General features: G+C 69.7%; 55 protein-coding genes, 2 tRNA genes and 1 pseudogene (2 of these 58 only partly in view). 34 read left to right on the top strand and 24 right to left on the bottom strand.

Annotated elements, in window-relative coordinates:
• From ACWGKJ_RS07745 to ACWGKJ_RS07735, 3 genes are all read left to right on the top strand, one after another.
• Positions 1-474: the 3' portion of a VOC family protein gene (locus tag ACWGKJ_RS07745; RefSeq protein ID WP_385024761.1), read on the top strand. Its footprint begins 195 nt before the window's first position; the window shows 474 of its 669 coding nt (coding positions 196-669); its start codon lies beyond the left edge, outside the window; its stop codon occupies positions 472-474.
• 119 nt (positions 475-593) lie between these two features.
• Entirely contained in the window at positions 594-1256 is a 663-nt protein-coding gene (locus ACWGKJ_RS07740) for an NAD(P)-dependent oxidoreductase (RefSeq protein WP_385024763.1), read from the top strand.
• Entirely contained in the window at positions 1150-1614 is a 465-nt protein-coding gene (locus tag ACWGKJ_RS07735; RefSeq protein WP_385024765.1) for an alpha/beta hydrolase, read from the top strand. Before ACWGKJ_RS07740 ends, ACWGKJ_RS07735 begins: the two co-directional genes overlap by 107 nt.
• Here ACWGKJ_RS07735 and ACWGKJ_RS07730 read toward each other — a convergent pair.
• From ACWGKJ_RS07730 to ACWGKJ_RS07720, 3 genes are all read right to left on the bottom strand, one after another.
• Positions 1571-2809 carry an MFS transporter gene (locus ACWGKJ_RS07730; protein ID WP_385024767.1) on the bottom strand — a complete coding sequence of 413 codons (1239 nt, stop codon included), beginning with the start codon at positions 2807-2809 and terminating at the stop codon, positions 1571-1573. The two genes, ACWGKJ_RS07735 and ACWGKJ_RS07730, sit on opposite strands and share 44 nt — an antisense overlap.
• 62 nt (positions 2810-2871) lie before the next feature.
• Positions 2872-3297 (bottom strand): RidA family protein, encoded by a 426-nt coding sequence (locus ACWGKJ_RS07725; RefSeq protein WP_385024769.1) that lies wholly within the window; start codon positions 3295-3297, stop codon positions 2872-2874.
• Positions 3298-3428: 131 nt separating this feature from the next.
• Complete coding sequence (locus ACWGKJ_RS07720) at positions 3429-4118, bottom strand: HD domain-containing protein (RefSeq protein ID WP_385024771.1); 690 nt, start codon at positions 4116-4118, stop codon at positions 3429-3431.
• Positions 4119-4190: 72 nt separating this feature from the next.
• On the opposite strand from ACWGKJ_RS07720, the gene ACWGKJ_RS07715 reads away from it, so the two are divergent.
• A complete protein-coding gene (locus tag ACWGKJ_RS07715; protein ID WP_385024774.1) occupies positions 4191-5135 on the top strand; it encodes a GlxA family transcriptional regulator in 945 nt (314 codons plus the stop codon).
• On the opposite strand, the gene ACWGKJ_RS07710 is transcribed toward ACWGKJ_RS07715, so the two are convergent.
• A complete protein-coding gene (locus tag ACWGKJ_RS07710; protein ID WP_385024777.1) occupies positions 5125-5346 on the bottom strand; it encodes a hypothetical protein in 222 nt (73 codons plus the stop codon). The genes ACWGKJ_RS07715 and ACWGKJ_RS07710 overlap by 11 nt on opposite strands.
• Positions 5347-5571: 225 nt before the next feature.
• On the opposite strand from ACWGKJ_RS07710, the gene ACWGKJ_RS07705 reads away from it, so the two are divergent.
• The 3 genes from ACWGKJ_RS07705 (at position 5572) to ACWGKJ_RS07695 (ending at position 8853) form a co-directional block, all read left to right on the top strand.
• Positions 5572-6849, top strand: coding sequence for a sensor histidine kinase (locus ACWGKJ_RS07705; RefSeq protein WP_385024780.1), 1278 nt, complete (start codon positions 5572-5574; stop codon positions 6847-6849).
• On the top strand, positions 6839-7513 hold the full coding sequence (locus ACWGKJ_RS07700; RefSeq protein ID WP_385024783.1) for a response regulator: 675 nt from the start codon (positions 6839-6841) through the stop codon (positions 7511-7513). Before ACWGKJ_RS07705 ends, ACWGKJ_RS07700 begins: the two co-directional genes overlap by 11 nt.
• A gap of 263 nt (positions 7514-7776) precedes the next feature.
• The gene (locus ACWGKJ_RS07695; protein WP_385024786.1) at positions 7777-8853 is read left to right on the top strand and encodes a CPBP family intramembrane glutamic endopeptidase; all 1077 of its coding nucleotides are present in this window, start codon (positions 7777-7779) and stop codon (positions 8851-8853) included.
• Positions 8854-9119: 266 nt separating this feature from the next.
• Here the strand turns inward: ACWGKJ_RS07695 and ACWGKJ_RS07690 are convergent, their stop codons facing one another.
• Complete coding sequence (locus ACWGKJ_RS07690) at positions 9120-9695, bottom strand: hypothetical protein (RefSeq protein WP_385024789.1); 576 nt, start codon at positions 9693-9695, stop codon at positions 9120-9122.
• A 681-nt stretch (positions 9696-10376) separates the two neighbouring features.
• Here ACWGKJ_RS07690 and tal point away from each other — a divergent pair.
• From tal to ACWGKJ_RS07645, 9 genes are all read left to right on the top strand, one after another.
• Positions 10377-12038, top strand: a complete 1662-nt coding sequence (gene tal / locus ACWGKJ_RS07685; protein WP_385024792.1) for a transaldolase — start codon at positions 10377-10379, stop codon at positions 12036-12038.
• A gap of 158 nt (positions 12039-12196) precedes the next feature.
• Positions 12197-12871 carry a HemK2/MTQ2 family protein methyltransferase gene (locus ACWGKJ_RS07680; RefSeq protein WP_385024795.1) on the top strand — a complete coding sequence of 225 codons (675 nt, stop codon included), beginning with the start codon at positions 12197-12199 and terminating at the stop codon, positions 12869-12871.
• Positions 12855-13106 carry a CDGSH iron-sulfur domain-containing protein gene (locus ACWGKJ_RS07675; RefSeq protein ID WP_385024797.1) on the top strand — a complete coding sequence of 84 codons (252 nt, stop codon included), beginning with the start codon at positions 12855-12857 and terminating at the stop codon, positions 13104-13106. The genes ACWGKJ_RS07680 and ACWGKJ_RS07675 overlap by 17 nt, the downstream gene beginning before the upstream one ends.
• Positions 13106-14179: an iron-containing redox enzyme family protein gene (locus ACWGKJ_RS07670; protein WP_385024800.1), complete on the top strand. Its 1074-nt coding sequence runs from the start codon at positions 13106-13108 to the stop codon at positions 14177-14179. Before ACWGKJ_RS07675 ends, ACWGKJ_RS07670 begins: the two co-directional genes overlap by 1 nt.
• 439 nt (positions 14180-14618) lie before the next feature.
• Positions 14619-15860 carry a PP2C family protein-serine/threonine phosphatase gene (locus ACWGKJ_RS07665; RefSeq protein ID WP_385024803.1) on the top strand — a complete coding sequence of 414 codons (1242 nt, stop codon included), beginning with the start codon at positions 14619-14621 and terminating at the stop codon, positions 15858-15860.
• 236 nt (positions 15861-16096) lie between these two features.
• Positions 16097-16534 (top strand): hypothetical protein, encoded by a 438-nt coding sequence (locus ACWGKJ_RS07660; protein WP_385024806.1) that lies wholly within the window; start codon positions 16097-16099, stop codon positions 16532-16534.
• A 50-nt stretch (positions 16535-16584) separates the two neighbouring features.
• A complete protein-coding gene (locus ACWGKJ_RS07655) occupies positions 16585-17487 on the top strand; it encodes a SigB/SigF/SigG family RNA polymerase sigma factor (RefSeq protein ID WP_385024809.1) in 903 nt (300 codons plus the stop codon).
• 220 nt (positions 17488-17707) lie between these two features.
• Positions 17708-18445 (top strand): GAF and ANTAR domain-containing protein, encoded by a 738-nt coding sequence (locus ACWGKJ_RS07650; RefSeq protein WP_385024812.1) that lies wholly within the window; start codon positions 17708-17710, stop codon positions 18443-18445.
• Positions 18442-19179: a GAF and ANTAR domain-containing protein gene (locus ACWGKJ_RS07645; protein ID WP_385024815.1), complete on the top strand. Its 738-nt coding sequence runs from the start codon at positions 18442-18444 to the stop codon at positions 19177-19179. The genes ACWGKJ_RS07650 and ACWGKJ_RS07645 overlap by 4 nt, the downstream gene beginning before the upstream one ends.
• Positions 19180-19293: 114 nt before the next feature.
• Here the strand turns inward: ACWGKJ_RS07645 and ACWGKJ_RS07640 are convergent, their stop codons facing one another.
• Positions 19294-20466 carry an aromatic acid exporter family protein gene (locus tag ACWGKJ_RS07640; RefSeq protein ID WP_385024818.1) on the bottom strand — a complete coding sequence of 391 codons (1173 nt, stop codon included), beginning with the start codon at positions 20464-20466 and terminating at the stop codon, positions 19294-19296.
• Positions 20467-21116: 650 nt separating this feature from the next.
• Here ACWGKJ_RS07640 and ACWGKJ_RS07635 point away from each other — a divergent pair.
• The 3 genes from ACWGKJ_RS07635 to ACWGKJ_RS07625 all read left to right on the top strand — a co-directional run bounded on the left by ACWGKJ_RS07635 (position 21117) and on the right by ACWGKJ_RS07625 (position 23194).
• On the top strand, positions 21117-21467 hold the full coding sequence (locus ACWGKJ_RS07635) for a DUF3040 domain-containing protein (RefSeq protein WP_385024821.1): 351 nt from the start codon (positions 21117-21119) through the stop codon (positions 21465-21467).
• A 52-nt stretch (positions 21468-21519) separates the two neighbouring features.
• Entirely contained in the window at positions 21520-22599 is a 1080-nt protein-coding gene (locus ACWGKJ_RS07630; RefSeq protein ID WP_385024825.1) for a fatty acid desaturase family protein, read from the top strand.
• Positions 22600-22729: 130 nt separating this feature from the next.
• Positions 22730-23194: a hypothetical protein gene (locus ACWGKJ_RS07625; protein ID WP_385024828.1), complete on the top strand. Its 465-nt coding sequence runs from the start codon at positions 22730-22732 to the stop codon at positions 23192-23194.
• Between the two features lie 470 nt (positions 23195-23664).
• Here the strand turns inward: ACWGKJ_RS07625 and ACWGKJ_RS07620 are convergent.
• Positions 23665-23744 (bottom strand) — tRNA-Thr (locus ACWGKJ_RS07620).
• Here ACWGKJ_RS07620 and ACWGKJ_RS07615 point away from each other — a divergent pair.
• Both ACWGKJ_RS07615 and ACWGKJ_RS07610 read left to right on the top strand, forming a co-directional pair.
• Positions 23719-23814 (top strand): annotated as a pseudogene (locus tag ACWGKJ_RS07615) (CPCC family cysteine-rich protein); the annotation flags it as partial. The gene ACWGKJ_RS07620 and the pseudogene ACWGKJ_RS07615 overlap by 26 nt on opposite strands.
• A gap of 1312 nt (positions 23815-25126) precedes the next feature.
• On the top strand, positions 25127-25927 hold the full coding sequence (locus ACWGKJ_RS07610; protein ID WP_453315686.1) for an SAM-dependent methyltransferase: 801 nt from the start codon (positions 25127-25129) through the stop codon (positions 25925-25927).
• A 485-nt stretch (positions 25928-26412) separates the two neighbouring features.
• Here ACWGKJ_RS07610 and ACWGKJ_RS07605 read toward each other — a convergent pair.
• Positions 26413-26486: transfer RNA gene (locus ACWGKJ_RS07605), tRNA-Thr, on the bottom strand.
• Between the two features lie 181 nt (positions 26487-26667).
• On the opposite strand from ACWGKJ_RS07605, the gene ACWGKJ_RS07600 reads away from it, so the two are divergent.
• The 3 genes from ACWGKJ_RS07600 to ACWGKJ_RS07590 all read left to right on the top strand — a co-directional run bounded on the left by ACWGKJ_RS07600 (position 26668) and on the right by ACWGKJ_RS07590 (position 29235).
• Positions 26668-27801, top strand: coding sequence for an ABC transporter ATP-binding protein (locus ACWGKJ_RS07600; protein WP_385024834.1), 1134 nt, complete (start codon positions 26668-26670; stop codon positions 27799-27801).
• Positions 27802-28000: 199 nt separating this feature from the next.
• Positions 28001-28414, top strand: coding sequence for a hypothetical protein (locus tag ACWGKJ_RS07595; protein ID WP_385024837.1), 414 nt, complete (start codon positions 28001-28003; stop codon positions 28412-28414).
• Positions 28415-28497: 83 nt separating this feature from the next.
• Positions 28498-29235 (top strand): nucleotidyltransferase family protein, encoded by a 738-nt coding sequence (locus ACWGKJ_RS07590; protein ID WP_385024840.1) that lies wholly within the window; start codon positions 28498-28500, stop codon positions 29233-29235.
• A 173-nt stretch (positions 29236-29408) separates the two neighbouring features.
• Here ACWGKJ_RS07590 and ACWGKJ_RS07585 read toward each other — a convergent pair whose 3' ends face one another.
• The 7 genes from ACWGKJ_RS07585 to ACWGKJ_RS07555 all read right to left on the bottom strand — a co-directional run bounded on the left by ACWGKJ_RS07585 (position 29409) and on the right by ACWGKJ_RS07555 (position 36924).
• Positions 29409-31040: a DoxX family membrane protein gene (locus ACWGKJ_RS07585; protein ID WP_385021110.1), complete on the bottom strand. Its 1632-nt coding sequence runs from the start codon at positions 31038-31040 to the stop codon at positions 29409-29411.
• 348 nt (positions 31041-31388) lie between these two features.
• Positions 31389-32345, bottom strand: coding sequence for a 23S rRNA (guanosine(2251)-2'-O)-methyltransferase RlmB (rlmB, locus tag ACWGKJ_RS07580; protein ID WP_385021113.1), 957 nt, complete (start codon positions 32343-32345; stop codon positions 31389-31391).
• An 85-nt stretch (positions 32346-32430) separates the two neighbouring features.
• On the bottom strand, positions 32431-33831 hold the full coding sequence (gene cysS, locus ACWGKJ_RS07575; RefSeq protein WP_385021116.1) for a cysteine--tRNA ligase: 1401 nt from the start codon (positions 33829-33831) through the stop codon (positions 32431-32433).
• A 216-nt stretch (positions 33832-34047) separates the two neighbouring features.
• On the bottom strand, positions 34048-34452 hold the full coding sequence (locus ACWGKJ_RS07570; RefSeq protein ID WP_385021119.1) for a PPOX class F420-dependent oxidoreductase: 405 nt from the start codon (positions 34450-34452) through the stop codon (positions 34048-34050).
• A 224-nt stretch (positions 34453-34676) separates the two neighbouring features.
• Positions 34677-35147: a 2-C-methyl-D-erythritol 2,4-cyclodiphosphate synthase gene (ispF, locus tag ACWGKJ_RS07565; protein ID WP_385021349.1), complete on the bottom strand. Its 471-nt coding sequence runs from the start codon at positions 35145-35147 to the stop codon at positions 34677-34679.
• Positions 35148-35265: 118 nt separating this feature from the next.
• Complete coding sequence (gene ispD / locus ACWGKJ_RS07560) at positions 35266-36060, bottom strand: 2-C-methyl-D-erythritol 4-phosphate cytidylyltransferase (RefSeq protein ID WP_385021122.1); 795 nt, start codon at positions 36058-36060, stop codon at positions 35266-35268.
• Positions 36061-36441: 381 nt separating this feature from the next.
• Complete coding sequence (locus tag ACWGKJ_RS07555) at positions 36442-36924, bottom strand: CarD family transcriptional regulator (protein ID WP_006380568.1); 483 nt, start codon at positions 36922-36924, stop codon at positions 36442-36444.
• A gap of 595 nt (positions 36925-37519) precedes the next feature.
• On the opposite strand from ACWGKJ_RS07555, the gene ACWGKJ_RS07550 reads away from it, so the two are divergent.
• Positions 37520-38215: a DUF461 domain-containing protein gene (locus tag ACWGKJ_RS07550; RefSeq protein ID WP_385021125.1), complete on the top strand. Its 696-nt coding sequence runs from the start codon at positions 37520-37522 to the stop codon at positions 38213-38215.
• 195 nt (positions 38216-38410) lie between these two features.
• Here ACWGKJ_RS07550 and ACWGKJ_RS07545 read toward each other — a convergent pair whose 3' ends face one another.
• Together ACWGKJ_RS07545 and ACWGKJ_RS07540 are read right to left on the bottom strand one after the other, a co-directional pair.
• On the bottom strand, positions 38411-39091 hold the full coding sequence (locus ACWGKJ_RS07545) for a response regulator transcription factor (RefSeq protein ID WP_102918029.1): 681 nt from the start codon (positions 39089-39091) through the stop codon (positions 38411-38413).
• Entirely contained in the window at positions 39088-40611 is a 1524-nt protein-coding gene (locus ACWGKJ_RS07540; RefSeq protein ID WP_385021130.1) for a sensor histidine kinase, read from the bottom strand. The genes ACWGKJ_RS07545 and ACWGKJ_RS07540 overlap by 4 nt, the downstream gene beginning before the upstream one ends.
• A 286-nt stretch (positions 40612-40897) precedes the next feature.
• On the opposite strand from ACWGKJ_RS07540, the gene phoU reads away from it, so the two are divergent.
• Both phoU and ACWGKJ_RS07530 read left to right on the top strand, forming a co-directional pair.
• Positions 40898-41578 (top strand): phosphate signaling complex protein PhoU, encoded by a 681-nt coding sequence (phoU, locus tag ACWGKJ_RS07535; protein ID WP_385021133.1) that lies wholly within the window; start codon positions 40898-40900, stop codon positions 41576-41578.
• A gap of 98 nt (positions 41579-41676) precedes the next feature.
• The gene (locus tag ACWGKJ_RS07530; protein WP_385021136.1) at positions 41677-41826 is read left to right on the top strand and encodes a hypothetical protein; all 150 of its coding nucleotides are present in this window, start codon (positions 41677-41679) and stop codon (positions 41824-41826) included.
• 126 nt (positions 41827-41952) lie between these two features.
• Here ACWGKJ_RS07530 and ACWGKJ_RS07525 read toward each other — a convergent pair whose 3' ends face one another.
• On the bottom strand, positions 41953-43422 hold the full coding sequence (locus ACWGKJ_RS07525; protein WP_385021139.1) for an LPXTG cell wall anchor domain-containing protein: 1470 nt from the start codon (positions 43420-43422) through the stop codon (positions 41953-41955).
• A gap of 442 nt (positions 43423-43864) precedes the next feature.
• Here ACWGKJ_RS07525 and ACWGKJ_RS07520 point away from each other — a divergent pair, with 442 nt between their 5' ends.
• The 3 genes from ACWGKJ_RS07520 to ACWGKJ_RS07510 all read left to right on the top strand — a co-directional run bounded on the left by ACWGKJ_RS07520 (position 43865) and on the right by ACWGKJ_RS07510 (position 46395).
• On the top strand, positions 43865-44086 hold the full coding sequence (locus ACWGKJ_RS07520; protein WP_385021142.1) for a hypothetical protein: 222 nt from the start codon (positions 43865-43867) through the stop codon (positions 44084-44086).
• 46 nt (positions 44087-44132) lie between these two features.
• Complete coding sequence (locus ACWGKJ_RS07515) at positions 44133-45434, top strand: poly(ethylene terephthalate) hydrolase family protein (protein ID WP_385021145.1); 1302 nt, start codon at positions 44133-44135, stop codon at positions 45432-45434.
• A gap of 781 nt (positions 45435-46215) precedes the next feature.
• On the top strand, positions 46216-46395 hold the full coding sequence (locus tag ACWGKJ_RS07510) for a hypothetical protein (protein WP_385021147.1): 180 nt from the start codon (positions 46216-46218) through the stop codon (positions 46393-46395).
• Positions 46396-46475: 80 nt separating this feature from the next.
• On the opposite strand, the gene ACWGKJ_RS07505 is transcribed toward ACWGKJ_RS07510, so the two are convergent.
• The 3 genes from ACWGKJ_RS07505 to ACWGKJ_RS07495 form a co-directional block, all read right to left on the bottom strand.
• The gene (locus ACWGKJ_RS07505; RefSeq protein ID WP_385021150.1) at positions 46476-47237 is read right to left on the bottom strand and encodes a phosphoglyceromutase; all 762 of its coding nucleotides are present in this window, start codon (positions 47235-47237) and stop codon (positions 46476-46478) included.
• Positions 47238-47411: 174 nt separating this feature from the next.
• Positions 47412-47801, bottom strand: coding sequence for an ATP-binding protein (locus tag ACWGKJ_RS07500; protein ID WP_385021153.1), 390 nt, complete (start codon positions 47799-47801; stop codon positions 47412-47414).
• A gap of 98 nt (positions 47802-47899) precedes the next feature.
• A complete protein-coding gene (locus ACWGKJ_RS07495; protein ID WP_385021156.1) occupies positions 47900-48217 on the bottom strand; it encodes a recombinase family protein in 318 nt (105 codons plus the stop codon).
• Positions 48218-48438: 221 nt separating this feature from the next.
• Here ACWGKJ_RS07495 and ACWGKJ_RS07490 point away from each other — a divergent pair, with 221 nt between their 5' ends.
• On the top strand, positions 48439-49323 hold the full coding sequence (locus ACWGKJ_RS07490) for a helix-turn-helix domain-containing protein (RefSeq protein WP_385021159.1): 885 nt from the start codon (positions 48439-48441) through the stop codon (positions 49321-49323).
• Entirely contained in the window at positions 49320-49532 is a 213-nt protein-coding gene (locus tag ACWGKJ_RS07485; RefSeq protein ID WP_385021162.1) for a DUF397 domain-containing protein, read from the top strand. Before ACWGKJ_RS07490 ends, ACWGKJ_RS07485 begins: the two co-directional genes overlap by 4 nt.
• An 86-nt stretch (positions 49533-49618) precedes the next feature.
• On the opposite strand, the gene ACWGKJ_RS07480 is transcribed toward ACWGKJ_RS07485, so the two are convergent.
• From ACWGKJ_RS07480 to mshA, 3 genes are all read right to left on the bottom strand, one after another.
• Positions 49619-51325 (bottom strand): glycosyl hydrolase family 28-related protein, encoded by a 1707-nt coding sequence (locus ACWGKJ_RS07480; protein ID WP_385021352.1) that lies wholly within the window; start codon positions 51323-51325, stop codon positions 49619-49621.
• Between the two features lie 137 nt (positions 51326-51462).
• A complete protein-coding gene (locus tag ACWGKJ_RS07475) occupies positions 51463-51972 on the bottom strand; it encodes a type III secretion system chaperone family protein (protein ID WP_385021165.1) in 510 nt (169 codons plus the stop codon).
• A complete protein-coding gene (mshA, locus tag ACWGKJ_RS07470; RefSeq protein WP_385021168.1) occupies positions 51965-53314 on the bottom strand; it encodes a D-inositol-3-phosphate glycosyltransferase in 1350 nt (449 codons plus the stop codon). The genes ACWGKJ_RS07475 and mshA overlap by 8 nt, the downstream gene beginning before the upstream one ends.
• A 273-nt stretch (positions 53315-53587) precedes the next feature.
• Between mshA and ACWGKJ_RS07465 the strand changes: the two genes are divergently transcribed.
• On the top strand, positions 53588-54322 hold the full coding sequence (locus ACWGKJ_RS07465; RefSeq protein WP_385021355.1) for a methyltransferase domain-containing protein: 735 nt from the start codon (positions 53588-53590) through the stop codon (positions 54320-54322).
• A 177-nt stretch (positions 54323-54499) separates the two neighbouring features.
• Positions 54500-55380, top strand: partial view of a C40 family peptidase gene (locus ACWGKJ_RS07460; RefSeq protein WP_385021172.1) — the 5' portion only. It continues 223 nt past the right edge of the window; only the first 881 of its 1104 coding nucleotides appear in the window; its start codon is at positions 54500-54502; its stop codon lies off the right edge, out of view.

The following is a 55380-nucleotide window of genomic DNA, read 5'->3' as shown; positions in this document are numbered from 1 at the left end:
GCGGGGGCCGCCTGGTTCGACCGGGCGGTCGCGGACGGCGACCGGTGGATGTTCTGGAGCCTGCGCGCCGACACCCTGGAGGAGCTGGAGGCGGTCGCGCAGCGGCTCGGTGGCGAGGTGCTGCGGGCGCCGGGCCGCGTCCAGCCCGACGGCACCCAGCGCCTCATCACCACCGCGCCGGGCGCCGACCGCGCGCTCGACGCGTGGCGGCGGGGACTGCCGAACTGGTACTACCGCCACGACCCGGCCACCCATCCGGACCGCGGCGCGGTGGAGCACGGGGATCGCGGGGCGGCGGTGGTCCGGCTGGAGATCAGCGCCGACACCGAAGAACTGCGGGAGCACAGCGGTGCCGAGACCTTCGAGCGGCTACCGCTGGTGATGGTGCCCGGCCCGCCCGGCGTGCACGCGGTCACGGTACGTACCGCCTCGGGGCGCGAGGTGACGCTGCGCAGGGACCCGGCGGCCCTGTAGCGCCGTCGGGGCCCGGCCGGGACTCCGGCCGTGGGTTCCGTCACTACGTGAACCTCCCACGGCCCGGCCGCCACAGGGCCCGTACGAGCACGACGTCACCTTCGGAAAGGTGGGAACAGATGGCAAGCATCGCTCTCTTCGGCGCCACCGGGATGATCGGCAGCCGTATCCTCGGCGAGGCCCTCGACCGTGGCCATGAGGTCCTGGCCGTCGTCCGCGATCCCTCCCGGCTGACCACGGCCCACCCGGCGCTGAGGCTGGTCACCGGAGACGTCCTCGATCCGTCGTCGGTCCTTTCCGCGGCTGACAGCCAGGATGTGGTGGTCAGTGCGGTCGGCGGTGGGCACGGCGACGCCGCGGGGCACCTGGCGACCGCCGAACCCGGCGCGAGGGCGCTCGTGGCGGGGCTGCGCGCACTCGGGCACGGCGACGCCCGCCCACGTCTGATCTCAGTCGGTGGGGCCGGGCCGTTGCGGACCTCCGACGGCAGGCCGCTGTGGGACACCGAGGGGCTGCCGGAATCACTGGTGCAGATCATGCACGCGCACGGTGACGCCCTCGATTACCTCCGCACCGTCAGCGATGTGCGCTGGACGGTCATCAGCCCGTCCGCATTCGTCGGGCCCGGTTCCCGTACCGGCACGTACCGCAGCGCCCTCGACGACCTCATCGTCGGTGAGGACGGCAAGAGCCGGATCTCCACCGAGGACTTCGCAGTCGCGGTCGTCGACGAGATCGAGCACGCACGCCATCCGGACGGCCGGTTCACCGTGGGTTACTGATTGTCCGCGACACCCGTACCCGGCCGCGCTGGACGACGTCCTGCGCGCCTACCGCGCGCTGCTGGCACAGGGCCTTCCGGCGGACCGGATCGTGCTGGTCGGCCACTCGGCGGGCGCCACTCTCGCTCTGTCCGCCCTGCAGCGCCTGCGCGATTCCGGCGACCCCATGCCGGTGTGCGCGGTCGCGCTGTGCCCGATCACCGACTTCACCCTCAGCGGCACGTCGCTGACCACCAACGCGGAGACGGACATCGTCGGCGTGGCGGAACTGCACCACGGCAGTACGTACGTGGGAGCTCCGAACCACCGGCCCCTCAGCCCGGTGTGTCCCGACATCCGGCCGCGCCCGGCGCCCTGAGGCGCAGGAGGGCGATCAGCGTCATGACGGCGAGCGCCACCACGAACCACGCGTAGTCCCGGGTCGCCGCCGCCAGGCCGCCCCCGTGTACGACGAGGACCCCGGCGACGACGGCGGGCAGGCCCATGCCCAGGTAACAGACCACGTAGACCGCCGACAGAACACCGGCACGCTCGTGCTCGGCGACCAGGGGCACGACGGTACGCATCCCTCCCTGGAACCCGGCTCCGAAGCCGACCCCCGACACGAAAGTACCGGCGAAGAACCCGGCGTACGAAGAGAGTTCGACGGCCGTGAGGGTCCCGAGCGACCCCAGGACGAGCAGGGTGACGCCGAGGAACATCAGGGCCCTGGGCGGCACGCGTCCGAGCGAGACGGCGGTGACGGACGAGACCACGGTCAGGACGGACAGGCCGAGGCCGCCGACCACCGCGGAGCCCGAGCCCGAGAGTTCGCGGGCGAGCGCCGGGGCGAGCGAGCCGTAGAAACCACCGAGCGACCACACCGCGAACAGCACGGGCGCCACCGCGAGCAGCGGGCCGCGCAGGCGCCGTGGCACCGCGAGTTCGGGCACGAGGGAGGAGCGCAACCCGGGCGCCCGGCCCCCGGTGTCCGGCAGTACGGCGACCCCGGCGGCCTGCAGGGCGAAGACACCGATGAACACGAGGTAGACGAGGTGCGTGGGGGCCGGCAGATACTGCACGACCAGGCCGGACAGCAGTGCGCCGACGCCGGACCCCAGGCCCGGGGCGACGGCGTTGGCGCGGGTGCCGCGCTCACGGTCGATGTCCAGCATGGCCGCGCCCAGCGCGCCCAGGGCGCCGCCGGTGGCGATGCCCTGCAACACCCGCCCGGTGACGAGCGCGCCGACGCCGCCGGCCGTGCTGAACACCACCATGGCGATGATCTGCAGGGCCAGCGCGGCCAGCAGCACCGGCCTGCGACCGAGGTGGCCGGACGCCCTGCCCAGCACGAGCAGGGCGACCAGGACCACGACGGCGTACACACCGAAGACCACCGTGGTGGTGATCGGGGAGAAGTGCCACCGGGCCGCGTAGAGGGCGTAGACCGGCGTCGGGGCGCTCGACGCGGCGAGGAACGAGACGATGATCGACGCGAACAGCGCCAGGCCGGCGGGGCCGCCCGTACGCCGGACGGTCAAGGGGACGTCATGCGGTGGCGTCGTGGTCTTCATGAACACCTCACAGCACTGCTCCGGGCCCCGGGGACGAGGCCCCCGGGGCCCGGAGCTGCGCTCTATCGAGCCGCGTCGTCTGGGTAGGCGGCGGTCGCCTGGATCTCGACGAGGAGTTCCGGGCTGGCGAGACCGCTGACGCCGATGATCGACCAGGCGGGGTAGGGGGCCTTGACGAGGCGCTGCTTGGCGGCGAGGAAGCCGGACATGTTCTCGCGGATGTCGACGTGATAGCTGGTCACGTCGACCAGGTCGCCGAGGCCGAGGTTCTCCAGCCGGAGGATCTCCTCAAGGCGCCGGATGGCGAGCTCGGTCTGTTCCTCGACGGTCTCCCCGGGGACGCCGTCGGCGCGGCGGCCGATCTGGCCGGAGATGAACAGGTGCCCGTGCGAACGGATCGCGGGGGCGTGGCCGAAGCGCGCGAAGGCGCTGGTGGTCCCTCCGAAGACCGGCGAGTTGTCGGGGACCTCTACGGGGTGGATGGGCATGGCGGGGTGTCCTTTTCTCTGGTGGGTGGGGCCGACATCTGTGCCGACATCTGTGTCGGCTCCGTCGGCCGGGTGGCGGGGTGGCCGGGTGGCCGGGTGGCGGGCCAGGTCGCGGCCGGGGCGGCCCCCGGTCAGTCGCCCCACCGGGAGGAGCCGCAGGCGTGCTCCATCCGGGTCCGGCCGAAGGTCTCGCGTTCGCGCAGGAATTCACCGGGAATCGCGTAACGCGGGCCGTTCCTTGGGTTCTTGGCGGCTTGCGCGACGATCGCGTCGGTGAGGGAGCGGATCATCTCCAGCCGCGGATAGGCGGCGTGGACGACGTCGGCCTGCGCGTCGCTGAGGGCGTCGGCGTAGGTGTTGCCCATCGGGCCGCCGAAGTCGAGCGCGACGCCTTCGCGTACGAGCACGCACAGCGTGCCGCGGCGCTCCGCGATGCCCGACGAGGTGTGCAGGGCGATGGCCTGCCACACCTCGTCGGCCTCCGTATCGGACCGTCCGTGTGCGAGGAGGAAGGCGGCGGCCCGGTCGGCGCCCTCGACCTCGAATCTCTGGGTGTGCGGGCCGTCCGGCGCGACGCCGAGGTCGTGCATCGTGCACGCCGCGAACAGCAGGTCGTCCTCGTAGTCCTGGCCGGCGGCCAGTTCGAGGCGGGCGGCCACGAGTCGGGCGAACAGATAGGTGCGCATGCTGTGGTTGAACACCGAGGGCGATTCCACCGGCCTGATGAGCTGTACGACAGCACCGGCGAGCGGTGTGTCCGGCAGCGCGATCAGGTCGGCGGCCGCCTCGGGGGCCACGTGGCTGTGGGGCGATCCGGTCATGTCCATCAGGCTGGCACGCACGCCCCTGACCAGGTGAGTGGCAATATTGCCTACTGTCGATAGAATAGTGCCATGACGACCCACCGAGTCGCGGTCCTGGCGTTGGACGGTGTCACTCCGCTCGACCTGGCGATCCCGGCGCAGATCTTCAGCACCCGCCCGGAGACCCCGTACGAGGTGAGCGTGTGCGGGCTCGGCTCCGAGGTGGCGACCAACGCCGGCTTCTCCCTCATGACGGAGGGCGGCCTGGACCGGGTACGCGCGGCGGACACCGTGATCGTGCCGGGATACGAGCCGGGGAGCGAGCCGCTGGTACGGCCGCCGGACGAGGTCCTCGACGCACTGGCCGGGACGCGCGACCGGGGCCGGCGGGTGGTGTCGATCTGTACGGGCGCCTTCGCGCTGGCCGCTGCGGGCGTTCTGGACGGGCTGCACGCCACGACCCACTGGCAGCACATCGACGAGCTGGAACGGGACTTCCCCGCCGTCACGGTCGACCGCGACGTGCTCTACGTCGACGAGGGGGACGTGCTCACGTCGGCCGGAGTGTGCTGCGGCATCGACCTCTGCCTGCACCTCGTACGCCGCGACATGGGGGCGCTCGTGGCCAACCGGATCGCCCGCGGCCTGGTGGCCGCCCCACACCGCGACGGCGGGCAGGCCCAGTACATTCCGGCTCCGGTCACCGAGGCCGGGGAGACGTCGCTCTCCGAGACCCGGGGCTGGGCCCTGCGCCACCTCGACGAACCGCTCACGCTCCGCATGCTCGCCCGCCACGGGGGCGTCTCACCCCGCACCTTCATGCGCCGGTTCGCCACGGAGACGGGCACCACGCCCCTCCAGTGGCTGCTGAGCGCCCGCCTCGGCAAGGCACGCGAACTGCTGGAGACGACAGACCACTCGGTGGACCAGGTGGCCCGGGACTGCGGCCTCGGCACGGCGGCCAACCTGCGCCTGCACTTCCGCCGGACCCTCAACACCACCCCCACCGCCTACCGGCGGACTTTCACGCGTTGACACCGCTCGCGCGCAGCGCGTGCACGGCGAGGAGGCCCGCGCTGAGCGCCGTCACGATGCCGCAGCCCAGATGAGTGCCGGTGTGCGAACCACCGAAGGAGGCCGCGAGGTTGACGGCGGTGCTGACGCCTACGATGGCCCACAGAACGGACCGGAAGGCGCTGCGACGGCTCGGCTGCGGGGGCGGGGGCGGGGAAACGAAGTTCGTCATGGGGAAGTCCTCTGCGATTCCGGTGGTCGAAGGCACGCCCGACGCTACGGACCGGTCTCGGCGCCGGACGATCCCGCAGACTGCCCGACCGTGGGTACGGCCAGCTGTCCGGCCGTTGGTACAGCAGGCTGTAACGCTGCGCGGGCGCTCTCGTCGGGCCGCCCGGAGCCTTCCACGCAGGAACCGGAGGCGAGCGAGGAGAGACAAGAGACAGAGGAGGGAAGGATGACGGCAACGTTGTCGCGGACACCGCGCCTCCGCGGAGCGAAGCAGACCGCCACCGCGGTGCTCAGAGCCGCCGGGGCCGCGACCGGTGAGCTGGCCGGCGGCATCGGCACCGCGCTTCCCGCGCTCGCGCTCCTGATTCTGCTGCTGCTCACGGCTGTTGTGTCGCTCACCGGTGCCGGCCTGCTGCTGGTGGGCCCCGCGCTGAGTGCGCTGCACGCCCTGGCCCGGCGCGAACGCCGGCGGCTCGCCCGCCGGGGCCACGAGATCATCGCTCCTGACCCGCCGCCCACGCGCCCACGCGCAGGACTCGTCCACCCCACCACCCGGCGCGAGATGCGCTGGCTGCTCCAGCACGCTTCGGCCGGGCTGCTGTTGGCGCTGACGGGCGTCGTCCTGCCCGTACTCGCGGTGCGTGACACGGCCTTCCCGCTGTACTGGCGGTTCGCCCCGGAGGACACCACCGCCGCTTCCATCGGCATCGGCACCGCGCACACCTGGCTGGACGCGACGGCGGTGGCCCTGCTCGGCGTGGGCTGGATCGCTCTCATCGTGGGGGGCACTCCGGCGCTGGCACGGCTGCAGGCCAAGCCCGCCCGGCGCTTCCTCGCCGCCGATCCCGGCACCGACCTCTCCGCCAGAATCCTTGAGCTGACCGCCTCCAGGGCCGCGGCCCTGGACGCCCACGCCGCCGAACTGCGCCGTATCGAACGTGCCCTGCACGACGGCAGTCAGAACCGGCTGATCTCCGTCACCGTGCTCCTCGGCGCGGCCCGCCGCCGACTGGCCCGCGAGCCGGACCACGCGGTCGAGGTCCTCGACATCCTGGAGCGCGCACACTCCGCCGCCGAACAGGCCCTGGCCGATCTGCGCGGTGTCTCCCGCAGCATTCTTCCCCCGGTACTGGAGGCCCAGGGCCTTGCCGGGGCCCTGACAGGACTCGCCGCCGACTGCGCGGTGCCCTGCCGTACGGACGTCGATGTCCCCGTACGGTGCGCCGTCTCCGCCGAGGCGACCGCCTACTTCGTGGTGGCCGAGGCGCTGACGAACATCGCCAAGCACAGCGGTGCCCAGCAGGCCGCCGTGGGCGTACGGGCCGACGGCGTACACCTCCGTCTGACCATCACCGACGACGGCCGGGGCGGCGCCGACGAGAGCGGCGGCTCCGGCCTCACCGGCATCCGCCGCCGGGTGGAGGCACACGACGGCACACTCCGCCTGGCCAGCCCCGCCGGCGGCCCGACAACCCTTGAGGTGGTACTCCCCTGTGGACAGTGACCCGCGGATCGTGATCGCCGAGGACGACCCGCTGCTGCGCGAGGGCCTGGCCCTGCTGCTGCGTGCCGAGTCGATCGAGGTGGTGGCGACGGCCGCCACCCCCGATGCGGCACTCGCCGCCATCGACGAACACCGGCCCGATGTCGCCATCTTCGACGTACGGATGCCACCCACCCACACGGACGAGGGCATCCGCGCGGCCGTCGAGGCCAGGCGCCGTCAACCCGGCCTGGCGATCCTCGTGTTGTCCGCCTACGTGGAGCAGAGTTTCGCCACCGAACTCCTCAGCGACGGTGTCGGCCGGGTGGGCTATCTGCTCAAGGAACGGGTGGGCCGGGTCGAGGAGTTCCTCGACGCACTGCACCGAGTGGCCGCCGGTGGCACCGCGATCGACCCCGAGATCGTCGCCCAGCTCTTCACCCGCTCCCACCGCGACGCCCGCCTGGAACGGCTGACCCCGCGCGAGCGCCACGTACTCGCCCTCATGGCCGAGGGGTTGGGGAACGGCGCGATCGCGAAACAGCTCGTCGTCACGGAGGGCGCGGTCCACAAGCACATCCGGAGCATCTTCGCCAAGCTGGACCTGTCCCCCACCGACCACGTGGACCGGAGGGTGACCGCCGTACTCAGGTATCTGGAGGGCGCGCTACCGAGGGCGAGGTAGAGCCTGCTGTACCGCGCTTCGAGGCGCACGCGGGAATGATCCGCCGGCGCGGCGGTGGTGTGCTGAACACATCAACCGGCCCGCCCCGAGGGAGCAATCCAGTGCCCCACCACGAACCCCCCACCCCCACCGGCAGCCCAGCAGGCAGCCCAGCAGGCAGCCCAACCGTCCGGACTCCCCAGCCGGGCCCCACCCTCCAGGCCGACCAGGACCGGCAGCCCGGCCGGCCCCCTGGCGACCGGATCCAGCCGGGTGCCGACGGAATGCGACTGGGCGTCGACGGGATGCGACCGGGCGTCGACCGGATCGGCCCGGGCGACGACCGAATGGAGCCGGGCAGGATCCACACCGACCCCGACCCCGACCACCCCGGCTCGCCCCGCTCCGAGCGGCGGGCGCCCCACGGCTCCGGCCCCAGCCCCAACTCCGGCCCCAACTCCGGCTCCGGCTCCGGACTGCGCGACAGCCTCCGGCACCGCCCGCTGCTCTGGTTCTTCATCCTTGCCTTCGCCCTGAGCTGGGCGGCCTGGACCCCATACGTACTGTCCGAGAACGGCCTCGGTGTATGGCACTTCACGTTTCCAGGAGGCAGCACCGGAGGCCAGCTGACCGGCGTACTGCCCGGCGCCTACCTCGGCCCCATCGCCTCCGCGCTCCTGCTGACCGGGCTCACGGAGGGACGCCGGGGCCTTCGGACCTGGATCCGGCGCATGACCAGGTTCCGGCTCAGCTGGCGCTGGTACGTCGCTGTACTGCTCACCGTGCCCGCGGCGCTCACCGTCGCCGCGACCGCCCTGGGCGACCGCGGACCCGCCATGCCGACCGCCACGGTGCTGGCGGCGTATCTGCCGGGCCTGGTCCTGCAGTTGATCACCACAGGGCTCGCCGAGGAGCCCGGCTGGCGTGAGTTCGCCATGCCGCGCGCCCAGGAACGGTACGGCCCCCTGCCCGCCACCCTCCTGGTCGGCGTCCTGTGGGGCGCCTGGCACCTGCCGCTGTTCCTCACCGAATGGGGCGGCGGCCCGCACGTCCACCTCGCCAGAGTGGGGGCGTTCCTCGCCACCACGCTCTGCTTCAGCTCCGTGATGACCTGGGTGTTCAACCGGTCCGGCGAGAGCATGCCGCTCGTGATGCTCATGCACACGAGTGTCAACAACTTCTTCTCCGTCGCCTGGACGGCCATGTTCCCCCGGCTCGCCGACGACGACACCACCTACGCCTTCCTCCTGGCCTCGGTGGGAGCAGCCCTCCTCGTCCTCGTCCTGACCCGGGGCCGACTCGGCTACCGCCCGACCACCACTGCCGCCCGGGTCTCCGCTCCCCTGAACACCGGCGGATGACACGGCGCCCCGATGCGGATCGCCCTCTCCGCGTCCGGCTTCGGGCCCCCTCGACATGACCGACGCCGACGCAGGCACCGGCCCCAGGCGACGACTCCGTGTGCCGAACGGGAAAACCCCAGGTCACGGGCGCCTTGACCTGGGGTTTCGCGGAGTCCCCTGTCGGATTCGAACCGAGTCCTACGCATGACAAGGGCCTGCGAGATCGTGACAACGCGGTCCGCTCCCGCGAGCGGAGTACGGATGAACAGTTCTTCATCGGTCTTCTAGCGCATCCCGCACCACGGCGTCACGGCCCCGGCGCGCCGGAGGATCCCCTGCAACTGTTCAGCGGGACGCTGCTGTTCGCCATGCAGGGCGTTGAGGACGATCAGACCACCTGTGAACGCCGGAAGTGCCCACTGCACCCAGGCAAGGTCGCGCTGGGCCCTGGCCGTGTCGATGGGGTGCTCCGCCGCCTCCTCCATGTCGTCGGGACTGTCCGACGAGGCAAGCGCGATCTTCCTGCCCAGAACGCCGCTGTAGGCGGTGGCGGCCAGGGCAGCACCGGTGAGCACGGTCTTGGCGATGGCCGAGGCGGCCACGCCCTTCTGCGCGGCGACCCGGGAGGCGTTCACGGCCAGGAGTCCGCTGCCGCCCACGAGGTGAATGCCGATCGCCGCGGCGTTCACCGGCGTCCACCTCGCCCAGCCGGCGCTCGCGATCCGAGCTGTGTTCCTCCACGTACCGCCCTCGGCCCGAGCCGCAGTGTTCAGACCGACCGCGCCCATCAATGAACCACCGAACCAAGCCGCCAACCCCAGATCGTGCATGCTGCGCAGAGCGGTGTTGCGTTCCGACATCTGGAGACTCCTCAGGATCCTCGCCGATGACCTTGGATGTGCTCACCGGCTCTGCCTCCACCGTTGCGCCGGCCCGGCACTCCTGCATCTCGAAAGGGTGCGGATGGACCCCAGGGCGACGATCTCCACAAGCCCGGATCCGCTCGTGGCGCCCTCACCCTGGGGACATACGCACAGCTGCGCCCGAGGTCGGCCGCCTGCTGGTGGCCCTGGGCGTGCGGTGCCCGGTCCGATGTCATCGCCCACGCCTGAGGGGAGGAGCCATGAGCATCGACCGCTGTCCCCGTGCGAGGAAGCGGACATGCGCGACAATGAAGGGGGTAGGCGACGCAACGGTGCCTGCTCCGGGCCTTACGACTGGGCAGGGCCTGATCGCTGGCGAGTGCGAGTGCTGCTCGGGCCGGCGACGTGATCCCCCTGACCCCGGGATGTCCTTTTCACCGTGGACTCCGCTACCTGCTGTCCTCGGACCGATACCCGGGAGGGTCGATGTCTCTGCCCATGACCGAGCAGTCGCGCGGTACGGAGAGTGCCCTGCCGTCCGGCGCCGGAGCACCTCCACACCGTGGGCACCGGCGGTAGAGCGCGGAGAACGCTTCCCACCCCGGTGAACCGACCGGTCGGCGCTCACGGCACGGCGAACGCACCGGCCTGAGCCGCATTCTTTTCTGGAGGTCTCGCATGTCTGATTCCACTGCGCCCGATCCGCTCGCTGTCCTGTCCGCCGCCGGCGTCTCGATCTGGCTCGACGACCTCTCCCGGGAGCTGCTGGCGGGAGGAGAGCTGAAGAGGCTCATTACGGAGCAGCACGTCGTAGGTGTGACGACCAACCCGACGATCTTCGCCTCGGCCCTGTCCAAGGGAGACCGCTACACCAAGCAACTGCGCCGGCTCGGTGGTGAGGGCGTGAGCGTCGACGACGCCGTCTTCGCCCTCACCACCGACGACGTGCGGGTCGGCTGCCAGGCGTTCGCTTCCGTCCACCGGAAGACCGGCGGGGTCGACGGGCGGGTGTCCATCGAGGTCGACCCCCGGCTCGCCCAGGACACCGCTGCCACGATCGACCAGGCACGCAAGCTGTGGGAGGCCGTCGACGAGCCGAACCTGCTGGTCAAAATTCCTGCCACCCAGGAGGGCCTGGCCGCGATCACCGCCGTCGTCGCACAGGGAATCAGCGTCAACGTCACGCTGATCTTCTCCCTGGACCGCTACCGCGCCGTGATGGATGCCTATCTGGACGGGCTGGAGCAGGCCCAGGCCGCCGGTCATGACCTGGCCTCCATCCACTCCGTCGCCTCGTTCTTCGTCTCCCGCGTCGACGCCGAGGTGGACGCCCGCCTCGATGCTCTCGGCACTCCTGAGGCGGAGGCGCTCAAGGGCAGGGCCGCGATCGCCAACGCGCGGCTCGCCCACCGGGCGTACGAGCAGATGACCGCCGGGTCACGCTGGCAGGCCCTCGCCGCGGCCGGGGCCCGCGAACAGCGGCCTCTGTGGGCGTCCACAGGGGTGAAGAACCCGGCCTACGCCGACACCATGTACGTCAGTGAACTCGCCATCGCCGGCACCGTGAACACCATGCCGGGCACCACGCTCGCCGCGTTCGCCGACCACGGCGCCCTTCCCCCGCGCGCACCGGTCGCCGAGGAGTACGTCGCCGCGGCCGACTACTTCGTGGCGCTGGAGCGAGCCGGCGTCGACTTCGCCGACGTCACCGCCGGACTGGAGCGCGAGGGGCTGAGCAAGTTCGCCGACAGCTGGAGCGAGCTGAGTGCTTCCGTCGACCGCGAGATGCACACCCCGGCCGCCCGCCGCCCGGGGGAGGCCGACAGCTCGCCGGAGGGCCCCGGCCTGCTGGCGATCTACCTCAATGACCATCTCTCCGGAGCCACTGCCGGTCTGGAGCTCTTCCGGCGAGCCGCACAGGGCCGGCCAGGTCAGAACGGAGAAGCCGGCCCGGCCGAGCTGTCCGAACTGGCCGAGCAGATCGAGCAGGACCGGGACTCCCTGACCCACATCATGAGTGACCTGGGGGTGCCCACCGACCGCTCGAAGGTCGCACTGGGCTGGCTGGCGGAGAAGGCGGGCCGCCTCAAGCCCAACGGCCACCTCCTCTCACGCTCCCCCCTCAGCGACGTCCTGGAGCTGGAATCCATGCTCCTCGGCGTCAAGGGCAAGGCCGCCTGCTGGCACACCCTGCACGCACTGGCCCGGACGGACACCAGGCTCGACCGCGAGCAGCTGGACACCCTGCTGAAACGGGCCGAAGAGCAGAGCGCCGCACTGGAGCGGATGCGTCTCGACACGGCCCGCCTCGTCTTCCCGTCCGCCCAGCAGTCCTCGTGAGGGGGCTGATCACCCCGGGCACCGCGTGGTGTGAGGGACCTTCCAGGCTTCGGTCCGGCACCGGGTCTCGGCCCGGTTCGAGTGGCGCTCCGCCTGCGAGCAGCCCAGCCTGTTCGAGTAGCGCAGGGCCTGCGGCGATACGAGGACAAGAGGCCGACATGACCGTGACACCTCTGACCAGGCCGCGGCGCATGCTGACAGTGCCGGGCGTCTACGCGCCCCAACACGACACGCATCTGCTGATGCGGGCCATCAGCCGCGCGGGCATCAGGCCAGGGGCCAGCGTGCTCGAACTCGGCACCGGAAGCGGGGCTCTCGCGGTCCACGCCGCCGGGCTGGGCGCCTGGGTCACCGCTGTGGACATCTCCCGCAGGGCCGTGTGGTGTGCCCGGGTGAACGCCGCGCTCCACCGCAGCCGCGTCACTGTCCGCCGCGGCGACCTGGCCTGCCTCGGAGTGGGGGGATTCGACATGGTGGTCAGCAACCCGCCCTACGTCCCTGCCCCAGCCGACCTGCCGCCGCGTCGGGGGCGAGCACGGGCGTGGGACGCAGGACGGGACGGACGGGCCGTCGTCGACCGTGTCTGCGCGACTGCCGGATCCCTCCTGCGGCCCGGCGGGGCACTCCTCATGGTCCATTCCGGCCTGTGCGGAATCGAGGCCACGCTCCAGGCGCTGGGAAAGGCCGGCCTTGACGCCGAGGTCAGTGACCGCGAGCTGGTCCCCCTCGGCCCCGTCCTGCGCTCACGCCTGCCGTGGCTGCGCAGTCAGGGGCTGATGGACGAAGGGCAGGACAAAGAGGAACTGGTGGTCATTCATGCCCGACGACACTGAACGCGCCCGCCGTCTACGGCTCGAACGCCACGGACCGCTTCTCGTGGAAGGCCCCGTCACCGTCACCGGAGACGACGGCGTGGCCGTCACCTCCGACCGCTTCATGGTGGCGGTGTGCACGTGCGGCCGCAGCCGCATCCGTCCGTGGTGCGACACCAGCCACCGCCGCCGCGTCCCCCGCACTCCTCCGGCCTCGCCGGACACAGGCAGCAGCGATGCAGGGGGTGAGGCGTGATGGCTGCGGAGCCCTATGTCGAATCACGTACCGCCAGCCCCGCACTGCCGGCCCCACGAGGCGTGCTTTCCGCTGCTGTCCTCTCCTCCTTGCACAGGGGAAGCGCGCCCCTGGCGCACCCTCAGGTCCTGACGGCGGCCGAGCCCTACGGGGACGACCTCCAGCTGGCCCTGTACGTGCTGTACGAACTGCACTACCAGAGCTTCGCGGGGGTCGGTGACGACCGGGAGTGGGATCCTGACCTGCTGAGGCTGCGCAGAGACCTCGAAAGCCGCTTTCTGAGCGCACTACGTGCGGACGTGCCGGGCGGAGCCGACGCCCAGGACGCCCTGGCCGGGATCCTTGTCGAACCGGGCGCCGCGGAGGGCACAGGCGTGAGCCATTACCTGCAGAGCCATGGCCGGCTCTGGCAGATGCGCGAATACGCGGCGCTGCGGTCCCTGTACCACCTCAAGGAGGCCGACCCCCACGCCTGGGTCATCCCCCGCCTGTACGGGCGGGCCAAGGCGGCGATGGTGGCCGTGGAGTACGACGAGTTCGGCGCCGGGCGGGCCGAGGACGTTCACGCCCGGCTCTTCGCGGACCTGATGGACGACCTCGACCTGGACCACGCCTACGGCGCGTATCTCGACGCTGCTCCGGCGCAGGCGCTCTGCGCGGTCAACCTGATGTCCCTGTTCGGACTGCACCGGGCACTGCGTGGCGCCCTCATCGGGCATTTCGCCGCCGTGGAGATCACCTCGTCGCCCGGCTCACGGCGGCTCGCGAAAGCCATGCGGCAGACGGGCGCCGGTCCGGCCGCCGAGCGCTTCTACGACGAGCACATCGAAGCCGACGCGGTGCATGAGCAGGTCGTACGGCACGAGGTGATCGGCCCTCTCCTGGCAGCCGAACCCCATCTGGACGCCGACGTGGCTTTCGGTGTCCAGGCCACCGATCTGCTCGAAGACAAACTGGGCGCACACGTGTTGGGGGCCTGGACTGACGATCGCTCCGCCCTGCGGCTCCCGCTGCCGGCCACTCGGGGCCCAGCCGGACCGCACGCAGGGCCGGGCACCGGGCCCGTGAGCTGAACTTCCCGCCAGGGCGGGCACGGAATCGCTGCTCGCCCACCAAGCCGGGTACCCGATGCTGCGGACCGCACGCGGCCGACCCTTCCTGCCGGCCCCTCCCCGTGTTTCATCCCCGTGTCTCATCGAAGCTGCGGAACCGAGTGAGTGCGGCATGCCGCTTTTGGCGTAATGGGCGGGGAGGGCCGGTCGGCCCCGTCAGGCTGTGCGGGTTGAGCACGGTCGTGTCAGGAAACCGCACGTACGGACCGTATGGGATTTTGGATGGATCCCTCGTGCCCGCCGAGCGGCTCCGGGGCGCCGGAGCGTGCGGTGCGGGCTCCGCGGTACACGGCGAGCCGGAATACGGTGGCCGAGGCGTCGACGACGCCGGGTCCCCGGCGCATGAAGAAGCTGCCGCCGCACTGCCTGCGGGAACAGGAACCAGGGGGAGGCCCGGCCGATGGCGGAAGACGAGCGGAAGCCGCACCGCGTCGAGGAGGACCGGTCGGAGGGCTTCGGGGAGCGTCTGCTGGGTGTGCTCCTGGACCGGGCCCACGAGATGCCCGCGCAGCTGATCGCCCCGCTGATCGCGGAAGAGGTAGCCAGTATCGGCGGGCGCGATGTCTCCATCCTCCTGCAGGACTACGAACAACTGCTTCTGGTACCGCTGCCCGGCAAGCGGCTGGTCGTCGGCGAACCCGAATCGATGGACGACTCCCCGGCCGGCGAGGCCTTCTTGCAGGTCAAGACCGTGGAAGTCCCCCAGGACGGCTCCGTGCGCATGTATCTGCCGCTGCTGGACGGCAGCGACCAGGTCGGTGTCATGGTCGTCACCCTCGATCGTGTGGATGACGACGATCGTCGGCTGCTGCGCAGACTCGCCGGACTGGTGGCCGACATGATCGTCACCAAGGACGCCTACACCGACCAGTTCTTCATGGCCCGCCGCCGCGCGCCCATGGATGTGGCTGCCGAGATCCAGTGGTCGCTACTGCCTCCGCTGTCGATGGTCGTCCCGCAGGTCGAGGTCGCCGGGATCCTGGAGCCCGCCTACAAGGTGGCCGGCGACAGCTTCGACTACGCCCTCAACGACGACATCCTGCATGTGGCCATGATCGACGCCATGGGCCACGGCCTGGACGCCGCGACCATGGCGACCGTGGCCATCGGCGCCTACCGCCACGCCCGCCGCACCAATGTCGAACTCGCCGAGATCTACGCGTTCATGGACCAGGCCATCAGTGGCCAGTTCGGCCCCGACCACTTCGTGACCGCGCAGATGATGTGCCTGGACATCACCACGGGGCGGCTGCAGTGGGTCAACGCCGGCCACCCGGCGCCGCTGCTGATCCGCGACCGCACCGTGCTCGACCGGCTGGACAGCCCCACCACGCTCCCGGTCGGCTTCGGCGGCGAGCAGCCGCACGTCACCGAGCGGATGCTGCGACGCGGGGACCGGGTTCTGTGCTTCACCGACGGCCTTGTCGAGGAACACCAGGCCGGTGGAGAGGAGTTCGGCGAGGCACTGCTCATCGAGTGGACCAACCACATCCTGCGCGACCGCACCAGGGTGCGGGCCGTGGCCAGGAAACTCTCCCATACCCTGAAACGCGAACGGGGCGGCGTGACCAGCGACGACGCGACCGTCCTCCTCATCGAATGGCGCGGTGGCAGAGCCGACCACCTCACCACCCTCACATGAGCCGACAGACATCGCGCCACGATCTTGGGCGCGCAGGGAAGCAGCCGGGAGCGCCGGCGTGAGCGGGTAGCCACAGGCATCTGTTGGGGACTACGCTGCTGAGCGCGCCCCTGCCCCTGGCGGTCCTGACCACACGGCCGTAGCAGGTGAATGCGTTGACGCAGCACATTTCTGACAGGGACACCCTTAGCGTCACACCCACTGGTGCAGCGCCCGGCGGACCAGACGTCGGGCGGATGCACGCGGGGAAGGCGTTGGCCGTCTACGACCGCCATGGTGATGCCCTGTTCTCCCTCGCTCTGCTCCTCTGCCGGGACTTGGACCGAGCAGTCGAGGCAGTCGTCGCCACGGTGACGCAGGTTCCCGCGTCGGCGTCCGACGTCACGCCGGAGGCGGAGCGGCATCGTCTCGCGGCCGATCTGTGGCATCGATGCGCGGGCGCCTCTGCCGGATCGGGTGAGGGACCGGTCCTGCCGTCACAGGCGAACACACCGGCCGAGTCGGACGGTTCGTCCAGCGAGCAGGAGCACGCGTTGCTCGGACTGGTCCTGTTCGGTTCCCACACCTACGGACAGGCGGCCGCGCTCATAGGTGTGGCCCCACCGTCGGCAGCCCTGCGTCTGCGCTCCGTTCTGCGCCTGGGTTCCGCGTCGAGCCGCCAGCACTCCCGCTGACCGGAGGCCCCACGGGCGACAGCAAGACAACTCACGACGAAGGGAAAAGCATGACGAAATCGAAGCGGGCCACGAAGGCGTCCACACCCTCGGCAGCCGCGCAACCGTCAGTACGCGCCCCTTATTGCAACGAAAACCTGCCCTGGATCGAGGACGCTCAGAAGGTCGCACCGAAGGACGCACGCGCGCTGTCGAAACTGTTCTTCACGCAACTGCGGTCCTTGGAAGAAGGCTCGCCCGAGTACCAGTACGCCCGGAACACGCTGATCGAGATGAACACCACCCTGGTGCGTTTCGTCGCGAGCCGGTTCCGCAGCCGGGGCTGCGAGGGCCTGGAGGACATCATCCAGGTCGGTACGATCGGTCTGATCAAGGCGATCAACCGGTTCGATCTCTCCCGCAAAACCGAGTTCACCAGCTTCGCCATCCCGTACATACTCGGAGAGATCAAGCGGTACTTCCGCGACGCCACCTGGGCCGTGCACGTGCCCCGGCGGCTCCAGGAACTGCGCGTAGACCTGGCCAAGGCCAGCGAACAGCTCGCTGCTGTTCTCGATCGCCGGCCCACGGTCAAGGAACTCGCCGTCCAGCTCGACCTGAGTGAGGAAGAGATCACCGAGGGGCTGATCGCCACCAACGGCTACACCGCGGGGCCCCTCGATGTTTCCGGCGACGCCACGGACACGGGGAACATCAACGACCGCAGCCGCTCCTATGCCGACATCATCGGTGGCTGCGATCCGGCAATGGACCTTGTCGAGGACGTCGAGTCCCTCGCCCCTCTGCTGGCTGAACTGAACGCGCGGGAGCGCCGCATCATCCAGCTCCGCTTCGGCCAGGAGATGACCCAGTCGCAGATCGGTGCCGAACTCGGCCTCTCCCAGATGCACATTTCCCGCCTGCTCACACGCGTCCTGGCCCAGCTCCGCGCCGGCCTGCTCACCGACAGTTAGGGGCTGTCCGGCGGACTGCACTGTCGCGGCCTTGGAGGCCGCGTCGGCGTGCCGAGCAGAGCGGCAGCGCCGCGCCGGCACTCACCGTGACCGGCACCGCTTCCGTCCTTCTCAGCCGGCCGCCCGCCCCGTCGTGGGACAGTGGAGGGGGCGGCTGACAGCGCGTGAAAATCATTCTGAAGCTTCGGCGGTATGCTCGGAAGCGGAAAGGTGGCCGCCGGTGCTCAGCCCCGAGATGACGGAAATCCTGCGGACCCTGCACACCGAAGCCGGGCCGAAGCTCTACGACAGTTGGGCATCGGTCCTCGGTATGGATCACCTCGCGTTGTCCCTGACGGTGGAAGGACAGATCACCGAGCCGCTGTGGTTCTCCGGCACGACGAGTTCCTCCTTCGAGGATTTGCAGTTCACCCTGGGCGAGGGGCCCGGTCCGGACGCCCTGCGCACCGGACAGGCGACGCTGGCACACGACGTGGCAGCAGTGGACGCCGGCCGGTGGCCCGCTCTGACGCCGGCGATGGCCCATCTCCCGATCCGGGCCATGTTCTGTCTCCCGCTGGCCCTCGGCGGTATCACGGTCGGCGTCCTCACCGCCCTGCGCTCCCGTCCGGGACCCATGACGGGTCAGGAAATGGATGACGCGCTGGGCCTCGCAGCGGCCCTGACGCTCCAGTTCCTGGGCGGGCGCAGCGCACACTTCGATGCCTGGGTGGACGCACAGCCGGGCGGTGAACTGCACCGGGCAGTCGTCCATCAGGCCACCGGCATGCTCAGCGTCCAGCTCGCAATTCCTCTCAGCAAGGCGCTGCTGCGGCTGCGCGCGTATGCCTACTCCCACGACCGGTCCATCGTCGACGCCGCTGAAGATGTTGTAGCGCGGCGGCTGCGCCTGGACGATGACAGTCCCGATGACGGTGACGGTCCCGATCCCGAGCCACCCAAGGAGCCGAGGGGATGACATCCATGTCCCGCGAGCAGCAAGTATCCGATGTCTTCGTGCAGGTCGCGGACTCGCTGATCGATGACTTCGACCTCATCGAGTTCCTTGAAGGGCTGTGCGCCCACTGCGTCGCTCTGCTCGACGTCTCTGCGGCGGGCATTCTCCTGGCCAATGAGAAGGGGCTGCTGCACACCGTCGCGGCCTCCGACGAGAACACTCATCTGCTGGAACTCTTCGCCGTCCAGCACGACCAGGGCCCCTGCCTGGACTGCTACCGCACACGCGACGCGCGGTCCAACATCGACCTGCACGACCCTTCGGACACGGGCGCCTGGCCCGCCTTCGCCGACAAGGCACGCAGGAGTGGCTTTCAGATCAGCCACGTCTTTCCCCTGCGTCTGCGCAACCGCGCGGTGGGGGCGATGAACCTCTTCCACACCAGCCGCCAGTCGCTCAGCACTCAGGACGCCTCCCTCGCCCAGGCTCTCGCCGACGTCGCCACCATCGCCATCCTTCAGCAACGCGATCTCGGCCACGAGCAGATGGAGAAGTCCCAGCTCCAGCACGCTCTCTCCAGCCGCATCGTGGTGGAGCAGGCCAAGGGGATCCTCGCCGAACGCTGGACCGTCGACCCCAGCACCGCGTACAACGCCCTGCGCGTCTACGCCCGGACTCACCAGCTGCGCATCTCCGACTGCTCCCGCCAGATCATCGACCAGACCCTCGACACCGACCAGATCCCCCACCCGTAGGAGCGGTGACCGTCCTCGGGGCGGAACAGCCGGAGTCGACAGCCCTGGGGACCGCTGCGTGATGTCGGGCAGCAGTGTGATCAGGGCCCCCGGGACTCCGTCATTGGCCGCCCCTCATTGGCCGCCCCTGGCAGGAGGGATACGAATCTCCTCGGGAACAGCTTGCTGCAGCTCGTCCACCAGTCGGCCGACATCAGTGATGAGTGAGCCGCACAACGCTGATTGCACCGGCGATCCGGCGTCCATGATGTGGCGATTGGTCTGCAGGTCTCGGCACTGCCTTTCGGCTTCGCGCAGCGCCGTTCCGACTTCGCCGGGATCCGCGTCCTGCCGCATGACCAGGTTCAGCAGGTCGCCGGCTTCGCGGAGCAGGACGCTGTAGGGATCGAGGAACGCGCGGGACAGAGAGTCGTAGTCTCCACTGCGAACGGCGTGGGAGAGGCTGCGGACGACGGAACGGATGTGCCCCAGTGCCCTGTCCACAAGGGTGATCGTGGGGTGGGTGTGGGTCAGCAGATGCCGTGCCCCCGGCGATGCTTGACGAGGGTTCAGCCGGGAGTTCTCGTCCTCTTCGTCGATACGGGACCGGGCACGGTCTATCTCGGCCGCGATCCGGGTGCACTGGCGGGCCCAGTCATCGAGACAGCCCTGGCCGAGGGTGTCCTGCCCGGCAGTCGCTTCGGAAAGCATGGTCAGGATGCGCTGAGTCTGAACGGAGAGCGCTTCGACAGCTTGCTCGGACCGGGGCGTCCGCCGGGCAGGCGCGACAGCCATGTGTGCTACGAGTGCGCAGCCCGCGCCGAGGGCGACAGAGGCGACGAGATGTCCGATGTAGCTCAGGTTCCCGTGGCCTGATGAGAAAGCGAAGATGCCGATCACGGGCACCTGGCTTCCCTGGTAGCCCAGTCGCTGGGTCTTGCCGATCGCCAAGGCACAGAGGATCAGCAGGGCAAGGCTCCAGGCGTGCACACCGGCGGTAGCACCCAGTCCTGCGGCGAGAGCCGTGCCCAGGAGCATGGCAGCCAGGTACTGGATGCAGTCTCGGAAGGACTTGTAGAGCGTGACCTGGAGTATCAACAGTGCGGTGAAGGGCGCGAAGGTCGTCACCGTGGCCGGGAGCAGCCGTCCCGCCAGTGACCAGGCAACAACCGCAGCCACCACGCCCTTTGCCAGGAGCAGCAGGCCATCTCGTTCGGAACCGGAGGAGACAATGCCACGAACACAGTACCGACAAGAATCCGCCCACCACCTCCACGCCGAGATGAAGGTCGGACGCCCGCTCACCACGGCTTGACGCTACTCACGCAGGGAGCAGCGCGTGGAGCGCACGATCCGGTTTTCCAGAACGCTGCTGAACGGGCAACTTTCCTCATCGCTCTCCCAAGATTCTTCCATCCCAGCGTTCGATGACCCCATGGGAACGGGGGCCGATGGCCCGCTCCGCCGTGTCATGCGAAGGGGGCGCCCGCAGCAGCCACATCGCCCGCCGGGCAGCCCCTTCCAGGGCCGTGCCCTGGGTGACGCTTCCGGTGCGACAGGACACCCTTGTACCCGTGTTCTCCTCGGGCGAACGGCCTGAACGGCCTCAAGAACCAGTGCGATGCGGCCTGCCGGGCGCCTCGTGGAGGCGGTTCGCGGGAACAGGTGAGGCGGTTCGCGGGAACAGGAGCGTCATGGCCAGGGCGTACAAGCAAGCAGACCGGCTCGGCAAGGCTCTCTCCCGCATCTGCGGGGGCCAGCAGGCATGCGCCGAAATGTACGGGGCAGGCGTTCAACCACGGTGCCGTTGAGGGTCCCAGGCCGCTTCACAGGGTGCGGGTCCAGTAGCCACCGTCGAAGCATGGTGATGAGCATGAGCCCCCTGACCCCGGGTCGTTGTTTCGCCCGTGGCCGCTGATATCTGGCGTCACGGAGTCGACCGAGCCCGAGGAGGACAAATGTCTCTGCCCGTCCATGAGCAGTCCCTGTGTGACTCCATCGAGCAACGCCTGACGAGGTGCGAGCCCCGCCTCCATCGGCGCCTGGCCACGATGGGAACCCGCCAGGACCGGCTCCGGGCCTGCCCGGCCCGGTGGAAGCAGCACGCCCTCCTCCCCCGTACGGCGTTGCTGGTCAGCTCAGCGGTCTTCGGGAGCACCGCCGTGATCTGCGGGTTCGTGACCTCTGCCCCGGACTGGATCACACCGGTCACAGCAGCACTGTCCCTGACGCTCCTCATACGTTTCTTCGTCCTGTCCGCCCCGGGATCCGGTCTGTCACGTTCCCGCCGCAGCCACGCCTCGCGCTGAGCGCGGTCACGACACGGAGCACACCGAAACGGGTAGGAAAACGGAGAGCACCATGACGTCGACGAACCACACACCGTACGGCGCCACCGGAGCTGTGGCGGCGCACCCAGGGCGACCCGTGAGCGACTACACCGCACTGTCCCGCCAGGTCAGGAGCGCTGGACTGCTCCGCCGTCATCCGCTGCGCAGCGCCCTCAGGCTGACAGGGACAGGACTGCTGACGGCCTTCAGCTGGATGCTTCTCGTCGCGGTCGGAGACTCCTGGTGGCAGCTCGCGGTGGCTGTCCTGCTGGCCTTCGCCTTCACCCAGTGCGCCTTCCGTGGCCACGAGGCCGGCCACCGTCAGCTCTTCGCCAGCCGGCGGGCCTGCGACTGGACCGGGCTGGTCTTCGGGAACCTGTTGATCGGGCTGGGCTTCGGCTGGTGGCTGGACAAACACAACCGGCACCACGCGCACCCCAACCAGGTCGACCGCGACCCGGACGTCGCCACCGGCGCCCTGGTCTTCATCCCGGGCGACGCCAACGGCCGATACCGGCTCAGGGGCTGGTGGACCCGCCATCAGGCCGGCTTCTTCTTCCCGCTGCTGCTGATGGAAGGGTGGAACCTGCACATGGCCTCCGCCCGCGCCCTCCGGCACCGGCACCCCGGCGCGCCGGCGCCGGCGGTCGTCGAGGCCACCCTGCTCTTCACCCATGCTGCTGCATACGTCACCGCGCTGGCCCTGGTCCTCTCTCCGGGCAAGCTGGTGGTGTTCGTCCTCCTCCAACAGGGCCTGTTCGGGCTGTACATGGGAGCCTCGTTCGCTCCCAACCACAAGGGCATGCCGATGCCCGCAGCCCGGGACACACTCGACTTCCTGCGCAGCCAGGTCCTCACCTCACGCAACGTACGCGGCGGCCGCGTCACCGCGTTCCTGCTGGGCAGCCTGAACTACCAGATCGAGCACCACCTGTTTCCCAGCATGCCCACGCAGACCCTGCCACGCGCACAGGTCCTGGTGCGCGAGCACTGCCGCACACTGGGACTGCCCTACACCGAGACCGGAATCTTCGACTCCTACCGACAAGCACTGGAACACCTCCACGCGGTCGGCACCGGCACACCGCCCCCAGCCACCGAAGAGGTCTGACGGCCCTGCCCCCCGTAGAGACTGGGCGGCGACGTCTGTCGAGCGGGGCCTTCGCGGCCCACGGGTGGCTCCAGCGAGCAAATGGGTTCAGCCTGGGAAGTGGACAAAACGCATACCTTCGGAGCGCGTCATGATCGTGATCCTCGGACTCATCCTGCTGATCCTGGCCGTAATCGTCGCGGTGGCCGCGATTGTCGGCAACGTGGGCAGCGCACACGAACTCACACAGGCGTTCAAAGTATTCGGCTACCACATGACAGGCTCAACCGGCCTGCTCTTCCTCTACGGCGTCATCGTCGGCGCAGTGGCCCTGCTCGGACTGAGCATGCTCCTGGGTGGTTTGCGCCGGACCTCTCGCCGTAAGAACGCCGCCCGTCGGGGACTCAAGGAATCGCGACGTGAGACTTCCGCGGCACGCCAGGACCGCGACGAACTGATCGACCGCATCGACCAACAGAACACGGTCGGTGCACATGCGGCCGGCAGCCGGAGGGACGTCGGCACAGCACGCGATGACCGTTCTCCCGCCAGGGAAGACGCCCAGGCTCACCGGCATCATCGGCACCTGTTCGGGCGCAGGCCCGCTCACCGCTAAAAGGGTCTGCGGTGGCCGGACGGCCAGCTGAGTGCGCGGACGGGCTACCACCGTCACCCCGACAGCGAGGGGTCGGCACAAACATCCTGGCCGACGGCTACGAGACACGAGCCGCCGCAGCTCTCAACAACGCGCTGCAGATCCCCAAGTGGCTGGAAACTGCCGGGAACTGTGGTGAAGGCCCCCGCCACACTGACGGCCATTCGGCCCGCCCACCGGCAAGTGCGGCATTGGCTCGCAGGGGTGCGGGCATGTCGGGGCGCCCACTTCGCTTGCGACGCGGTGCGGCCGTGACCGTTCAGTGCCGCGTACTTGCCAGCCTGGGCAGCTGCCGTCACCGGGCGGCCTACCACGGGTACGGGGACTGGGCTGGTACGCACATCGAGTCGCACCGCGGGCCGTCCGGAGCCGGAGGCCAGCAGACAAGAGAAAGCCCCAGGTCAGATACGTTCCTACCTGGCGCCCCACAGAGCCCCCTATCGGATTCGAACCGATGACCTACGCCTTACAAGGGCGTTCGGTTCCGGTGGCCCGGGATGGCCGACGGGGCCGACCGTGTGTCACTCATCGAAGCCCAGCAGAACTACCGGGAATTCGGCGCCTGCAACTACCCCGGCTGACAGCACGTACGACCGCTGGCGGCCGACGAGCCGCGTGACCCGGGAGGCCGCGCACGACATGCCTGCCACATTCGCAGAACAGCAGTCGCCAGGTTGGAGGGTCTCCGGCCCTTGGGCGACTTCGAACATGCGGGGTTCCCCACCACAAGCTGTCCCGACATGATGAGCCAGTGAAGGACGTAGTGATTCCTCTCGTACTCGCTGTAATCGGGTTAGCCGCAACTGGACTGGGTGCCGTTGTTGGAGCACGAGCAGCCAGGTTCGGCGCCGAGAAGAGCGCCGAGGCTGTCCGAAGACAGGTGCAAGACCAGGGCTCCGTTGAACATGCTCATTGGCTGAGGCAGCAACGCTTCAGCACCTATGAAACCTTCCTCGAAGCCTGGGACGAGTGCCTGCGTATCACCCAAGCATCCGCAGAAGCTGACGCCCCGGACCCGACGGGCCTAGAGGCTCTTCGCTTGGCCGCAGACCGCATGGCGGAGCGCGCACGACGCATCGCGATCTTGGGTCCCCCAGACGTCACCCATGCAGCTGAGTCTCTGACGGAGACGATGCAGGAAGACGTCAAAGTCACCCTCCGGTTCATCGAAGTGGCCCGAACCGCGGTAACGGAGGTTGACAGGCGCCCTGTGTCCACTGAAGCGATGGCTGAGGCAACAGAGGAATACCGGGGCTCGTGTCCCGGTGGCCGACTGGCGTCGGCCAGATACTGCTGGGTGAGCAGCACGAAGGGCCGCTCGGGCATCGCCCCTCGTGCGATCCGCGCCTCGGTGTGCCGGACGTCCCCCAGCGTGCCTCCCCAGTGCACGGTCCCGGCGCGCCGGCAGTCCTGCGCGGTCCAGGGAATACCGCCCTCCACGGCGAGATGGACGGTGAAAGCGGCCGACCCGAGCGTGCTGGCTCATCAGTGTCAGGTCCGGAAGAACGCCGTCGAGCCAACCGATCTCGCCATCTGCGTGGATTCACTGTCCATGCTCCCGCAGCGCCGCTGTCGGCTCGACCGCCACGACGCAGTGTCCACGCGCCGCCAACGCAGCGGCATGGCGCGCCGCTTATCTCCGTCAACGTGCAAGCGGCGGTGAGTGGTTCCGTCGGAAAGCAATCACCCCGGTAACTGAGCAGCCGAACTCAATCCCTTCATACGCGTGTTCCTGATGAGGCATCAGGCCGACGTGGCCCACGATCACGTGGCCAGCGGTCACGTGCCCCGCACAGAGCCCCGGCCGATGCCGCATCGCTGTTCGAGTACTGGCTCGGCCATGTACCGTCTGAGATCACTTCCGGCGGCGAGCGACGAGGAATGGAGCGGCCTGTGCGCAGTGCGCGCGATCGGATCGACACGTCAACGGCTCACTCCGCCCGGGTGTACGACTACATCCTGGGCGGCAAGGACCACTACCTCGTCGATGCCGAGGCGGGCGACGCCATGTGCCGACACTGGCCGGCGCTGCCGGTACACATGGGCGAGAACCGTCGGTTCATGCACCGCGCCGGGCGTTACCTCGCCCAGGAGCGGGGCATCCGGCAGTTCCTCGACATCGGCACCGGCCTTCCCACCGCGCCGAACCTGCATGAGGTGGTGCAGCAGGTGGCGCCGGAGTCGCATGTGGTCTACGTCGACAACGACCCCATCGTCCTCGCCCACGCCCGGGCCCTTCTGGAGAGCACCCCGGAAGGCGCGACCGCCTATGTCGACGCCGACATGCTCGACCCCGACGCCATTCTGGGCAGCCGGGAGTTCCACGAACTGCTCGATCTGAACGAGCCGGTGGGCCTGATGATCATCGGGATCCTCCACTTCATCCCGTCGCCGGAGGACCGGCGCCTGGTGCAGCAGCTGATCGACCCCCTGCCGTCGGGCAGCTACCTGGCGATGACGATCGGGACCGCCGACTTCGCACCCGAGGAGGTCGGGCGGGTGGCCGAGGAGTACGCCCAGCAGGGCATGCCCATGGTGCTGCGCGACCTGCCCACCGCCACCTCGTTCTTCGACGGAATGGAACTGGTCGGCCCCGGCGTCACCCAGGTCCACAAGTGGCGGCCCGGGCCCGAGCAGGACGGCATCGACGACGCGGCCATCGCCATGTACGGAGCGGTAGCCCGCAAGCTCTGAGAAAGTGGTGGCCGCTCCACAGCTCCGCCCACCGCTACCGATGCCGCGCCGCCCCTGCCCGTACCCGGTCTGTCAGCACTTGCCCCCTCCGAACCAGCGGCCCACTGAGACGCCCCCAGCGAAGGCCGTGCCTGCCTCGCCCATGACGGGAGTTGTCGCTGAAGGAGTGCCGGTCGGCGGTGAGCCAAGTGGTACCGCCGGTGGATCAGAACCCGGTCTTGCAAGGAGCGGCGCCTCCTCGGATCGCTGTTCCCCCGGCACGGGCCACCAGGTGGTTCGACTCGGTTCCGCGAAGGGGCGGCGGGCATCGCTGCATCCGTACCGCGCACCCCTGGGAACGGTACGGTGCGCTCCTCCTGTCCTGATGCGCCCCCCTCGCACTCCCCGGCTTCCCGTAGCCCACACCGGTCGAGCCGCCTGGATGCGGAGGCCAGAAGAACAGGAAAAACCCCAGGTCAGATGCGTTCCGACCTGGGGTCCCACAGAGCCCCCTATCGGATTCGAACCGATGACCTACGCATTACAAGTGCGTTGCTCTGGCCAGCTGAGCTAAGGAGGCGCGTCGGAGCATTCTAACCGCAGTGCGGAGGTGGCCACGTCCCGAATTTGCCTGGTCCGGAACTACTGACAGACCGCAGACCGCCAGGTAGCGTCTCATCGCAGTTCACCCGTGTGGACTACACCACTCACCTTTACTCGGATCGTCCGGCACGTTCCTGCCGGTGAAGGAGCGCACGCTCATGGCAACAGTCACGTTCGACAAGGCCACCCGGATATACCCCGGATCCACCAAGCCCGCCGTGGACGCGCTGGAGATCGATGTCGAGGACGGCGAGTTCCTCGTCCTCGTCGGCCCCTCCGGCTGCGGAAAGTCGACCTCCCTGCGCATGCTCGCGGGTCTTGAGGACGTCAACGGCGGCGCGATCCGTATCGGTGAGCGTGACGTCACGCACCTTCCGCCGAAGGACCGGGACATCGCGATGGTGTTCCAGAACTACGCGCTGTACCCGCACATGACCGTCGCGGACAACATGGGCTTCGCCCTCAAGATCGCCGGTATCAACAAGACCGAGATCCGCGCCAAGGTCGAAGAGGCCGCGAAGATCCTCGACCTCACCGACTACCTGGACCGCAAGCCGAAGGCGCTCTCCGGTGGTCAGCGCCAGCGTGTCGCGATGGGCCGCGCCATCGTCCGTGAGCCGCAGGTCTTCCTCATGGACGAGCCGCTGTCGAACCTCGACGCCAAGCTCCGTGTCTCGACCCGTACGCAGATCGCGTCGCTCCAGCGCCGCCTCGGCATCACCACCGTCTACGTCACGCACGACCAGGTCGAGGCCATGACCATGGGTGACCGCGTCGTGGTGCTCAAGGACGGTCTGCTCCAGCAGATTGACTCCCCGCGCAACATGTACGACCGCCCCAGCAACCTCTTCGTCGCCGGCTTCATCGGCTCCCCGGCCATGAACCTGGTCGAGGTCCCGATCACCGACGGCGGCGTGAAGTTCGGCAACAGCGTCGTCCCGGTCTCCCGCGAGGCGCTGGCCGCCGCGTCCGAGAAGGGCGACACCACCGTCACGGTCGGCGTCCGCCCCGAGCACTTCGAGGTCGTCGAGCACGACGAGGTCCCGAAGTCCCTCGCCAAGGACAGCGCCGACGCCCCGGCCGGTCTGGCCGTCGCCGTGAACGTCGTCGAGGAGCTCGGCGCCGACGGTTACGTGTACGGCTCCGCCGAGGTGAACGGCACCGACAAGGAGCTCGTGGTCCGGGTCAACGGCCGCAAGGTCCCGGACAAGGGCACCAAGCTCCACGTCGTCCCGCGCACCGGCGAGATCCACGTCTTCTCGACGTCGACCGGCGAGCGCCTCAGCGACTGACGCTCCCCGCACCGTCGTACCGCGGCCCTGCACCTCCCACCGGGAGTGCGGGGCCGCGGTACGTTCCCGGCCAACACCCCGGCAGAGCGGGCATTTCGGAGCGGACCGTCAACGCCTGATTCGAAAAGCAAACTCGAACCATCCCCCGCACGAGTGACTAAATGTCGCCAAATCATCACCGGCCGCTACGCTCCACAGCGTGACCCACACAGCCCGCCGAATCGGCCGAACTCTCGCACTCGTCCTGCCCGTCGTCCTGGTTCTCTCCGGGACGCTCGCGGTCACCCGCGTCCCGTGGGCAGGCACTTCCAACGGCTCGCAGATGCTGACCGCCTCCACCAAGGAGGTCTCCGTGCGCGCCAAGACCCGTACGCCGCAGGACGTGCTGCGCGACAAGCTCCTCACCGAACTCCAGGAGAAGGATCCGGGTACGGCGCTGACGCATCTCCAGCGCGAGGTCGAGAGCCGGCCGTCCCTGGCGAGCCACTGCATGTCGATCGCCCGCTCGCTGGGCCGCGCCGCCGTGGAGCGGTACGGGCCGACGCGCGCCCAGTCGTTCTCCCGCCCGGTCTGCGACACCTCCTTCGCGTACGGGGTCGCACACCAGCACTGACAACAGACCCGGCCTGGTCACGTGACCAGTGCCGCGGCAGGCACCGGCGTCCATGCGGCGCACCAGGTCGTAGGGTGCGCCTCATGACGACGACCGCTGATCCTCACGTCCACGCCCTGCCCACGCAGGCCGTGGTGCTCGCGGGCGGCCAGGGCTCCCGGCTGCGCCCGTACACCGACGACCGGCCCAAGCCGATGGTCGAGATCCCGGGCACCGGTACGCCGATCATCGGCCACCAGCTGGCCTGGCTCGCGTCCGAGGGTGTCACCGACGCCGTCATCTCCTGCGGTCATCTCGCCGAGGTGCTCCAGGAGTGGCTGGAGTCCGCCGAGTTGCCCCTGCGGGTCACCACCGTCGTCGAGCCGGAACCGCTCGGCCGCGGCGGCGGTCTCAAGTACGCCGCCGCCCATCTGCCCCAGGCCGACCGGCCCTGGTACGCGACGAACGGCGACATCTGGACGCGCTTCTCACTGCGCGAGATGGCCGCGTTCCACACCGAGCGCGGCGCCGTCGCCACCCTCGCGCTCGCCCGCCCGCGGATCCCGTGGGGCGCGGTCGAGACGGACCGGTTCGGGCACGTACTCGACTTCATCGAGGCACCCCCGTCGCCGTATCTCATCAACGCGGGCATCTACGTGTTCTCGGCGGGCTTCACCGAGCTTCTCCCGGACCGCGGCGACCATGAGCGGTCCACCTTCCCGCGGCTCGCCCGTGAGCGCCGGCTGGCCGGTTACCCGCTGCCGCACGGCGCGTACTGGCGGGCCATCGACACCGCCAAGGACCTCACGGAGGCGGCGAAGGAACTCGGCAGCCCCAATTGACCCCGACCGACTCCAACTGACTCCAACTGAGCTGGGCTGCCGCACAGTTGAGGGCGCGGGCACCGGTACGGATATGGGCGCCGGGAGCGGGCGCGGGCACGCGAGAGGGGCGACCGCTCCCGGCGATCGCCCCTCCACTCTGCCGCGCCCGATCCCGGCGCCCAGCGCCTCCGTCAGCCGAGAAGCCCCCCGATGGGGTTCTTGTTGCTGCCTCCGCCGGACGAGCCGCCCTCGCCGCCGCCCGACGTACCGGAGCCGCCGCCGGTGCTCCCGCCGCCCGTGCTCGTACCGCCCGATGCCGTGGGGCCCGCGCTGGTCGCCGCGGGGGGCGGCGGGGCCTGCTGCTGCTGTCGCTGCGACGGCTGCTGCTGACCGGTGCCCTGGGTCTCGCTGGGCTGCTGCCGGCCCGTGGAGCCGGCCGTCGCGCTCTGCCGGACCGCGCCGGGCGTCGACTGATGCGCCGACGGGCGGGCCGCGCCGCTCGCGGACGGGGCGGGCGCGTGCGAGGTGCGCTGCTGCGACGGGCTGCCCGACGCGCCGGGCTCCTGCGGCAGCGGCTGTCCCGGGAGCCGGTTGGTGGGATCGGTGTTCGGACCCGGTACGGTCACGACCTGGGCGGACCGCACCGCACCGCCGAGCACCGCACCGATGACGAGGGTCAGCCCCACGACCAGCGAGGCGACGACCGCGCCGCGCCGCAGCACCCGCCGCCGCAGCTCGGCCAGTTCGGAGCGCGGGCCGAGCGTGCGCCAGGCCTCGCCCGCGAGGCGGCTGTCGACCGAGTAGACCGGGGCGCCCGCGATGATCAGCGGCGACCAGGCGGCGAGATAGATGATGTCCGGTGCGTCGTACACCGGGACGGTCCGCCAGCTGACCGTGACGACGAGCGCCGCGGAGAGCAGTGCGCCGACGACGGCCGCGACCCGCTGCCAGAGCCCGAGCACGGTCAGCACACCGACGACCACCTGAAGGAACGCGATGGTCAGCCCGGCGCCCACCGGATGCGACAGCGCGAAGTCCCGGAGCGGGCCCGCCAGGGCCCAAGGGTGGAGCGAGTGCAGCCACTTGACCATGGAGCCGCGCTCGCCGCCGTCGAAGTAGACGGGGTCGCAGAGCTTGCCCATGCCGGCGTACATCGAGATGAACCCGAGGAAGACCCGGAGCGGGAGCAGCACCACGCCGAGGTTCATCCGGCGGTCGGGGTAGTAGGCGTGCCGGATGCCGTCCGCGCCGGACCGCTTGGTCTCCGTACGGGACCCCTCGCCGTCCGGGCCGTACCCCAGGCCGTCGTCGAACGCGTCGTCCTCGGTTGCGGTGCCGTCGTACGGGGTACCGGAGAACCGCTCCTGGTCGTCGTACGCGCCGACGGCCTCGCGCATCCTGGGCAGGAGTTGTGTGCCGGGGCCCTCCCCCCCGGGGCCGCCGCGCGGGGGGCCGTCCGCTCCGTCGACTCCGACGCGCGGGATGACCTGGGTCGCTCCGGCGTCATGGCCGGACGCGTAACCGACCTCCTGTACGCCGGAGTTCCGCACGGCCTGGAGGAGTCTGATGGCCCCGGTGTCGTCGGGGGCGGACTTCCCGCTCCACACGACGGGGGCCCGGCGCCGCCCGCGCGCGCCGGCGACCGCGGGGATACGTGCCGTGTCTCTCAGGCCCGAACCGGCGGGCCGCACAATCGAGTTCGGTGCGAGCTGCACCCGGAAGCTGGCGTGGTTGACGACGACCTGTGCGGGATCGCACGGCACCTTGACCATGCTCAGCGCGGGCAGGTCGTCGAACCCGGGTGTTCTGGTGTCCACGCTCATCTAACCGAGTGACACAGGTTTAGGACACTGCCTTGACACCCCGGATCTGTCCGCGACCCGTCAACAGGCCCTGCCCGTAAGGCGAACCGCCACCCGGCACGCCGCCCACGGGTTCCGGCACCCGCCCCTCACCAGCGGCAACCGCGCCGACCGGGTGGATCACACCCACGGAAACGGACCGGTTCACCCACGGAAACGGCCCGGTGCGCCCCGCCCGCCGGACGGGCCGTGCGCCACCGGGCCGCGTACTTCCCGCTCCGGGTCAGCCCCGCAGGACCCGCTCCCGGTCAGGCGCGGCGGACCCACACCCGGACAGGACCACCGGCGCGCCCCGGTCAGGCGCCCCCGTCAGGCGCGCCGGCGCGCCGCCTCGTACAGGACGATGCCCGCCGCCACCCCCGCGTTCAGCGACTCGGCGCCGCCCGGCATCGGGATCCGTACCCGGTAGTCACAGGTCTCGCCGACGAGCCGGCCGAGGCCCTTGCCCTCGCTGCCGATGACCACGACGACCGGGCCGCCCAGCGCCTCCAGGTCCTGCACCTCGTGCTCGCCGTCCGCCGCGAGGCCGACGACCGTGATGCCGGCCTTCTGGTAGCCCTCAAGCGCCCGCGTCAGGTTGGTGACCCGGGAGACCGGCGTACGCGCGGCCGTGCCCGCCGAGGACTTCCAGGCGCCCGCCGTCATCCCGGCCGCACGGCGCTCGGGGACGACCACGCCGTGGCCGCCGAACGCTGAGACCGACCGGACGATCGCACCCAGGTTCCGCGGGTCCGTCACGCCGTCGAGCGCGACGATCAGCGGGTCCTCGTGCGCGTCGTACGCGGCGGCGGTGAGGTCCTCGGGGTGCGCGTACTCGTACGGCGGGACCTGGAGGACGAGGCCCTGGTGGTTCAGGCCGTTCGTCATCCGGTCCAGCTCCGGGCGCGGGGCCTCCATCAGGTTGATGTTGCCGCGCTGCCCGGCGAGCTGGAGCGCCTCGCGGACCCGCTCGTCGTTGTCGATGTACTGCTGGACGTACAGGGTCACCGCCGGGACGCCGTCGCGCAGCGCCTCGTAGACCGGGTTCCGCCCGACGACCATCTCGGACGTGCCCTTGACGCCGCCCCGGCGGGGCGCGGGGCGGCGGGCCGCGGCCTGCCGCGCCTGGGCGCCCGCGATGCGGTTCTTCTTGTGCCCCTTGCGGGCGGACGCGGGCGGCGTCGGGCCCTTCCCCTCCAGGCCGCGGCGTCGCTGGCCCCCGCTGCCGACCTGCGCGCCCTTCTTGTTGGACGTGCGGCGGTTCCTGCGCTGGCTGTTCCCGGCCATGACGTACCTGTTTCTCTGCTGCTCAGTACGGACTACGCGTACGTACTACGTATAGGAAAGTGTGCCGCGAACGGCTGCGGGGCGCTCACCGCGGGCCGAGGGTCCACCGGGGACCGTTCGGCCCGTCCTCGATGACCAGGCCGGACTGCTGGAGCTGGTCACGGATCGAGTCCGCGGTGGCCCAGTCCTTGCGGGACCTGGCGGCCTCCCGCTGTTCGAGTACGAGCCGGACGAGCGTGTCGACCGCCCCGTGCAGGTCCTCGCCGCGGTCCCCCTCGCCCGCCCACTGCTCGTCGAGCGGGTCGAGGCCGAGGACGCCGAGCATCGCCCGCACCTCGGCCAGTCTGGCGACGGCGGCTTCCTTGTCGTCGGCGGCCAGTGCCGAGTTCCCCTGGCGGACCGTGGTGTGCACGATCGCGAGCGCCTGCGGCACACCCATGTCGTCGTCCATCGCCTCGGCGAAGGCGGGCGGCACCTCGGCGGCCGGGGCCACCGGCCCGCCGGCCTTCTCGATCACCCGCTGGACGAATCCCTCGATACGGGCGAAAGCGGACTCGGCCTCCCGCAGGGCCTCCTCGCTGTACTCGATCATCGACCGGTAGTGCGGGGTGCCCAGGTAGTAGCGCAGGACGATGGGGCGCCACTGCTTGACCATCTCGCTGACCAGCACGGAGTTCCCCAGCGACTTGGACATCTTCTCGCCGCTCATGGTGACCCAGGCGTTGTGCAGCCAGTAGGCCGCGAAGTCGTCGCCGTACGCCTTGGACTGCGCGATCTCGTTCTCGTGGTGCGGGAAGATCAGGTCGATCCCGCCGCCGTGGATGTCGAAGGCGCGGCCCAGGTACTTGTGGGCCATCGCCGAGCACTCCAGGTGCCAGCCGGGCCTGCCGGGGCCCCACGGGGTCTCCCAGGAGGGCTCACCGGGCTTGACCGACTTCCACATCGCGAAGTCACGCGGATCGCGCTTGCCGGTCACACCGTCCTCGGCGGGCTGGCGCAGGCCGTCCAGGTCCTGGTTGGAGAGCTGGAGGTAGTCGCCGTACGAACGCACGTCGAAGTAGACGTTGCCATCGGCCTCGTAGGCGTGGCCGCGCTCGATGAGGACGCGCATCATCTCGATCATCTCGGTCATATGACCGGTGGCACGCGGCTCGTAGGTGACCGGCAGGCAGCCGAGCACGTCGTATCCGGTGTTGAACGCGCGTTCGTTCTCGTAGCCGATCGCCCACCAGGGGCGGTTCTGCTCCGCCGCCTTCTTGATGATCTTGTCGTCGATGTCCGTGACGTTCCGGATGAAGGTGACCTCGTAGCCGCGGTACGCGAACCAGCGGCGCATGATGTCGAAGTTCAGCCCGGACCTGATGTGCCCGATGTGCGGGGCCGCCTGCACCGTGGCGCCGCAGAGGTAGATCGAGACACAGCCCGCGGTGAGCGGGACGAAGTCGCGGATCTGCCGGGCGCTGGTGTCGTACAGGCGAATAGTCACTGCACCAGGGTAGTGGCCCCATACCAGTGCCCCGCGACCCTTTGGGCAACGGGGCAGGGAAGTGTGACGCAACAGTGCCCCGGGGCCGCCGTCACAACGCCCCGGAGCCGCCGTCACAGCACCCCGGGGCCCCGCCCGGCGGCCGGTGGACGACCGCCTGGGCGGGGGCCGGGCCGGGGCCGGGCGGGCGGGGCGCTGTCGGTGGAATCGGCGGCCTCAGATGCTGCCGACGACCTTGCGCGGGGTGATCCTCACGACGACCCGGGTGGCGTCGTTGACGGAGTCCGGGTTGAACTCCGCGTACCGCTTGCCCTGGTACTTCAGCGCCAGCTGGTCGATCAGCTCCTGGCCGCCCTCGGTGGTGACGGTCGCGGTGCCCCGGATCTCGGCGTACGAGTAGGGGTTGTCGGCGGGCTGCACCAGGACGGTGACACGGGGGTCGCGGCGCAGGTTCTTCTCCTTGCGGCGGTCGACCGTGGTCGAGAACAGGACGTCGTCGCCGTCGCGGCTCACCCAGACCGGGCTCACCTGGGGGCTGCCGTCGGGCTGGATGGTGGCGATGTTGACGAAGACGGGGCTGTCGAGGAGTTCCTTGAGCTTGTCGCTGAGTACGGCAGACACGGGCTTGGCCTCCGGGTTGCTGAACGGATGCGGAAGGGGACTGCGGAACGGATGCGAACGCGGTCACGGGGACGCGCCCTCATCCCTACCCCAACCGCGCGGCCCTGTCCCGGCTTCCCGCCCACGCCGCCCGCATGCATACGGGCCGGCCCGCGCGCCCTTGCGCACGCACCGGCCCGCGCGTCCTTACGCCCCCACGTCCTTACGTAGGGACCACCTGCTCGTCACGTACGGACCACCAGCGCTGTCGCGATGGCCGCCAGTCCTTCGCCGCGGCCGGTGAAGCCGAGCCCGTCGCTGGTGGCCGCGGAGACCGAGACGGGCGCGCCGACAGCGCCCGAGAGGACCTGCTGCGCCTCGTCCCTGCGCTTGCCGATCTTCGGCCGGCCGCCGACCACCTGGACGGCCACATTGCCGATGGTAAACCCCTCGGCACGGACGATTCTGGCGGCCTCGGTGAGCAGCGTGAGGCCGGAGGCCCCGGACCACTCGGGCCGGCCGGTGCCGAAGTGGGCGCCGAGGTCACCGATCCCGGCGGCGGAGAAGAGCGCGTTGCAGGCGGCGTGCGCGACCACGTCCGCGTCCGAGTGCCCGGCCAGGCCGGGGCCCTCGCCCTCCCACCGGAGGCCGGCGCACCAGAGTTCGCGGCCCTCCGCGAAGGCGTGGATGTCGGTGCCGATACCGACCTGCGGCATCACCACCGGCACCGGCGCCGACACCGGCGCCACGGGCTGCGCCGAGGGCTGCTCGGGTACCGGCTGGTCGCGGCCGGGCTGGTCGCGGCCGGACTGCTCGTGTCCCGACTGCTCGTGGTCAGAAGCCACTGTTGATCCTCCTACGGGCGAGAACCGCCTCGGCCAGGACCAGGTCCAGCGGCCTGGTCACCTTGAACGCCTCTTCGTGTCCGGGTACGACCACGACCCGTACCCCGAGCTGCTCGACCATGCTCGCGTCGTCCGTGACGTCGTGGGTGACCGTGGCGTGTGCGCGGGCGAGCAGCGCGCGGTCGAAGCCCTGCGGAGTCTGCACGGCACGCAGCAGGGCCCGCGCCAGGGTGGCGACGACCGGTTCGGGGCCGCCGTCCGTCCGTGGCTCGACCTCTTTGACGGTGTCGGAGAGCGGCAGAGCGGGCACGACCGCCGGGGCGCCGTCCCGTACCGCCGCGACCACCGCGTCCACGGTGTCGACGGGTACGAGCGGGCGGGCCGCGTCGTGCACGAGTACCGCGGTGACGCTCTCGGGGAGTACGCCGATCCCGAGGCGGACGGACTCCTGACGGGTGTCGCCGCCGGGTACGACCAGGAGTTCGGTGCCCGGCGGGCAGGGATATTCGGCCAGCAGGGCCTCGACCCCGGCGGCGCCGTCCGGCGGGGCCACGACGACCACGAGCGAGACGGCACGCGATCCGGCCATCGCCCTGACGGCGTGGACCAGCATCGGGGTTCCGTTGAGAGTGCGGAGCGCCTTGGGGGCTCCGGGGCCGAGCCGGACACCGCGGCCGGCGGCGGGAATCACCGCGGCGGTGGTGTGGCCGGAACCGGACGGAACGGCGGCTCGGGATCGGGCAGGGGAGCTGCCTGGGGACGGGGCCCCGGGCTCGTCTGACATCGGTTGCGCGTTCAGGGTTTGTGTCCTCAGCCGACGTGGGTATGGCCTGGGGGTGCCCCCGACCGTAGGTTGGGGGAGTGCCGGGCGCGACGCCCTGACCGGCCCCTTCCGTGACGACTGGTCGAGTCGGCATCCCGGGCCCGGCACACCAGAGGCCGTACGGAAAATGTGCGGGAAAAAACATGCCGTAGCGCCCGGCGACACACGGAGGCATCTCCATGTGCTCAGCGGGCACCACGGCATTCAAAGCATCGAGCAGGTGAAACGGTTCGAGCGGTCGAGCAGTGATCGAACCAGTCGAGCAGCGGTCAAGCGCCGAGCAGCGATCAGGCGGGGTCGATCAGATCCACCGGGCCCGGCGGATCTGACGGATCCAGCGCCTCAGGACGCGAGGACCTCGTCGAGCAGAGCCTCGGCCTTGTCTTCGTTGGTGTTCTCCGCGAGAGCGAGTTCACTCACCAGGATCTGGCGGGCCTTGGCGAGCATGCGCTTCTCACCAGCGGAAAGTCCGCGCTCACGCTCACGACGCCACAGGTCACGGACCACTTCGGCCACCTTGATGACGTCGCCGGAGGCGAGTTTCTCAAGATTCGCCTTGTAGCGACGGGACCAGTTCGTGGGCTCTTCGGCATACGGTGCACGCAGCACCTCGAAGACCCGGTCCAGCCCTTCCTGACCAACCACGTCACGCACGCCTACGAACTCCGCATTGTCCGCCGGCACGCGCACAGTCAAGTCGCCCTGGGCGACCTTGAGCACCAAGTAGGTCTTGTCCACGCCTTTGATCTGACGAGTTTCGATAGCCTCGATCAGCGCGGCCCCGTGATGGGGATAGACCACGGTGTCGCCAACCTTGAACGTCATGTGACAGGTACCCCTTCCGTGGCTATCCAGTCTAACACGAGAACTGCTTCTACTGAATGACGTTTTCGCAGGTCAGGGCATATCTCGGGGCTTGACAACAGCAACACGAACGTGCTGCGGACAGCTCCCGCGAGACGGTATTCGCAGGTCGGAGCGGCTCTGCACACGGAGAGAAACGTGGGCGCCACGGGCATCCGAAGCCTTCCCGCAGGTGGCAAACATCCCGATTTGCCGCATTCGAAACGGTGAACTTCGCGGCGTCAGTTCGGATGTCGATCACCCATACGGCCGCAATCAGGAATTGATCACTGTGCGCCGGAAGAGGGTTTTCCGTATGGAATAAGCGTCGATCGGGAGTTGGCCGAGAGCGGCAGAAGAAATTGATCACTCGCGATATGTGAACGGCGTACGAAGTCTTCGGATCAAGCGGCCCGCGCGCTTACGCCGGGCACCGGGAGCGGCCGCGGGGCGGGTCGGGTGCGGGGCCGTGACGAGGGCTCGGTAACCTGAGGCCGCTGACACACCCTTAGGGAGGCTTTACCCCCTCCCGACCCCTTGTCCGTCCTGTCCGTACGTCCTAGGAGAAGCCGCCGCCGTGAGCAGCAGCCTTCGACGCGGCGTCCTCGCCGCTTCTGCCATCGTGGTCTCGATCGCCGCCCTGTCCGCCTGTGGCGCGGGCACCAACGCGGCGTCGATCGAGGTCAAGCCGGACAACGCCGCTACGTCGGTCGGTGTCATCCGCGTCCAGAACGCGACGGTGATCACCCAGCCGAAGGCCACGGTCAAGGGCCCCGCCGTCATCTCGGCGACCCTCTTCAACAACGGTGACACGAGCCAGACGCTCCAGAACGTCAAGCTCGCGGGCTCCAGCTCCACGGTGAAGCTCACCCCGGCCACGGGCAAGGGACCGCTCTCGGTGCCGGCGCACGGCTCGGTCATCATCGGGGGCAAGAACAACGCCGTCGCCGTGCTCACCGACGGCCGCGCCGCCGCCAACGGCTCCACGCAGAACCTGGTCTTCCAGTTCAGCGAGACCGGCCGTGTCGCGCTCAACGCGCTCGTCGTCCCGGCCACCAGCTACTTCCACGGCTTCGGCCCGAGCAGCCTGCCCTCGACGCCGGCCTCCCCCTCGGGCCAGGCCACGCCCGGCGGCAAGAACACCCCGGGCGGCAACGAGACGCCCGGCGGCAAGAACACCCCCGGCGGGAAGAACACCCCGGGCGGCAAGACAACTCCCGGCGGCAACGAGACGCCGGGCGGTTCCACCACGGGCAACACGCCGAGCAGCTGAACCGCGTCAGCACCAGTTCGTACAAGCTCATACACGCTCCTACACGGGCGAGCGCACAACGGGTGTGCCCCACCGGAAAGCCCGACTCCGGTGGGGCACACCCGTTCCGTATGTACAGAGCCACGAGCCGCACATGTACGGAGCCGCGCATGTACGGAGCCGATGTACGGCGTGATGTGCGTAGGGCCCTGCCGTTTACGGCTCGAACTTGTAGCCCAGGCCCCGCACCGTCACCAGATACCGGGGCGCGCCCGGGTCCGGCTCGATCTTGGCGCGCAGGCGCTTCACATGGACGTCGAGGGTCTTGGTGTCCCCCACGTAGTCCGCGCCCCAGACCCGGTCGATCAGCTGCATCCGGGTCAGCACCCGGCCCGCGTTCCTGAGCAGCATCTCCAGCAGGTCGAACTCCTTGAGCGGCAGATCGACCTTGGCGCCCGACACCGTCACGACGTGGCGGTCCACATCCATCCGGACCGGGCCGGCCTCCAGCGCCGCCGGGGAGACCTCCTCGGGCTCACCACGGCGGCGCAGCACCGCGCGGATACGGGCGACCAGTTCCCGTGACGAGAAGGGCTTGGTGACGTAGTCGTCGGCTCCTATTTCGAGGCCGACCACCTTGTCGATCTCGCTGTCCTTGGCGGTCACCATGATCACCGGGACATTGGAGCGGCCGCGCAGTTGGCGGCACACCTCGGTGCCGGGCAGGCCCGGCAGCATCAGGTCGAGCAGGACGAGGTCGGCACCGTTGCGCTCGAATTCGTCGAGTCCGTCCGGGCCGGTGGCCGCGATGGCGACCTCGAACCCTTCTTTACGGAGCATGTAGGACAGGGCGTCGCTGAAGGATTCCTCATCCTCGACGACAAGCACTCGGGTCACGGAAGGACCTCCGGGGCAGGAATGGGTTCAGAGGACAGGAGGGTCGCGAACGGCTGGACGCCGTCATCGCCGGCAGCATCGGTGGGACCGGCGGCGGGGGGAAGTGCAGGAGCGGTGGGGCCGGCAGGGCCGGTGGAACTCGCAGGGCCCGTGGGGCCGGCAGAGCTCGCGGGGCCAGTGGGGCCGGTGGGACTGGCGGGATCGGCGAGATCCGTGGGGTCGGCGGACCCGGTACGTCCGGCGGAGTCGGCAGGCCCGGTGGAGTCGGCAGGCCCGGGGGGCTGCTGCTGCGGGTCGGCGGCGTGCGCCGGATCCCTAAGGCCGCCGCGCCGGTCGCGTGCGGAACCGGCTTCCGGCAGCCGCAGCGTGAAGGTGGAGCCCTGGCCCTCCGAGCTCCACACCGTGACCTCCCCGCCGTGCGAGGCGGCCACATGTTTGACGATGGCGAGGCCCAGACCGGTGCCGCCGGTGGCGCGCGAGCGGGCCGGGTCCACACGGTAGAAGCGCTCGAAGATCCGCTCGCGGTCCTTCTCGGTGATACCGAGGCCCTGGTCGGTGACGGCGATCTCGATGAGTCCCCCGGAGCCGAAAGCCTGGGAGGTGCCCCCTCCGCCGGGCGCGGAGGCACGGCGGGCCGCGATGCCGACCCGGGTGCGGGCCGGTGAGTAGTTGACCGCGTTCTCCACGAGGTTTCCCAGCGCGGCGGCGAGCTGGGAACGGTTGCCCCACACATGGAGGTCGGCCGTGCCACCCGCCGCCATGGTGATCTGCTTGGTGCCCGCCTGGTGACGGCAGCGGTCGATGGCCTCGGCCACCAGGACGTCGACCCGGACCGGCTCGGCGTCCTCCAGCGGGTCGTCGTTCTGGACCCGGGAGAGGTCGATCAGCTCCTGGACCAGATTGGTGAGGCGGGTGGCCTCCGTCTGCATCCGGCCCGCGAACCGGGTGACCGCCTCGGGGTCGTCGGATGCGCCCATGACCGCCTCGGAGAGCAGCGAGAGCGCCCCGACCGGGGTCTTCAGCTCATGGCTGACGTTCGCGACGAAGTCGCGCCGTACGGCCTCGATGCGCCGCGCCTCGGTGAGGTCCTCGACCAGCAGCAGCACCAGCCGGGAGCCGAGCGGCGCGACCCGGGCGGAGACCGCCAGCGCCTCGCCACGGCCGGTGCCCCGGCGGGGAAGGTCCAGCTCGACCTGTCGTATCTCCCCGTCACGACGGGTGTCCCTGGCCATGTGCAGCATGGGCTCCACGGCCAGCTTTCCGCCCCTGACAAGCCCCAGGGCGTACGCCGCCGAGCTGGCCTTGACCACCGAGTCGCTCTCGTCGAGCACCACGGCGGACGAGCTGAGCACGGAGAGGACGGTGTCCACGCCGGGCGGCAGCACATCGCCGGTGTGCAGGGAGGTCCGGGTGGGGCGTGCCAGCTCGCGCTCGCTCCAGCGGAACGCCAGCACGCCGATGACACCGGTGCACAGCCCGGCGATCGCGCTTGCTGCGGCGACCGCCGCGTTCACGTCCATGTGTCCAGGTTATGCGGCCCCACCGACACACCCCCAGCCATACGAGGGCCTGCTCGAACGTTCGTCGCCCAGAGTTCACCGAGGGGATAGGGCCGGTTCACTTGACAGGGCGGAAACGGACGCGTGGCCCACCGACCGTGGAGACAACGGAGGCGGACACCCGTCGGGCGCCTCCGGGCCGTGACGGCCGGAACGGTCCGGACCACCCGACCGGACCACCGAACCGGCTCACCGGACCGGACCAGCCGGACCATCTGGACGAGAGCTGCACTAGAGAGGGACTCCCATGCGGGACGCGTACCACGAGGAACTGGACTCGATCGGCGAGGGCCTGGTCGAAATGGCCCGGCTCGTCGGTTCGGCGATCGGCCGGGCCACGACCGCGATGCTGGACGCCGATCTGAAGCTCGCCGAGAGCGTGATCGCAGCCGATCAGAAGGTCGACGACCTTCAGCACGACCTCGAAGCACGGGCCATCGCCCTGCTCGCCAGGCAGCAGCCCGTCGCCACCGATCTGCGCATCGTGGTCACCTCGCTGCGGATGAGCGCCGACCTGGAGCGCTCGGGCGATCTTGCCCAGCATGTCGCGAAGCTCACCCGGCTCCGTTACCCGGACCGTGCCGTTCCGCATGATCTGCACGCCACGATCCTGGAGATGGGACAGCTCGCGCAGCGGCTGATGGCGAAGGCGGCCGAGGTCATCATCACGATGGACGTCGATCTGGCGCTCCAGCTGGAGACGGACGACGACGAGATGGACCTGCTGCACCGGACCCTCTTCCAGCACCTGATGGACGACCGGTGGAAGCACGGCATCGAGACGGCGGTCGACGTGACGCTGCTGGGCCGCTACTACGAGCGCTTCGCCGACCACGCGGTCTCGGTGGCCAAGCGGGTGGTCTATCTGGTGACAGGGGAGCACGCCGACGAGATCCAGTCCGCTCCCCCGCAGGTCGAGGGGGCGTGAACGGCGCGCTTGCGCGCATGCGCCGTTGATGCGCCCCGCCCGGGTGGGTATGGGATGGCGGAGGCAGTACGTCCTCGCATGCCGAGCAGGAGGAAATCATGGCCGATTCCCCCGTCACCGACCCTCAGCAGGAAGCCCCGATCGAAGTGCACCATCTGCGCGTTCTCGGCGCCTGCGGCTGCGGCTCGGGCTGCGGCTGCGGCTGCCAGTCCGGCGCTCCGTGCCAGTGCGGCGGCTGCCAGGGCTGACGCGGAACGCTCCTTACGACAGCGAGGGCCCCGTCCCCCACCGGTTGCGGTGGCGGAGGCGGGGCCCTCGTCGTACTGCGGGGCTCTCGTCGTGCTGCGGGGACCCCGCAGTCGGTCGCGTTCCGGTCAGCCGCGTTCCAGGTAGGCGCGCCTGCGGCGGACGAACAGCACTCCGCCGACAGCGGTGAGCACAGCGGCCGCACCTCCCATCAGCGCGACCTGGTCCCCGGTGTCGGCCAGCTCACCACCACCGCCGTGGCTGCCGCCGCTGCCGTAGGCGCCGCCGTGGCTGCCGCCGCTGCCGTAGGCGCCACTGTCATCGCCGCCATCGGTGCCGCCACCGGACCCGCCACCGGCGCCGCCGTTGCTGCCACCGTCGGTACCGCCTGTGCCGCCCCCTGTGTCGCCTCCCGTGCCACCGCCGGTGGTGGTGGGCGTCGGGGTCGGGCTCTCACTCTCCGATGAGGTGGGACTCGGTGTAGGGGGCGGGGCCGGGGTACCGGAATCGCTGTCCGATGGGGACGGTGAAGGGTGCGGGGTGGGCGAGCCGGTGTCCGTCGGTGAGGGCGAGGGGGTCGGCGACTCCGTGCCCGTCGGCGAAGGCGACGGAGAGGGCGGCTCCGTGTCCGTCGGCGAAGGCGAAGGCATCGGCGACTCCGTCTCCGTGGGCGAAGGAGTGGGCGAGCCGGTGTCCGTAGGTGACGGGGACGGTGAATCCGATTCCGTAGGTGAGGGCGAGGGTGACGGGGACTCAGTTCCCGTATCCGTAGGAGAAGGAGAGGGAGAAGGCGACTCCGGGCCGCACCGGGCGTGCACCTCCCCCAGCCGGGCGCCGGCGATCGGCCCGTCGTAGACCACCTCGCCCTCCGGGTCGCGCAGCGCCCCCGACACCTTCACGTCGAACCACGCCTCGGCCTCGTACGCCCCCGGCGTCTGGACCTCGTCGGCCGGTACGACGTGCTGAGTGAAGGTCACCCGCAACGTATTGACGCCCAGCGTGTCCGGCTCGCCCAACTCCGCCCCACTGACCTGGAGTTCCGTGGTGCCGACGCCGACGCGGTGGCCCAGGATCCCGATCTGCTGGCCGTCCGTGTGCGCGTATCCGAGGGCGTACGGGCCGTACGGCGGCGGGGTGCACTCCGCGTACGTGTTCAGGGAGCCGACCGAGCCGGCGGGCGGCGTCGTGATGAGGTCCGCGTCCCGCAGCCTCACCTCGATCCCGGCCGCGTCGACCTTCGCGTAGTGCTTCGCGTCGGCGTTCGAGGTCACCACGGCATGGGTGCCGTCCTTGTAGTGGGCGAGCACACCGTCCGGGTCGGAGAAGTCGCCGGTGTCCTCACCGCCGTTCAGCGGCGGTGAGCCGGCCGTTCCGTAGGTACCGTCGAAGGCCTCGGTATGGAGTGCCGGGACGCGGGAGATGTTCAGGTGGACGAGCTCGGCACTGGTCGTTCCCGGCGTTCCCGGCGGAGCGGCACCGGCCCGGTCGGCAGCGGAGTACATGAGCAGCACCCCGGCCAGCGCCGCCGCCGTAGTGGACGCGGCCACGACGGTGGGGACGGACCGGGCAGAGATCCGCTTTGTTCCTTCTCTCGTCATAAGAGACGCATATCGCAAAAAAAGCCGACCACCCGCGAGGACGCCGCAGGCAGGGGCCTCGTCCGCACGGAATTACTTCTTCTGCCGGGGGCCCGGCTCGATTCCGGCCGCGCGGCGGCTCCGGTTGAGCCGACTCTTTCGCTGCCCGTCACGGGCACCCGGAGATGCACATCGTTCCCGGTGACAAACAACGCAACGCGCCTGCCGGGGGCTGAAGTTCGGTCCATCCGGCAGCGCGCCGTACACGTTTCAAGATCGATATACGGCGCAGGAACAAGGCAGCCCTCCGGCACCTGTCGTGGGCCCCGCCTGGGCGACGGCCTGAGGCGGTCACCGTGAACGCGGAACTGGGTGAACACGTCGAGAGGTGCCGTGCGGCCCGGCACCGGCTGAAAACAGAAACCTGACAGCCTCCTGACACTCTCTCCGTACCCTCCATCCCATGCGATCCCCCCGCCCGTTCCGTCGGCCGGCCCTCCGTCCGTCGCGGCACATCACCGCGGCGGCCGGGGCGGCGGACAACCACGCGCAGGGCGGGTTCCTCGACGCCACGGGCGCGTCCTGCGCCGTCTCCTCCCACGACGGCTGCCGACGTCACCTCGTCGGTCCGCAGTTCGGTCCGGCGATCACCGAGCCGCTGCACGACCGGGCCCAGCGGCCCTGAGTGGCGCCCCAGTCCGACATCTACCTTCCATATGGGTGAGGCGAATATGAAACCTGGACGCACAGCGCGTGCGAAGCTGCTGCTGCTTGCCGCGCCACTGACAGCCTGCGCTGTCGGCTTCACCTCGACAGAGGCGCTCGCCGCCGCCGGTGGGTCCGGTACTCAGCCTGCGCGGCACGGAGTGCGCGAGGTGCACTACAACCTGGGCGACGAGGCTTTCCACCCGCCCAAGTCCCTCGGATACGTGGGCAACAACGAGCTGAACGGGGCCGTTTACTACCCCGACGACCTCTCCTCCGGCACCCACCCCCTGATCATGATCGAACACGGACTCTGGGACACCTGCGCCGACGCTGGCGCCTCCGCGTCACTCGCCGCGGCGCAAGCCGCGCTGGCGAAGGACGAGAAGAACGGTGACAAGGCCGACGCGGCGAAGCAGGAGGCGATCATCAAGGCCGCATCGGACCGGCTGTCGGCCTGGCCGTGCGCATCCGGAGTGCGGCAGATCCCCAGCTATCTCGGATACGACTACCTGGGCCGTGATCTGGCGAGCCAGGGGTTCGTCGTGGTCTCCATCGGGGCGAACGGCATCAACTCCACGTCCTCCGGTCAGGCCGACACGGTTTATCAGGAGCGCGCGGCACTGATCAACGCCCAGTTGCGCATGTGGCAGCAACTGTCGTCCACAGGCAAGGGCCCACTGCGCGGCAGCCTCGTCGACGCCAAGTCCGGACGTCCGTCGCCGGTGAACTTCAAGAACCATGTGGACGTGCAGAACGTGGGCCTGATGGGGCATTCCATGGGCGGCGGCGGAGTGATGCAGGAGATCGCCGACAGCAGCCGTGGCACGTGGCCCAAGGGCGTCTCCATCAAGGCCGCATTCGCCCTCGCACCCACCGCCACCTGGGACGTCGATCCCATCACCAAGACATCGTTCGCGGTGATGTGGGGCACGTGCGACCAGGTGAACACCGGGGAGTACTTCGCCTGGAACAAGAAGGACAACAGCGCACCGATAGCCCAGTACACGGTGCGCGGCGGTGTCCACGACTTCTACAACAAGCAGTGGTCACCCAGCAGCGGCCAGGTCAGCGCACACGACGACGCCATCCCCGGCAGCAAGCCAGGCACCTGCACATCCCAGTTCCCCGGAACCACCACCCCCCAGACCGACCAGAAGGAACTCTCGGAGCAGCAACAGCGCCGGATCACCAAGGACTACGTGAACGCCTACTTCTCCGACCACCTGCTCGGCCGGACACAGTACGAGCCCTACCTGACGGGAAAGAAGCCGTTCCCCGGTACGGGCGGTGCGGTCAGCACCCAGTTCGACGGGGGCATCAACTGAGCGCCTACCCCACCGGGTTGACGGTGGGGTGAGAGTGACAGGGAGCCTCGGCGCTTTCGAGCCCGAGGCTCTCCACACGCACACACCGACCCACCCCGGCCCAGCTGAAAGCCCCCTGCTCGACGCAGTTGAGCGGTCCTCGTCGGGCGCCGTTGAGGACCTCTGACGGCCCGGAGACGGCCCAGCATTGATTTTCCGTTACACAACGGTGCTTCCTACCTTGTCCTTGGCTCCCCTGCGCACCCGAGAGTCACCTGCAGCCGCCCAATACTGCAACTGGCGAAGCCGGTATCTGCATCTACTGAAGCAGAAGCAGCATCACGAACCTCCCCCAAGCCCGGGTGGGTTCCCTCCTACGCCAGGATCTTTCTTGCTGGATAGCAAGGTTTCTTTCTTGAAAGAAAGAAAGCAAGAAATCTTGCTGACAAGTAAGCACGCCGAGGTTTCAGCCCAAGTCCCCACAGCCACAGCGGGGCCCCTCACCTGGGCCCCGAGCTGTCGGCTCGCCTCCCGTACCAGGCCGGGGACGTTTCATCCATGAAACGAGGCAAGCAGGAGCAGCTCCTTATGCACTTCTGCATTTACGCATGCTCAACTCGAAGGAACCACGGGGAGCGCATTGAAGCACCGCCCACAAGCTGGGCGTTTGTCGCCGGAACAACATTCGTGGGAAAGTCGCAGCGGCATAAGAATGCCGCCCGTCCAGGGGCGGCATTCGCCTCCGTGCCGTTTTCAGTCATGACCTAGATCCGGTGCAACCGAAGCACGACAGGAGAATTTCATGGTCCCACGCACAGGCGTCAGCGTCGACATCCATCCTCGCGATCGGTCGATCGTCATGATCGGCGCAAGCGGTGGAGCGCTGGCGCTGTGGGCAGACGCACCCGCCAAGATCGCGATCCCGGCAGCCCTACTCATTCTGCTCGACATCCGCGTGCACCGCTGCCGCAGTCGAGTCTGACCGACCGCACACGGCCCAGTACAGCAAATAGCCCCCTGCCGGCGGGAGAACCCATGGGCAGGGGGCTTACAGCAAGCTGCTTACTTCTTCTTGCCCTGGTTCTTGACCGCCTCGATGGCCGCCGCAGCCGCGTCCGGGTCGAGGTAGGTGCCGCCCGGGTTGACCGGCTTGAAGTCCGTGTCCAGTTCGTAGGCGAGCGGGATGCCCGTCGGGATGTTCAGGCCCGCGATGTCCGCGTCCGAGATGCCGTCGAGGTGCTTGACCAGTGCGCGCAGCGAGTTGCCGTGGGCGGCGACCAGGACCGTGCGGCCGGCGAGGAGGTCCGGGACGATGCCGTCGTACCAGTACGGCAGCATGCGGACCACGACGTCCTTGAGGCACTCCGTGCGGGGGCGCAGCTCCGGCGGGATCGTCGCGTAGCGGGCGTCGTCGCTCTGCGAGTACGGCGCGCCGTCCTCCAGGGCCGGCGGCGGGGTGTCGTACGAGCGGCGCCACAGCATGAACTGCTCCTCGCCGAACTCGGCGAGGGTCTGCGCCTTGTCCTTGCCCTGGAGCGCGCCGTAGTGCCGCTCGTTCAGGCGCCAGGAACGGTGTACGGGGATCCAGTGGCGGTCCGCCGCCTCCAGCGAGAGCTGGGCCGTGCGGATGGCGCGCTTCTGGAGTGAGGTGTGCACGACATCGGGGAGCAGGCCGGCGTCCGTGAGCAGCTCACCGCCGCGGACCGCCTCCTTCTCGCCCTTCTGCGTCAGGTTGACGTCCACCCAACCGGTGAACTGGTTCGTCGCGTTCCATTCGCTCTCGCCGTGGCGGAGGAGGATCAGCTTGTACGGTGCGTCGGCCATGCCCCCGAGCCTAATCGACGGCACGACGGCCGCCGATTGACGCCCTTCGTCAAGTGAGTGGCGGCCCGGAACGCCCTCTGCGTAACGTCTCGATCGCAGGAGCACCACTTACATTCGGCCCGTTCGGCGCTCACCCGCGTAGCTGTCCGCTCGCGTGCGCGCCGCCAGCCGCAGTCACAACGCCGTGTGCAGCCCCGCCGGAACGCGAAGCGGCGGACGAACCACGAGTTCGGCCCACACCACCTTGCCGCCTGCGGCGCGGTAGGAACCCCATCGCTCCGCGAGCTGCTGCACCAGAAAGAGACCGCGCCCGTTCTCGGCGTCGTCGTCGGCGTACGCGAGCGCGGGCAGCTCGTCCGACGTGTCGCACACCTCAATGACCACACTGTCCTGCAAGCCGATCAGACGCACCGTGATCAGGTTGAGTTTCTCCAGCTCGCCCCACGTCGGATGTCCGGTCAGCGTCCCGGTGGCCGTGACGGCGTTGGTCACCAGCTCCGAGACGACCAGGAGTACGTCATCCTCGATGAGCGCGGCCTGCCACTTGGACAGGGTGAGCCTCAAGAAGTGACGTGACGTGGAAGCGGCCGATCGGACAGCGGCCAGCGACAGTTGGTCGGAGAAGCGAATGCTCTGCGGCCGGTACGGCGGTTCCTGGCGCATCACGAGCACTCGTCCAGGCTGACGACATCCGCGCCGGTCGCGTGGGACAGGTGCGTCAGCATGGCGTCCTGAAGTGACCTGTTGAGAGCCAGCTCCCGGTAGGACGGCACGACCACGTGCTTCGCCTCAGCGCGCTCGACCGCCTCGATCAGCTCGGTGAAGGCCGACTGCGCACCGGAGGCGTACTCGTGGAACACCGTCGCCAGCTGGAAGCCGTTGGCCTCGGCGTAGGTGTGCAGGTCGTCCTGGGTCTGTTTCGCCTCCTGGTCGCTCATGTCATCGGGCACCCGCATGTAGCCAAAGATCAGCGGATTCATCGCGCTTCGCCCTCCCTCGCCATGCCTGCGATCACACACGGCGTTCGCAGCAGTTCCGTGGGTAACCGAGTGAAGCACCACAGGACTCCATTATGCAAGACTACATTTTTTAATAATCGATTCGCAGTACCCGAACGCTCATGCGACATTGCGGATCGAAACCGCAGGCGACTACATTCCGGGTGCAAGAGGCATCCGTATTGAAGGAAGGCGGGCCGCCTGTGAGTGGCGCAACGACTGGTTCGACGGTTCCTCGACGGCAACTCGGTCGGCACCTGCGCGACCTGCGCAATGCTTCGCGTCTGACGGTGCGCGCCGCCGCCAAACAGTTGGAGTGGTCGGAGCCGAAGATCTGGCGCATCGAGACGGGCCAGGTATCGCTTCGGAGTCTCGATGTCGAAGCCATGTGCCGGACGTACGGGGCGGACACCGAGCTGACCAAGGGCCTCATGGGCTTGGCCAAGGAGACGAAGAACCGGGGCTGGTGGCACGCCTACGGCGACGTGATCCCCGACGGTTTCGACCTCTACATCGGACTGGAGGAGGCCGCCGAACGTCTGTCCTGGTACGAAGCTGAACTGATCCCCGGTCTGTTCCAGACGCCGGAGTACGCCCGAGCACTCATCAAGCGGTCAGACCCCGAGCGGGACGACGCGGAAGTAGAACGGCGCGTTCACGTTCGCGTCACGCGCCAGGCACTGCTCACGCGGGTGACGGCACCGCCGAACGTAGACGTGGCGCTCAATGAAGCCATCCTGCGTAGGCCCGTGGGCGGCAATGAGGTCATGGCCGAGCAGCTTGAACACCTGGTTCACTTGAATCAGTTGGACAACATCTCAATCCGGGTTGTCCCGTTTGCCGCCGGGCTCCACGAGGGGCTCATGTCCGGCCCGTTCGTCACATTGCGCTTCCCAACCCACGGCGACAGCCCGTACGTGGAGCCGCCCACGGTCTACGTGGAGGGCTTCACCGGAGCGCTGTACCTCGACAAGCCCAACGAGATCGAACGCTACGACGGTGCTTTCAAATCCATCTGGGGCTCGGCGCTGGGCGCAGCAGACAGCACGAGCCTCCTCAAGCAAGCAGCGAGGGAGCTGAGCAAGTGAACAGTGCCGACCTGGCAGGTGCGGTCTGGCGCAAGAGCAGCCGCAGCAACGGTGACGCCAACTGCGTCGAGGTCGCCTTCCTCGACGATGGCCGCGTGGCCATGCGTGACAGCAAGGACAAGGGCACCGGCCCCGCTCTCGTCTTCACCCCCGGGGAGTGGGCCGCGTTCGAGGGTGGCGTGGGCGACGGCGAGTTCACACGGCCGTAACACGCGCCCCCTCCCGCAGTCTCCAAGAGCGCCCGATCCATTGTCCTGGTCGGGCGCTCCTGGCTGTGCGGTGGCGGGCGCCCCGGTCAGCGCAGCGCCCGCTGCGCCTCGTACAGATTGGCGGGGCGTACGGATTCCGGCGCACCGTACGCCTCCAGGCGCGTATGCAGATCGCCGGTGAAGTCGGGCACGTCGATCTGGCCGAACGGCCTGACCGTGCTGATGCCGACGCTCGCGCTGTACGGGGCGAGGCCGTCGATCTTCATCAGGCCCTCGCGGCCGTTGGTGACCCGGATGTTCCAGTGGGTGAACCGGGCCCCGAAGAGCGGCCCCGCCGAGGCGTCCCCGCCGTGCTGCCCGTTGTTGTCGACCGTGATGTCGGTCCGCACATTGGCGAACGGCAGGCCCCGGTGCGAGTCGAAGGTGCCCATCTCCATCACCCCGCGCGACCAGACGTTGTGGCTGGAGAGCCCCTCGACGTTGATGCCGTGCAGCTGGGTGCCGGCCGGGGCGGGCACGGTGCGCTCGGCGATCGTGAACTCCTCGACCAGGTTGTCGTGCGAGCCCTCCCGGCAGAAGTACGGGTGGTGCGAGCCCCGGCCCTCGACGCGGGTGCGGCGCAAGGTGGTGGCGGAGGCGGCGACCAGTCCGAAGCCGTTGTCGACGTTCCGTACGACGACGTCGTCCGCCCAGCAGTCGTACGCGCACTGGAACGCGACGCCGTTGTACCCCCTGTCGAGCAGATGCGGGGACTGCGGGGTGAGGACCGCTTCGAGCGTGAGGCCCTCCACCGCCGACCCGGTCAGCGGCGCGACGTGCGTGGTGAGCCGGGGGTCCCACTCCGGCCGGATGTCGAGCGGAAGGGGGCGTTCCAGGGTGAGCCGGTGTCCGTGCACCGACGTGACGCGGACCGGCCACTCGTACGGGACGTACGAGATCAGCTTGGTCTTGTCGTCCCACTCGTACGCCTCGGGGCCGGGACCGCCGCCCGCCATATGTGCGAGCAGGGTGTGCTCCGCGTCGTCGGCGAGCCTGAGCAGTACGAGGTCGCCGCGCCGGAGCTTCGCGGGGTCGGCGACGGTGACCGTGCGGTCGCCCTGCCGGGCCGGGGCGACGGTCGTGAGGGTGCGCCACTCGTCGCGCTTGTTGCCCGTCCAGCCCTCGAAGGGCCAGGCCCCCGAGGTGATGGCGGCGGTCAGGCTCGCGAACCGCGCCTCGGGGCAGAGCCAGATGAGCCCGCCGGCCCAGGACCACGAGGACTTGTCGCCCCCGTACCGGGAGCCGTACGGGCCGATCAGCTCGGTGAGGCTCTTCGTGGCGTGGAGGGTGGTGCGGCCGCTGCCGGCGCCGCGCAGTACGACATCGCTGTGCCCGATACGGATGAGGCCGTCGATACGGAAGGTGCCCGGCGGGATGAGGACCGTGCCGCCGCCGCGCCGCCCGGCGGCGGCGATGGCCCGGTTGATCGCGGGCGCCGCGTCGGCGGAGCCGTCGGGGACCGCGCCGTACTCCCGGACGTCGGCCACGACGGGAGGGCGGGGGAAGCGGCGCTCGCCCGTACGGCGGCCGGATCCGCCGATGTACGGGATCTGGGGGTGGGTGTACGGGGACCGGGTGAACTCCCGCCAGAGGGGGGTGGTGGACGGGGCCGGCCCGCGCGGTGCCGCCTTGGCCACCCCTCCTGTCGCGACAGCGGCCGCGACGGCTGTTGTGCTGGCGAGCAGTGCACGTCTGCTGATGATCCCCACGAGAGCCACCCTTCCCGGGTTTTCACGTACATGAACATAGTTCATGAGTGCGTCGGCCGTGAGCATGCCACGAGCAGGGCGGGGCGGGGAAGGGGCGTGCATGCGGGGATCGCGCCGGGCGGCGGAGAAGGCGGCGGAGAAAACTGTGCGCGAGCGCGGCCGTACGGGTGGGCCGAGCTGCGTCAGCCCTCCACCTCGCGGGTCAGATGCGTGAACGCATCCAGGTTCCGGGTCGACTCGCCGCGCGCCACCCGCCACGCGTACTCCCGCTTGATCGCGCTGGAGAAGCCCAGTTCGAGCAGCGTGTTGAACGGCCCGTCGGCCGCCTCCAGGACCGAGCCGAGGAGCCGGTCGATCTCGTCCGGTGTCACCACGGACAGCGGCAGCTTCCCTGCGAGGTAGATGTCGCCGAGCGGATCGATCGCGTAACTCACCCCGTACAGCCGGAGGTTGCGCTCAAGGAGCCACCGGTGGACGGCCGCGTCGTTCTCGTCGGGATGGCGGATCACGAACGCGTTGACCGACAGCGAGTGCCCGCCGATGATCAGCGAGCAGGTGGTGGAGAGCTTCCGGGTGCCGGGGAGGTTCACCACGTACGAGCCGGGCTCCGGGTTCTCCCACTCCAGCCCGGCGTTCTCGAACGCCCGCTCAAGGACCGCCCGTACGCCACCGTCGCCAGCCTGATCAGCCATGGTGCGAGCGTACGCGACGGCGGTGTTCGTGCACGGCGGCCGTGTAGACGTCGGCGGTCGCCGACGCGGCCGTGTCCCAGCCGAACCGGCCGGCGTGGCGGGCGGCGGCGCCGCCCATCGTGTCCACCAGCGACGGGTTCTCGATGAACCGGCGCAGCGCCACCGCGTACCGCGCCGGGTCGTGGCCGGGGATCAGGAACCCGGTCGACCCCTCGCGTACGGCGACGGGCAGCCCGCCGACCTCGGCGGCCACCACGGGCGTCCCGGCCGCCTGGGCCTCGATGGCGACAAGGCCGAACGATTCGTTGTACGAGGGCATGACCAGCACGGACGCGGCCCGGAACCAGTCGGCGAGCTGGTCCTGGCCGACCGGCGGATGGAACCGGACGATGTCGGCGATACCGAGCCGGGCGGCCAGCTTCTGCAGGCCCTCCGGCTTGGCGAGGCCGCTGCCGCTGGGGCCGCCGACCACCGGCACCACCATCCGCTTGCGCAGCGAGGGGTCCTGGTCGAGCAGGACCGCCGCCGCGCGCAGCAGGATGTCGGGCGCCTTGAGCGGCTGGATGCGGCCGGCGAAGAGCGGTACGAAGGCGTCCTGCGGCAGTCCGAGCCGGGCCCGCGCGGCGGACCGGCCGTCCGCGGGGCGGAAGCGGTCGAGGTTCACCCCGGGGTGGACCACGGCGACCTTGCCGGCGTCCGCCTCGTAGTGGCGCACCAGGTCGTCGGCCTCCTCGTCGGTGTTGGCGATCAGGCGGTCGGCCGCCCGCACCACCTGGGTCTCACCGATGACCCGTGCGGCGGGCTCGGGGGTGTCGCCCTCGGCGAGCGCCGCGTTCTTGACCTTCGCCATGGTGTGCATGGCGTGGACGAGGGGCGCGCCCCAGCGTTCGGCGGCGAGCCAGCCGACATGGCCGGAGAGCCAGTAGTGGGAGTGCACCAGGTCGTAGTAGCCGGGCCGGTGTCCGGCCCAGGCCTGCATCACCCCGTGCGTGAAGGCACAGAGCTGGGCGGGCAGCTCCTCCTTGGCCAGGCCCTCGTACGGGCCGGCGTCCACATGGCGTACGAGCACGCCGGGCGCGAGGTCGACCAGCGGCGGGAGACCGCCGGTGGTGGCGCGGGTGAAGATCTCCACCTCGATGTTGATCGCGGCCAGCCGCTTCGCCAGCTCCACGATGTAGACGTTCATCCCGCCCGCGTCGCCGGTGCCCGGCTGGTGCAGGGGCGATGTGTGCACGCTGAGCATGGCGACCCTGCGCGGTTTGCGGTGCCCGGCGAACTTCAGCCTGGGCGGCCGCGCGGGTCCCGTGATCCGGCCGCCGAGCCGGGACACGTACTGGCTCACGTGGACGGTCCTCTCCTCGCGCGGGCACGCTCGACTCCAGGGCTGGCGTACCCCGTCTGACGTCTGGAACAGCGGGATGCGCCGCCGCATTTCCGCTTTACCGAATCATTACCCTGACACGCCTCGCATACCCTTCCGCATACCCTTCGGTCCATGGCCCCGCCCTCTCCCCGCCGCCTCACCGGCGACCGCTCCGCCGGAGTCCGTACGGCGGGCGCGCGGCCGGTGGGGGCCGTGACGCGCGGGACGACCAACCCCAACCGGCTGCGCCGTATGGACCGCTGGATCGCCGCCGTGCACGGCCCCGCCCTGCGGCGCTCGGCCGACCCCCTCGCGGTGGACCTCGGGTACGGGGCGGCCCCCTGGACCGCCGTCGAACTGCTCCAGCGGCTGCGTTCGGCCGCGCCCGCCGCCGAGGTCGTCGGCATCGAGATCGAACCGGCCCGGGTCGCGGCGGCAAAGCCGTACGAACGGCCGGGGCTCACCTTCCGGCACGGCGGGTTCGAGGTGCCGCTGGACGGCCGCGACCCCGCGCTGATCCGGGCGGCCAACGTGCTGCGGCAGTACGACGAGGAGCAGGTCGCCGCCGTCTGGCAGCGGCTGTGCGCCCGGCTCGCGCCGGACGGGCTGCTCGTGGAGGGGACCTGCGACGAGATCGGGCGGCGGCATGTGTGGGTCGCACTCGGGCCCGGCGGGCCGCGCACGGTGACGTTCGCGACCCGGCTCGGCTCGCTGCACCAGCCGTCCGACCTGGCGGAACGGCTGCCGAAGGCGCTGATCCACCGGAACGTCCCCGGCGAACCGGTGCACGCCTTTCTGCGCGACTTCGACCGGGCGTGGGCCTCGGCCGCCCCGTACGCCTCGCTCGGCGCCCGGCAGCGCTGGGTTGCCGCCGTACGCTCACTCGCCGCCGACTGGCCGCTGGCCGACGACGTCCGCCGCTGGCGGCAGGGTGAAATCACCGTGCGGTGGGCGGCGCTGGCGCCCCGGACGGGAACTCGGGCCTGACGCCGTTCGTCGGAACGGGCAGGGAGTGACGCGGGGGCACGGGTGGGGCCGGGGAGTTGTTGTACACCTCTGTCGCATTCGCGCAGGGCATGGCACTATCGCGCCAACGCCACCCAAGTTACTGACGGTAAATCAGGTCTGTTTCAGCTCTGGGTTTCAGCTCTGGAGGGGGAGCTCGTGAACCGACGCCGCTGTGCTGCCGCCGCGATCACGCTGGTCTGCGCACTGACCGTACTGACCGCGCCGACCGCCACCGCCGCGTACGCCGATCCCGGGCCGTCGCACTCGGGGTCGGACTCGGACTCGGGGTCAGGGTCGTCGGGGTCGGGGTCGTCGGACTCGGGCACCGAGCGTCTCGAAGCCGTCCGCCAGAGGATAGACGACCTCTACCGCCAGGCCGGATCCGCCACCGACGCGTACAACCTGGCCAAGGAGCAGTCCGAGAAGCAGTCGTCCGAGATCGTCAAGCTCGCCCAGCGCATCGTGAAGGGCCAGTCGAAGATCTCCGCGCTGAAGAAACAGGCGGGCGCCGAGGCCCGTGCCGCGTACCGGGACAGCGGTCTGCCGCCCGCGGCGCAGCTGATGCTCAGCGGCGACCCGGACAGCTTCCTCGACGGCACCGACCGGCTGCGCTCGGGCCAGCAGGCCCAGAAGAACCTGCTGGCCGAAATGGACCAGACCCAGAAGGACCTGACGGCGTACACCCAGGACGCCGGCGACCAGTGGCAGAAGCTGGAGTCCAACCGCAAGGAACAGGCCAAGAAGAAGAAGGACATCGAGCAGAAGATCAAGGCGGCCAAGAAGCTCGAATCGGGCCTGGCCAAGAAGGAACGCGCGCGGCTCAAGAAGCTGGAGGAGGAGCAGGAGTTCAAGGCGCAGTCGGCCTGGCTCAGCTCGGGAATCCTCAAGGAGATCAACAACAAGGCGAGCACCGAGGGCAAGAAGGCCGTCAAATTCGCCACGGACCAGATCGGCAAGCCGTACGTGTGGGGCGCGGCGGGACCGAACTCGTACGACTGCTCCGGCCTGACCTCCCAGGCGTGGGCCGCGGCCGGGGA

This window comes from Streptomyces sp. NPDC054757, from assembly GCF_053612185.1.
This window is presented reverse-complemented; position numbering and strand designations above follow the sequence as displayed.

Excerpts from the sequence above, each read along its gene's own strand:
- ACWGKJ_RS07740 (WP_385024763.1), top strand. The coding sequence starts at position 594 with ATGGCAAGCATCGCTCTCTTCGGCGCCACCGGGATGATCGGCAGCCGT.
- ACWGKJ_RS07730 (WP_385024767.1), bottom strand. The coding sequence starts at position 2,809 with ATGAAGACCACGACGCCACCGCATGACGTCCCCTTGACCGTCCGGCGT.
- ACWGKJ_RS07725 (WP_385024769.1), bottom strand. The coding sequence starts at position 3,297 with ATGCCCATCCACCCCGTAGAGGTCCCCGACAACTCGCCGGTCTTCGGA.
- ACWGKJ_RS07720 (WP_385024771.1), bottom strand. The coding sequence starts at position 4,118 with ATGACCGGATCGCCCCACAGCCACGTGGCCCCCGAGGCGGCCGCCGAC.
- ACWGKJ_RS07715 (WP_385024774.1), top strand. The coding sequence starts at position 4,191 with ATGACGACCCACCGAGTCGCGGTCCTGGCGTTGGACGGTGTCACTCCG.
- ACWGKJ_RS07710 (WP_385024777.1), bottom strand. The coding sequence starts at position 5,346 with ATGACGAACTTCGTTTCCCCGCCCCCGCCCCCGCAGCCGAGCCGTCGC.
- ACWGKJ_RS07705 (WP_385024780.1), top strand. The coding sequence starts at position 5,572 with ATGACGGCAACGTTGTCGCGGACACCGCGCCTCCGCGGAGCGAAGCAG.
- ACWGKJ_RS07695 (WP_385024786.1), top strand. The coding sequence starts at position 7,777 with ATGCGACTGGGCGTCGACGGGATGCGACCGGGCGTCGACCGGATCGGC.
- ACWGKJ_RS07690 (WP_385024789.1), bottom strand. The coding sequence starts at position 9,695 with ATGTCGGAACGCAACACCGCTCTGCGCAGCATGCACGATCTGGGGTTG.
- tal (WP_385024792.1), top strand. The coding sequence starts at position 10,377 with ATGTCTGATTCCACTGCGCCCGATCCGCTCGCTGTCCTGTCCGCCGCC.
- ACWGKJ_RS07680 (WP_385024795.1), top strand. The coding sequence starts at position 12,197 with ATGACCGTGACACCTCTGACCAGGCCGCGGCGCATGCTGACAGTGCCG.
- ACWGKJ_RS07675 (WP_385024797.1), top strand. The coding sequence starts at position 12,855 with ATGCCCGACGACACTGAACGCGCCCGCCGTCTACGGCTCGAACGCCAC.
- ACWGKJ_RS07670 (WP_385024800.1), top strand. The coding sequence starts at position 13,106 with ATGGCTGCGGAGCCCTATGTCGAATCACGTACCGCCAGCCCCGCACTG.
- ACWGKJ_RS07665 (WP_385024803.1), top strand. The coding sequence starts at position 14,619 with ATGGCGGAAGACGAGCGGAAGCCGCACCGCGTCGAGGAGGACCGGTCG.
- ACWGKJ_RS07660 (WP_385024806.1), top strand. The coding sequence starts at position 16,097 with ATGCACGCGGGGAAGGCGTTGGCCGTCTACGACCGCCATGGTGATGCC.
- ACWGKJ_RS07655 (WP_385024809.1), top strand. The coding sequence starts at position 16,585 with ATGACGAAATCGAAGCGGGCCACGAAGGCGTCCACACCCTCGGCAGCC.
- ACWGKJ_RS07645 (WP_385024815.1), top strand. The coding sequence starts at position 18,442 with ATGACATCCATGTCCCGCGAGCAGCAAGTATCCGATGTCTTCGTGCAG.
- ACWGKJ_RS07635 (WP_385024821.1), top strand. The coding sequence starts at position 21,117 with ATGTCTCTGCCCGTCCATGAGCAGTCCCTGTGTGACTCCATCGAGCAA.
- ACWGKJ_RS07630 (WP_385024825.1), top strand. The coding sequence starts at position 21,520 with ATGACGTCGACGAACCACACACCGTACGGCGCCACCGGAGCTGTGGCG.
- ACWGKJ_RS07625 (WP_385024828.1), top strand. The coding sequence starts at position 22,730 with ATGATCGTGATCCTCGGACTCATCCTGCTGATCCTGGCCGTAATCGTC.
- ACWGKJ_RS07600 (WP_385024834.1), top strand. The coding sequence starts at position 26,668 with ATGGCAACAGTCACGTTCGACAAGGCCACCCGGATATACCCCGGATCC.
- ACWGKJ_RS07590 (WP_385024840.1), top strand. The coding sequence starts at position 28,498 with ATGACGACGACCGCTGATCCTCACGTCCACGCCCTGCCCACGCAGGCC.
- ACWGKJ_RS07585 (WP_385021110.1), bottom strand. The coding sequence starts at position 31,040 with ATGAGCGTGGACACCAGAACACCCGGGTTCGACGACCTGCCCGCGCTG.
- rlmB (WP_385021113.1), bottom strand. The coding sequence starts at position 32,345 with ATGGCCGGGAACAGCCAGCGCAGGAACCGCCGCACGTCCAACAAGAAG.
- ispF (WP_385021349.1), bottom strand. The coding sequence starts at position 35,147 with ATGCCGCAGGTCGGTATCGGCACCGACATCCACGCCTTCGCGGAGGGC.
- ispD (WP_385021122.1), bottom strand. The coding sequence starts at position 36,060 with ATGTCAGACGAGCCCGGGGCCCCGTCCCCAGGCAGCTCCCCTGCCCGA.
- ACWGKJ_RS07555 (WP_006380568.1), bottom strand. The coding sequence starts at position 36,924 with ATGACGTTCAAGGTTGGCGACACCGTGGTCTATCCCCATCACGGGGCC.
- ACWGKJ_RS07540 (WP_385021130.1), bottom strand. The coding sequence starts at position 40,611 with ATGGACGTGAACGCGGCGGTCGCCGCAGCAAGCGCGATCGCCGGGCTG.
- phoU (WP_385021133.1), top strand. The coding sequence starts at position 40,898 with ATGCGGGACGCGTACCACGAGGAACTGGACTCGATCGGCGAGGGCCTG.
- ACWGKJ_RS07530 (WP_385021136.1), top strand. The coding sequence starts at position 41,677 with ATGGCCGATTCCCCCGTCACCGACCCTCAGCAGGAAGCCCCGATCGAA.
- ACWGKJ_RS07525 (WP_385021139.1), bottom strand. The coding sequence starts at position 43,422 with ATGACGAGAGAAGGAACAAAGCGGATCTCTGCCCGGTCCGTCCCCACC.
- ACWGKJ_RS07520 (WP_385021142.1), top strand. The coding sequence starts at position 43,865 with ATGCGATCCCCCCGCCCGTTCCGTCGGCCGGCCCTCCGTCCGTCGCGG.
- ACWGKJ_RS07515 (WP_385021145.1), top strand. The coding sequence starts at position 44,133 with ATGAAACCTGGACGCACAGCGCGTGCGAAGCTGCTGCTGCTTGCCGCG.
- ACWGKJ_RS07510 (WP_385021147.1), top strand. The coding sequence starts at position 46,216 with ATGGTCCCACGCACAGGCGTCAGCGTCGACATCCATCCTCGCGATCGG.
- ACWGKJ_RS07505 (WP_385021150.1), bottom strand. The coding sequence starts at position 47,237 with ATGGCCGACGCACCGTACAAGCTGATCCTCCTCCGCCACGGCGAGAGC.
- ACWGKJ_RS07495 (WP_385021156.1), bottom strand. The coding sequence starts at position 48,217 with ATGAATCCGCTGATCTTTGGCTACATGCGGGTGCCCGATGACATGAGC.
- ACWGKJ_RS07480 (WP_385021352.1), bottom strand. The coding sequence starts at position 51,325 with ATGAACTATGTTCATGTACGTGAAAACCCGGGAAGGGTGGCTCTCGTG.
- ACWGKJ_RS07475 (WP_385021165.1), bottom strand. The coding sequence starts at position 51,972 with ATGGCTGATCAGGCTGGCGACGGTGGCGTACGGGCGGTCCTTGAGCGG.
- ACWGKJ_RS07465 (WP_385021355.1), top strand. The coding sequence starts at position 53,588 with ATGGACCGCTGGATCGCCGCCGTGCACGGCCCCGCCCTGCGGCGCTCG.